A 56672-nucleotide genomic window follows, 5' to 3' on the forward strand; every position below is an offset into this window, starting at 1 on the left:
GCTATCACTAGGGATTGCAAAGGCATAATGCTTGCAAAGTCGGCGAGCGGCTGATAGTCGGCTTTCGGGTTTCACTCAACATTGGCCGGCCTGTTTCGCTGGGCATTCGCATCACGGATGTTCCCCATGAAATGCATTGTCACTGGTGGCGCAGGTTTCATCGGAAGTCACCTCGTCGATCGCCTCCTCGACGATGGCCACGAGGTGGTCGCGCTCGACAATTTCGTCATCGGCCGCCCGGAAAATCTGGCCTCGCGCGCCAATTCGAGCCAGTTGAAGGTCGTGCGGGCGGACGTCACCGACCTCGACTCGATCAGACCGTATTTCCACGGTATCGACTGGGTCTTCCACCTCGCGGCACTGGCCGACATCGTTCCCTCGATCGAGTCCCCGATCCCGTATCATCGCGCCAATGTCGACGGCACGGTCAACGTTCTCGAGGCGGCACGGCACGCCGGCGTCCGCCGCTTCGTATATGCCGCATCGTCGTCCTGCTACGGCATTCCCGACGTCTACCCGACGCCGGAGAGCGCCGAGATCCGTCCGATGTACCCCTACGCGCTTACCAAGAATCTCGGCGAGCAGTGCGTCATGCACTGGTGCCAGGTCTACAAGCTGCCCGCGGTCGCGCTCCGCCTGTTCAACGTGTACGGGCCGCGCCATCGCACCACCGGCACCTACGGTGCCGTGTTCGGCGTGTTCATGGCGCAGAAACTCGCCGGCAAGCCCTTCACGGTGGTCGGCGACGGCGAACAGACGCGCGACTTCACCTTCGTCAGCGACGTCGCAGACGCCTTCGTGACCGCCGCGCGCTCCGATATCTCGCACGAGATATTCAACGTCGGCTCGGACAACACTTACAGCGTCAACCGGCTGGTCGAGCTTCTCGGCGGCGACAAGGTCCACATCCCCAAACGTCCGGGCGAGCCCGATTGCACCTACGCCGACATCACCAAGATCAAACGAGTGCTGAACTGGACGCCGAAGGTGAAATTCGAGGACGGCGTTGCGACGATGCTGAAATCGATGGACCAGTACAAGGACGCGCCGCTGTGGACGGTCGACAAGATCGCCGACGCCACCAAGGACTGGTTCAAATATCTCGGTGACGACAACGGCTCGGCCCAGAAGGCAAGCTCTTGAACAGGTGCGCGGGATATTCTTGCCGCGATTCGATCATTTCCGGGCGGCCATCTGAGACCTACCGGCGCTTTGGGTAATTCACATGGCTAATGCTGAGACAGACAAGCCGGCCGTCCATCCGGCACCGCACGACAAGATCAGGACGATCGAGGAACTCGGCGAGATCGCGCGCGCCGCGCAGGCAAAGGGCCTGACCGTCGCGCTCTGCCACGGCGTGTTCGATCTGGTGCATCTCGGCCACGTCCGGCACATCCTGGCGGCGCGCAACGAGGCCGACGTGGTCATCGTGACCATCACCGCCGACCGTTTCGTCAACAAGGGCCCGGGACGGCCGATCTTCCCGGAGAACATGCGTGCCGAGATGCTGGCCGCACTCGGCACGGTCGACTGGGTCGGCATCAACCAGACCTCCAGCGCCGAGCCGGTGCTCGATACCGTGCGCCCCGACATCTACGTGAAGGGCTCGGACTACGAGAATCCCGAGGACGACGTCACCGGCAAGATCGCCATCGAGCGCGAAGCCGTCGAACGTCATGGCGGGCGGATCGTCTTCACGCGCGACGTGACCTTCAGCTCGTCGTCGCTGCTGAACCGCTACTTCGACATCTACGATCCACCCCTGCGCGACTACCTGCAGAAGGTGCGCGAAGGCGGCGGCGCCGAGCGGCTGCTGAAGCTGATCGACAAGATCCAGGACATGCACGTCGTGCTGGTCGGCGATACCATCATCGACGAATACCAATACGTCACGGCGCTCGGGAAGGCTTCGAAGGAGAATATCGTCGCAACCCTGCTCAAGAACGGCGAGCAATTTGCCGGCGGCGTCATCGCCGCGGCCAATCACGTCGCGAGCTTCTGCAAGTCGGTCGAGATCGTCACGACGCTGGGCGGCAACGACTACCCTGAAGAGTTCATTCGCGCGCATGTCCGCCCGAATGTCACGCTGACGCCGATCCGCATTCAGGGCCGTCCGACTACCCGCAAGTTGCGGTACGTCGAGATGGGCTATCTGCACAAGCTGTTCGAAGTCTATACCATGGACGACACGCCGCTCGAGGAGACCACGCGCAAGGAGATCGACCGCGTCACCGCCGAGCGCGTGGGCGCCGCGGACGTCGTCATCGTCACCGATTTCGGTCACGGCATGATCGCGTCCAGCACGATCGAGGCGTTGATCGCGAACTCCAAGTTCCTGGCGGTCAATGCCCAGAGCAACAGCGGCAACCACGGCTACAACCTGATCACGAAATATCCGCGGGCCAACTACGTCTGCATCGACGCGCCGGAAGCGCGGCTGGCCGCCACCGACAAGTTCAGCGACATCGCATCGGTGATCGAGGACGGCCTGCACCGCAAGATCGACTGCGACAACATGATCATCACGCACGGCTCCTTCGGCTGTTACCCCTTCTCGTCGAAGACCGGCGTCGCGCGCGTGCCCGCTTTCACCAAGACCGTGGTCGACACGGTCGGCGCCGGCGACGCCTTCCTGACGATTACGGCGCCGCTGGTGGCGGCCGGCGGCAATATCGAGGACGTCGCCTTCATCGGCAATGCGGCGGGCGCGATCAAGGTCGGCATCGTCGGTCACCGCAACTCGGTTGAAAAGGCACCGCTGGTCAAGTTCGTCACCGCGTTGTTGAAATAACGCGAACGAAAAATCTGGAGAACGACAGTGATTGATCGGAAATGGAACGTGATGGTCACCGGTGGCGCCGGCTATGTCGGCAGCGTGCTGGTTCCCCAGTTGCTGGCGGCCGGCCACAAGGTCACGGTGCTCGACCTCTTCATGTACGGCGACGACGTCTTCAACGCCGTTCGCGACAATCCGAACCTGCGTCTGATCAAGGGCGACATCCGCGATGAGGCCGCGGTCAACGAGGCCCTGCGCGGCAACGACGCCGTGATCCACCTCGCCTGTATCTCCAACGACCCCTCGTTCGAGCTGGATCCGGCGCTCGGCAAGTCCATCAACTACGACTGCTTCCGGCCGATGGTGCGCGCCGCGAAGAAGGCCGGCATCAAGCGCTTCATCTACGCCTCCTCGTCGAGCGTCTACGGCATCAAGGACGAGGCCGAGGTGACCGAGGAACTGTCCTGCGAGCCGCTCACGGACTATTCCAAGTTCAAGGCGATGTGCGAGACCGACCTCGCCGAAGAGGCGGCGTCCGGCTTCGTCACCTGCACGGTTCGTCCCGCCACCGTCTGCGGCTACGCACCGCGGCAGCGTCTCGACGTCGTCGTCAACATCCTGACCAATCTCGCCGTCAACACCGGCCGCATCCGGGTGTTCGGCGGAACGCAGAAGCGACCCAATCTGCACATCCAGGACATGTCCGCGGCCTATCTGTTCCTGCTGCAGCAGGACGACGCGAAGATCGACGGCAAGACCTACAACATCGGTTACGAGAACCACTCGCTGATGAGGATCGCCGACATCGTCAAATCGGTGGTGGGAGACAACGTCGACGTCGCCGTCGAGTCGACCGACGATCTGCGCTCCTACCACGTATCGTCGGAGAAAATCCGCCGCGAGCTCGGATTTGCGCCGACCCACACGATCGAGCAGGCCGTGTCCGGCCTCGTGGACGCCTTCAAGGCCGGCCGCCTGCCAAACTCGCTCAACGATCCCCGGTATTTCAACATCAAGATGATGCAGAACATCAGCCTGAAGTGAGCGGCGTGCGGATCGGCATCGATTTCGACAACACGATCATCTGCTACGACAGGGTCTTTGCCGCCGTCGCGCGTCAGCGTGGGCTGGTGCCGGAGGGCTGGGAGGGGCTGAAGACCGAGGTGCGGGATCTCTTGCGGTCCCGTGCCGGCGGCGAGCTGGCCTGGCAGGGGCTGCAAGGCTTCGTCTACGGCAAGGGCATTGGCGGCGCCGAGATCTATCCTGGAGTCCGCGAGTTCCTCGCAAGCTGCCGCAAGGCCGGCGCGAGCGTCTACATCATCAGCCACAAGACGCAGTTCGGCCATCAGGACCCCGACCGCGTCGACTTGCGCGAGGCTGCGCGCGGCTGGTTGAAAGCTGTAGGTCTCATCGACGCCGCCGATGCGGCGCTGGCGACGGGCAATGTCTATTTCGAGGATACGCTGGCGGCCAAGGTCGAGCGGCTCGCGAGTCTGAAGCTCGATATCTTCATTGACGATCTCGTCGATGTGTTCGAGCAGCCGCATTTTCCGAAGACGACGCGGTCGATCCTGTTCACGCAGTCGCGGCCTCCCCATCCTGATCATTGCGAGCCGATTGCGAGCTGGGCGAATATAAGCCGCGAGGTGTTCGCGCGATGAGCGAGCCGGACCTGAACGCGCTGGATGCAATTTCGATCGGCAGCCGCCTGGCCGGAGCGCAGGTCGTAGCCGCTCAGCCGGCGCGGTCCGGCGGCAACAACAGGGTGTTTCGGCTGGAGATGGCGAAGGGACCGCCCCTCGCCCTCAAGCACTATCCGTCCGACGGGCGCGATCGCCTGGGACAGGAATACGACGCGCTCACGTTTCTATCGCGCCACGGCATCACGTCGACGCCGCGGCCGATCGCAAAGGACGCAGATGCGTTCTGCGCGCTGTATCAATGGTTCGACGGTGACGCGGCGGTCCTGCACCCCCGGGAGGACGATGCCGACCAGCTGGCCGATTTCCTGATCGAATTGCAGAAATTGCGCGACGCCGAGGGTGCACAGACCCTGCGGAACGCCTCGGCCAGCATCTTTTCGCCCGAGCAAGCCATCGCCCAATACGAGCAGCGCCTCGACGGACTGAGGCGCGCCTCGGACGATCATCCGGATCTGCGTGCGTTCATCGACGGCAGCCTGGTTCCCAGCACGGCCGCCGCCGTTCGACGCCTCCGTCGACGTTATGCGGAACTCGGCCGAAATCCCGCAGCGGACCTTTTGCCCGCTCATCGCGCATTGAGCCCCTCGGACTTCGGACTGCACAACGCGCTGCGCGCCGAAGATGGCAGGCTGCGCTTCATCGACTTCGAATATTTCGGGTGGGACGATCCGGTCAAGCTCGTGTCCGACACCGCGATTCACCCAGGCAGCGATCTGCCGGAGGCTAGCGCGAACCGATTGATCGAGAGGCTCTCGCGCGCGTTCGAAGCTGGGGATGACGCGTTTGCGATCCGCCGTGACGTACTGTATCCTGTCTTCGGGGCGATTTGGTGCCTGATTGTCCTGAATGCCTATTTGCCCGAAAGCCGCTCCCGGCGCGCCCTGGCTGCGCAAGGTGGCGATCTGACGGTTCGCCTTGCCGGTCAGCTCGACAAAGCCCGCCGGCTTCATCAAACGATTTGCCAACGTGATCCAGATCTCACCCCACGCTGAAGCCGCCCTCACCTGCACGCTGGACGAGCGCAGTCTGTATTTGCGCCGCCTGGTCCTCGGTTCTGTCCGCTCCGCAGGACGCGGCCATGTCGGTCCGGCCCTCTCGCTGATCGAGATGGTCCGCGTGCTCTACGACGACGTGCTGCGGATCGACCCGAACAACCCGAGCGATCCGGCACGCGACCGCGCCATTCTCAGCAAGGGACACGGCTGTCTGGCGCTCTATGCGCTGCTCGCCGATCGCGGCTTCTTCCCGCTATCGGAACTGGACGGGTTTTGCGGCTCCGACAGTATCTTGGGCGGACATCCCGAATACGGCATGGTGCCGGGCGTCGAGGCCTCGACCGGCGCGCTCGGACACGGTCTGTCGATCGGCGTCGGCCTTGCGCTCGCCGCTCGCATGCGCGAGCGCAGCTACCGGACCTTCGTCCTGCTCGGCGACGGCGAGATCAATGAGGGATCGGTGTGGGAGGCCGCCATGGGCGCGGCCAAGCACGGTCTCGACAACCTTGTCGCGATGATCGACTACAACAAGCTCCAGAGCTACGGGCCGACCGACTACGTCCTGCCGCTGGAGCCGCTTGCGGACAAGTGGCGCAGCTTCGGCTTCGCCGTGCAGGAGCTCAACGGCCACGACGTCGGCGCGCTGCGCACCGTCCTGAAGCAGGTCCCGGCCGTTCCGGGCAAACCCACCGCGATCATCTGCCATACCGTCAAGGGCAAGGGTCTGCCGCCGGCGGAATCCAACGCCGATTGGCATCACAAGAACAAGCTGACCGACAGCGAGCTCGACGCCATTCGCGTCGCCGTCGGCGATTTTTGATCGGCACCCCATGCGCAACACCGCGATGAACATGGTCCACAAGCTCGCCGCGCGCGACGAGCGTGTGCTCTACATCGGCTCCGATCCCGGCGCCGGCACGCTGCGCGCCATGAGCAAGGAGTTTCCCAAGCGCCATCTGATCGAGGGCATTTCGGAGGCGCACATCATCGGCATGTCGGCCGGTCTGGCGATGGAGGGCTTCGTGCCCTACGTCAACACCATCGCGACCTTCCTCACCCGCCGCTGCTACGAGCAGGTCGCCGTCGACCTCTGTCTGCACAACCTCCCGGTACGGCTGATCGCCAATGGCGGCGGTCTCGTTTACGCGCCGCTCGGCCCCACCCACCAGGCGATCGAAGACATCGCCATCATGCGGGCGCTGCCGAACATGACGGTGGTCTGCCCGTGCGACGCCGATGAGGCCGCGCGGCTGATGGAAAAGACGCTCGACTGGACCGGGCCGATCTACATCCGGCTCGGCAAGGGCGGCGACGCGATCGTCTCGAAGGCCGAGCACGGCTTCGAGATCGGCAAGGCCATCCTGATGCGGCCGCCGGGCGAGGTCCTCATGGTGACCACCGGCATCATGCTTCAGCGCGCAATCGCCGCCGCCGACCAGCTCGCCGCGCAAGGCATTCGCGCCGGCATCCTGCACATGCATACGGTGAAGCCGCTCGACGCCGAGGCGCTGCTCCAGGCGGTGCGCGGCACCAAGCTCGTGGCGACGCTGGAGGAGCACGTGCCCTCCGGCGGCCTCGGCAGCGCCGTCGCCGAAGCGCTGATCGACCGGCTCGGCTCCGGCTTCCCTACGATGCTGCGGCTGTCGCTGCCGGACCGCTTCATGCACAATTACGGCTCGCAGGATTCGCTGCTGAAGAAGCACGGACTGTCCGCCAGCGCCATCGCGACGTCGATCGAGCACGCGCTCGCGGCGTCGCGCAGCTCCGCTCCTCAACTTCATTCCATCTGACGGGTCACATGTACGACGTTCGATATTCCTATCTGCTCGAGCAGTTCTCCGACCCCGCTCCGATCCTGGCCGAGATCGGCCGGCTGGTTGCGACCGGTGACTTCACCCTTGGCAAGCCCGTTGCCGAATTCGAGAAGCGCTTTGCCGAACTGATCGGTGTGCGCCACGCCATCGGCGTCGGATCGGGCACTGACGCGCTTAAGCTGCCGCTCAAGGCGCTCGGCATCGGTCATGGCGACGAGGTCATCACCGCCGCCAACACCTTCATCGCCACCGTCGGTGCGATCGCGGAAACCGGCGCGACGCCGGTGCTGGTCGACTGCGACGATTCCTTTTGTATGAACGTCGACCATGTCGAGGCCGCGATCACTGAGAAGACCAAGGCGATCATGCCGGTTCAGTTGACCGGCGAGGTTACCGACATGGGCAAGCTGATGGCGATCGCGCAGCGTCACAACCTGCCCGTGGTCGAGGACGCCTGCCAGGGCATCCTGTCGGAGTTTGCGGGAAAGCGTTCCGGCACCCACGGCATCGCGGCCGGCTTCTCCCTGCATCCGCTCAAGAACCTCAACGTCTGGGGCGATGCCGGCGTCGTCGTCACCAATGACGACGGCATGAACGAGAAGCTCCGCCTGATCCGCAACCACGGCATGAAGAACCGCGACGAGATCGCGATCCTGGGCTGCAATTCGCGGCTCGATTCCCTCCAGGCGGTCGTCGGCAACTGGCTGATCGGTCAGACCAGCGAGATCACGCGGCGCCGGATCGAGAATGCCGCCTATTACGACGCGGGCCTTGCCGGCCTGCCTGGCCTGCGCGTCCCGCCGCGCCGGCCCAACGTGAAGCACGTCTACCATCTCTACATGGTGTTCGCCGAACGCCGCGACGAGCTTTACAAATACTGCCTGGACAACGGCATCGAGGCCAAGATCCACTATCCGATCCCGCTGTATCAGCAGGAAGGCCTGAAGCATCTCGGCTACGCGCCCGGCACCTTCCCGGTCACCGATCGCCATGCCAGGGAAGTCATCAGCTTCCCCGTCGACCAGCATCTGACGCGCGCACAGCAGGACCGCGTCATCGAAACCGTCAGGAAGTTCTGCCATGGACGCTGACACCGGCCGCCGGCGCATCGGCTACGTCAATCTTCCCGCGCAATTCGAGGAAGAGCGCGCCGAGATCATGCAGGCGGTCGAGGGCGTGTTCCAGCGCGGCGACTTCATCGGCGGCGCGGCAGTCGGAAAGCTCGAGGAGGAATTGTCGGCCTATCTCGGCTCGCCGCATGTGGTGACGCTGAATTCCGGCACCGACGCGCTGATCCTCGCCTTGCGGGCGCTCGACATCGGTCCCGGCGACGAGGTCATCACCCCACCGAATTCGTTCGTGGCGTCGACCGCCGCGATCATCGCGGTCGGCGCCACGCCGGTGTTTGCGGACGTGCTGCCGGACCAGAACATCGATCCGGCCGCGGTCGAGGCCGCCGTCACGGCGCGCACCAGGGCGATCATGCCGGTGCATCTGACCGGGCGCATGGCCGACATGACCCCGCTGATGGCGATCGCGGACAAGCACGCGCTCGCCGTAATCGAGGACAGCGCGCAAGCCGTCGGCTCGACCTATGACGGCCGGATGAGCGGCACCATCGGCACGTTCGGCTGCTTCTCCGCCCATCCCTTGAAGAATCTCAACGCGGCCGGCGATGCCGGTTTCCTCGTCACCGCCGACGCCGGCCTCGCCGCCAGGATCCGCCGGCTGCGCAATCACGGCCTGATCAACCGCAGTGACGTCCAGGAATGGGGCATCGTGTCACGGCTCGACACGCTCCAGGCCGAGGTGCTGCGCATTCGCCTGCGTCACCTGCCCTCGGTGATCGAACGCCGGCGGCGCAACGCCGCGCAATACCGCGCCGAGCTCGAAGGCCTGCCTCTGTTCATTCCGCCCTGCCGCAACATCGAGTTCAACACCTTCCATACCTTCGTGGTGCAGACCGACCGCCGCACCGACTTCCAGAAATATCTGGCCGACAAGGGCGTCGAGACTGCCATTCACTATCCGGTCCCGATCCACCTGCAGCCGGCGGCGGCGCATCTGGGTCATGGCCGCGGCGCGTTCCCGGTGACCGAGCGGCAGGCCGACCAGATCCTCACGCTTCCCATCAACCAGTTCCTGTCGGCCGCCGACATCAGCTATATTTGCGCGACCGCCCGGGAGTACTTTGCATGACGGATACGGACTTTCTTCAGGCCGACGAGCAGGCGCTGGCGCAGCGGTTCATCGACGACGGCTTCGTCACCACGCCGGCCGACGATCGCGCCGGGCTCGACCGCATCCAGCGGCGCGCCGCGGAGCTCGCGGCGGACTATCTGAAGCTGCCGCACAGCAACGATCCCTACGCGATGCTCGACACCATCCACACGCGCGTGAGCGTGGACGATCTCAACGGCCTGCGGCTGCACGTCTTCAACGGCCTCAATGCAGAGCCGTGGTTCCGTCCGACCTATTTCCGTCTGGCGCGCTCGACGATCGAGACCATCGTCGGCAACGAGCTCTGCATGCAGCGCCGCGTCAACCTGAGCATCCAGCTTCCCGGCGACAGCTCGTCGCTGCTCGCCACCCATTCCGACGTCTGGTCGGGCGACTCGCCGTTCGAGGTCGTGGTGTGGGTGCCGCTGGTCGACGTGCACCGGACCAAATCGATGTATCTGCTGCCGCCGTCCCTGAACGGCGAGATGCAGGACCGGATGGCGACCTTGCGCAGCGCCGAGGAGCTGTACAAGACGATCAAGCCGCACGCGACCTTCATCGAGATTCCCTACGGTCACGTGATGCTGTTCAACCAGACCCTGATGCACGGCAACCGCGTCAACGAGGAAGCCGGCACGCGCTGGAGCATGAACTGCCGCTTCAAGAGCATCATGTCGCCCTACGCCGACAAGCGCTTCGGCGAGTTCTTCGAGCCGATCCTGCTGCGCCCGGCGACGCGGGTCGGCATGCAGTACAAGCTGCCGGGAGGCTTCCATGGCTGAGCGCACCGGACATCGCGGCTATATCGGCGCCCGGCCGCTGAACGGCAGCCGCACCCCGCAGCACGTCCAGAACATCGTGATACGCGACTATGCGCGGCGGAAGAACCTGCACTATCTCCTCAGTGCCGCCGAGCACACCATGCCCGGCAGCTACATGGTGCTCGAGGACATCCTGGACGAGCTGCCGCAACTGCGCGGCATGATTCTCTACAGCATCTTCATGCTGCCGCCCGACGAGGCTCGCCGGCGGGAAATCTACGACCGGGTGCTGCGCCAAGGCTGCGACCTCCATGCGGCCGTCGAGGAGATCACGCTGTCGTCGCAGAAGGACATCCAGGCGGTCGAGGACATCCTGCTGGTCAACAAGTACGCGACCATCCTGTGACGATGCCGCGGACCGGTTGAGCCCCATGAGCGAGATCAACCTGCTCCAGCCGATGCACGCCTCGACCAGGCGGAACTACGTCCAGCGCGTGGTCGAGCACGACAAGGCGGAATCCGCCACCGTCGCGCGGCAATGGGGACGCGACTACTGGGACGGCGACCGGCGCTACGGCTATGGCGGCTATCGCTATGACGGACGCTGGCGCCCGCTTGCCCAGACCCTGATCGATCGCTACGGCATCAAGCCCGGCATGAGCGTGCTCGATGTCGGCTGCGGCAAGGGTTATTTGCTCTACGAGTTCACCCAGCTCGTCCCCGACCTCACCATCGCCGGCATCGACATCTCCGACTACGGCATCGCCAATGCCAAGGAGGAGGTCCGGCCGCAGCTCCAGGTCGGCAGCGCCGTCGAGCTGCCCTACCCCGATCACAGCTTCGATATCGTGGTGTCGCTCGGCGTGCTGCACAACCTTCCGCTCGAGGACGTGTTCCGCGCGGTACGCGAGATCGAGCGCGTCGGACGCGGCACCTCGAAATATCTGATGGTGGAATCCTTCCGCAACGAGCGTGAGAAGGCCAATCTGCTCTACTGGCAGCTCACCTGCCTGAGCTTCCACGGCCCGGAAACCTGGGCGTGGATCTACGACAAATGCGGCTACCGGGGCGACCATGGGTTCATCTTCTTCGAATGAGGCGACGGGCCTGCGCCGGCCGACCTCTCTGCGCATGCAGAATCCCGAGGTCTATTATTCTGACGACGCCATCGTCACGGCGGATGACGCCACGATCGCGGAACTGAAACGCATCGCCGCCGGCAACCCGCGTCTGCGCAGCCGGCTGTGCACGCATCCGGATCCCTCGTCCGGCCTGCACGAGATGCTGATCGTGCACCACCGGGAGGCCTATGTGCGGCCCCACAAGCATCTTGGCAAACCTGAATCGTTTCACGTCATCGAGGGCACCGCGCAGGTCGTGATCTTCGAGGATGACGGCCGCATTCGCGAGGTGCTCGAGATGGCGCCCTACGGCCAGGGCAAGCGCTGCTACTATCGCATGCCGGAAAAGGTCTTCCATTCGATCCTGATCACCTCGGAATGGCTGGTGTTCCACGAAACCACCGCCGGTCCGTTCGATCCCTCGCGGACGGCTTTTCCGGACTGGGCCCCCGATGGCAGTGACGCCGCCGAAGTGCGCGACTACGTCGCGCAGATCGGCAGGCTCGTCATCGAACATCAAGGCCGCGATGCGAGGGCCTGAGGCCATGATCGAACCGGTCCGTCCCGACGGCTTCCGCCGGAAGACGACCCCAGACGCCGCGCTTTGCTACATGCGCGAGCGAAAGGGTATCGGATATGTCTGGGTCGGTGTGGTTCTCGCCCTTGGTGCGAGCTTGCCTGCACTGTTCGCACGCGAGGTCTTCGGCGACGATTGGAGCGTTTACTACACCTACTGGACTGAGGGCCTCCCCGGACTTTTCCGCGTGCTGCGGGAAGCGGCTCATGCCGGCTTCATCGTACCGATGTCGCTGCTCGTCGTTCTCTTGCCCGATATGCCCGACGTCGCTGCGCGGTTAGCAGGTCTGGGTTGCCACCTCGCGAACGGCCTGTTGCTCTACTCCATCCTCCAAAGGTCACCGCACACAAAGCCCATAGCTGCATTGTTTGCGGCTCTCTTCCTGCTCAGCCCGTTTTACGTCATTCGCCTTTCGCAGAACGCCGTCTACGACGTCCTCCTGCTTTTCTATTTGTTGTCTTACGAGTTGACCTATTCGAAAGTACGGGCGCTTCGATGGGCCGCACCGTTCTGCCTGTTCTTCTCATTGTCGCTGGAGACCTTGATCGCCCTCGAGCCACTCCGGGTCGTGCTGGCCCGATCTGCCGGCGAACGTTGGACACGGACACTTGCGCGGCTCGTTCCGTTCTGGCTGGCCATCGCAACCATCATCTTGCTGCGGCTGACGATTTTGGGGAAGAGCGGTCATTACGCCGGACAATATAGTTTCGTGTCTGACCCTGTCGTCATCCGAGAAGCGCTGGCGGCCCATTTCATGGCCTTTTGGACAGGCCTGGGCTACGCCTATTCCCGCGGGTCGGGCTACTGGAAAGCCGCAATTCCGCAGCCCTGGCATTGGCCGCCATGGTCGGCTCCGCCCTGCTCTCCGCGAGCGCTTTCTGGACACCATGGCTGCTGAGGAGCTTCGTCTCGTCCGCCAACGCGATATTGCTGTTGGTGCTAGGAGCCGCAATCGCTCTCCTCGGTGCGATGCCTTACGCCATCACCGGAATTTATGGCGACGTGATGCGGGCGGAATCGAGACTGCTCTTTCCCTCGCAGTTCGGCATCTTGATGCTGATGGCGACGTTCATCCAGGCGGTTCCGGGAGCACGATTGCGCGCCGGTTTGGCTGGGGGCCTGCTCGCCGTCTTCGCGCTGTCCATGGTGCAGGACTCCAAATGGCTTCTCTACGACGGGCTGATCAGCTCGGATCTCCAGCGGCAAGTTCGAGCAGCCTTGCTTGCTGACCCCGAACCAAAGGTCGTGAGGCTCCATATAGAGAATGTCCATATAATCTCGTATCGCTCCCGCTGCCTTGGCGCCCCTGACATGAATGTCGCACAGATGGCGCTGCGCGATGCAAATCGAGAGCGATCGTTCGTGTACACGGATCATTGTGGAGATTTCGACAGTTCTGGGGCTGTACGGAGTGAAGGCTGCACGATCTCCTACCTCGAATTTTTTCCCTGTCCCCCACGACGAGAGACCTGGCGCTACCGCGCGGCGCCCGGAATTCCGCCGCCCGATCGCATCGGACTGCTCGAACTGATGAGGGCCGTCCTTGAGGATGCGCCGTCGGCCACGCAAGGTCGCGGCGAGCTCATGCAATTGAAGGACGATCTGGCAATTCCGCTAGCAAGAGCAGAATACCGGCCACCTTGCCGCCGGCCCGGAGTACGTGGAGCCGCCTGGCTGCTGGCGTTACCCGCGCCAGCCTGCGAAGATTCCGGCTCCGGAATTCGATAGGCAAATCGCGATGCTCATACTATGGCTCCCGTTGATCCTCCTGGTAGGCTGCCCGGGAACGAACCAGTTCGATTCGAGCCATTGCACCCATGCTCGCCAGAGCTAGCGCCGCGGCTCCCCATCGCCCTCCTCCGGCCGGTCGCATTCAGCCGATGCGCGAAGCTGGGAAGGACTGGCTGCTGACGGGTGGAACGGGCTGACGATGCCTCCAGGCAAGAAGACGATCATTGTCCTGGCCAAGTTCATGGTCTCAGCCGGCATTATCATTCTGGTTGCACGCGACCTCGATCTTTCGTCACTCAAGGCCGACCTTCTCGCTGTTAAATTACACTTGCTCGCGCTGGCGATGCTGCTGCTGTTCGCGCAGACGTTCGCCTTGTGCAACCGCTGGATTCTGATCCTCCGCGCGATCGGCGTGTCCTTGGATTGGGCGGCCGGATGGCGCATTGTACTTGCCAGCGCCTGGTTCAATCAGGTGTTGCCCTCCGGCGGCGAAGCAGTCCGTATATGGATGTTGCGGCGCCATGGAGTAAGGTGGTCGCAGACCCTGAGCAGCATTGTCGCGGATCGGTTCATCGGCCTTCTGACCCTTGGCTTGCTCATTCTGGCGGGAATGCCGTTCTTGATCTCGCGCATTCATGACGACGTCTTGCTGTTCGCCGTCGCAGCTGTCGTCGCCGCCGCATATTTCGGCGCAATCGTCCTCCTGATGTTGAATCGGTTGTCGGCCCGAATGACTGCAGGTCTTCCCGTCCGGATCATGCAATTTGCGGCGCTTCTCGAGGCCCCGCTACTCGCGAAAGCGGGACGTAAAGCCTTGTTAGGTTCGGCTATTGTTGTTCATCTTCTGACCATTACGGCGTCTTATGCTCTCGCGATCGGGCTGGACGCCGGGTTGTCCGCACTCGACGCATTCGTCCTCGTGCCGCTGGTGATCATGGCGGCCGCCGTCCCGCTCTCCATCGGAGGATGGGGCATCCGCGAGGGAGCGATGGTCGGCTCGCTCGGGCTTGTCGGCATCGCATCCGACAAGGCGCTCGCGATGTCGATCTTGCTTGGGCTCGGCAATCTCATTGTCGGCATCATCGGGGGCGCTGTGTGGCTGCTTGCGCCCGAGCGTGCGGCTTGCGACGCCGAACCGGATGATGCTGCTCCACCGCTCCATCAGCGGTAATTGCGGGTACCTGAACGAGGTGCAACCGCACGGAACTGCCGCAGCAACCCGACGGGCCGGATGCCATCGATCGAAGGCGATCGTGCCGTGGCGCGGCGCTGTTCCGGCCGTTGGTGGCGCAGGGACAAGACAACTTAGGAATTGTGGCGCAGGCTGAGCCACTATATAGCCTTCAGCCAGTTCGGAGTTTCACCCGGGGGGCTGTGCCTCCAATGTTGTTCCTGCAAAGAGCCTGACCAGTGACCGACCATTGCCGCCTTTGCCATTCGACCAACCTGCGTCCGGTCATCGACCTCGGATTGATGCCGATTGCGCACCGCCTTCGGCATAGCCGAAACGAGCAGGAAGAACGCTATCCGTTCGAAGTGCTGGCCTGCGGCGATTGCGGCCTGCCACAGATCGTCAAGCCGATCGATCCGGAAATTCTGTATCGCCAGTTCAACTACAATTTCAGCAGCTGGAAACCGGAGCCGCATCAGGCGGACGAGCTCGACACCATCGCGAAATTCTCCGAGCATCAATCCGTGTTCGAGATCGGATGCAACGACGGCCTGTTCATGGACAAGCTGCGCGAACGCGGTGCGAAGACTTTGGTGGGCGTGGAGCCCAACCCGGTGTCGGGCAAGATCGCCCGCGAGCGCGGCATCAAGGTCTATGCCGACATGATCAGCCCGGCGTTGTGTCACGATGCGGTCTCGAGCGCCGGCAAGTTCGACCTCGTGGTGTCGCGCCAGGTGCTGGAGCACATCGTCGATTTCGAGAACTTCTTCGACTGCGTCAAGATCGCGCTCAGCGACGACGGCCTGCTGTTCATCGACGTACCTGATTTTGATCCGGGCTCGGCGGTGGGAGACCTCTCGGTCCTCTGGGAGGAGCACGTCAGTTATTTCACCGAGCCGACCCTGATCGCGCTGCTGGCGCGCCACGGCTTCGAGGCGGTGTCCGTGAAGAAATACAATTTCAGCGGCGGCAGCCTTGCGATCGCCGCCCGCCGTGCCAAGGGCGACGTGGCGTCGCCGCCCGCGCCGTCCGGCGTCGGCGAGAAATTCGGTCAGCGCGCGAGAGAGTATGGCGCACGTCTCCGCCCGATTTTGGCGGAGGCCCGCGCCAACGGCGCGGAGATCGCCATCTACGGCGCCGGCTGCCGCGCCTGCACCTTCACCAACGCCCACGAGCTGGCCGATCTCGTCGATCTCTCCGTCGACGACCAGAAGGAGCGCCAGGGACTGTTCCTACCCGGTACCGGCATTCCGATCCGTTCGCCCGAGGATCTCGCAGGCAAGTCTGGGCCACTCGTCTGTCTTCTCGCCGTGAACGAGGAGAACGAGGCCAAGGTCAGCAGCCGGCTGCGCGAGAATGTGAAGCGACCGTTGCAGATCGTTTCGATCTTCGCACCCTCGGACATCTGGAGCGAGCTCGACCGTCTCGAGGCGGCCGCAGGGTCGCGGCATGGCTGACGACAAGCTCTTCAACTATTACGAACGTCAGGACGTCCTGCCGACGTTCGGGAACTTCAAATCGTCGAGCGAGCTCGAGGCCTATGCCGCCCAGCGGCGCGAGCTGTTTTCGGACAAGCTGGTGCTGCCGCCGCGACTGTTTCGCGATGCCGAGGTACTCGAATTCGGTCCTGATTCCGGCGAGAACGCTCTGGTGTTTGCGGGCTGGGGCGCGAACATGACACTCGCCGAACCGAACCGGCTGGCGCACCCGAAGATCGAGGCCTATTTCGCGCGTTTCGGTCTGACCGGACGTCTTCGCGAACTCGCGCTGGCCGACGTCGAGGGCTTTAGCAGCGACCGCCGTTTCGACATCATCGATGCCGAGGGCTTCATCTACACCGTGCAGCCGAGCGAAAAATGGCTCGCAATCTTCCACCGCCTGCTCAACCCGGACGGTTACGCCGTCGTTTCCTATTACGAGCGCTATGGCGGCTTCTTCGAGCTCGCGCTCAAGGCGATGCATGCGGCCGGCAAGGCATTGACCGGCCGTCCTGCGCTTGAGACGGCGAAGATGCTGTTCGAGACGAAGTGGAACAGCATTCCGCACACCCGCAGCTTCGAATCCTGGCTGATGGACGTGCTGGAGAATCCGTTCGTCAGGCATCGCTACTTCCTCGACGCGACCGCATTGTGCACGGCCGCGCACGACAGGGGATTCGACGTCCATTCGGCATGGCCGGCCTACCGCGACAGCCTCGACATCTACTGGCACAAGAAGGTTCTGCCCGGTGACGAGAAGCTGCGTCGCGCCGCGCGCCATCTCGATCGCAGCCGCCTGAGCTTCCTCGGCGGGCGAAAGCTCTATCTGGTCGGCAAGGCCGATGCCGTGCAGGCGATTTCCGCGTCGATCGAGGCGCTGGTTCGCGACGTCGATGCAATGATCGACGATCCCTTCGGCGAGAGCCTGCCGCGCGTCGTCGCGGGCCTTGCATCCTTGCGCGAGACGATCGGCACGACGGACGTTCTCGCCGACGACGCGGCCGACATCGAAGCCATCGCGGCTACGCTCGACAGCTTCCACCGCATCTTTGCTGCAATCGGGCGGCGGGACGCGTCCACCGTCGCCGCCCTCACCCGGTCGGATGCCGCATTCATCAGCGCCTGGGGACAGCCGGCGCATTTCCTCGTCATCCGGAAGCGCTAAGGGAGCGCAGCCATTGAGGCCAGGCATTGGCATCATCGGAACGGGCATGGTCGGCCAGATGTGCCACCTCGCCAATCTCGTCGCCAATCCCGCCTGTCGCGTCGTCGCGATCGCAGACCTCCGGCCGGATCTGGCGGCTGCGGCCGCGCAGAAATTCGGCATCTCGCGAATTTACGGCTCGCACCGGCAGCTGCTCGCGGACAGCGCGGTATCCGCCGTCGTGGTGGTGACCAAGCGCCGGGCCACTGGTCCGATCGTGCTGGACGCGCTCAACAGCGGCCGGCACGTGCTCTCTGAGAAGCCGATGGCTTACACGACCGCCCAGGCCATGTCGCTGGCCGAAGCCGCACGGCAGCAAAACCTTGTCTACAGCATCGGCTACATGAAGCGTCACGACGCCGGCGTGGCACGGGCGTTTGAGGTGCTGACGCGCTTGCGTCATGACGGCTCGCTCGGACGCATCGTCCGGGCAAAGGGCTGGTGCTTCGGCGGCGACACGGGGCGGTCGCAGGACAATTTCGTGATGACCGGCGAAGCGCGCCCGGACGGAATCGAACTCTGGCAGGATGGCCCCGACTGGATGCCGCGCTCGATACGTCCCGGCTACGACAACTTTCTGAACGTCTTCAGCCACATCATTAACCTGTCGCGCTATTTGCTCGGATCGTCGCCCGCGGTCACCGAAAGCGCGATCGAGGCTTCAGGGGCCGGGCGCATCACCCTCGATTTTGACGGCATCGCCTGCACGCTAGATCTCGTGAGCGGGTCAGACGGAGCCTGGCGCGAAGGACTGACCATCGACTTCGAGCGCGGCGCGGTGACCCTGGAACTGCCCCCACCGTTTGCCGCAGAAGAGGCGGAGGTGGTTGTCGACAGCAATGGTCAACGCACGCGGCTGGCCGGTGATGCGAGCTGGGCATTTCGGCGGCAGGCCGACGCCTTCGTTTCCGATGTCGCCACGCATGGTACACCGCTGGCCTCCGGCGCGGATTCGGTGACCGACATCGCGCTTGCAGAGACAGTCTGGAAGCGGTGGGCTAGCGGCCTGGCTTGACACTCTCGCTTGCGCGGTCGAGCGGAATGATGCCGGCAATCGGGCCCACCTCGATCGTGACCCGCGCAATTTGAGCCAGAAGCTCTGCAACATCACAGCGCGCCAGCAAGCGGCATGTGTAGTACTTTCGCACCAACGTCCGATCCGACGCAGTCCCAGAGGCCGCCAGCAACAAGATCGTCGCCTGCGGCCCCGACGGATCGAAGTGACGGAATGCAGTTCCCAGAGCGACCCGCTTCTCGGCCATTTCGTAGAGAATATCGGGCCGCTCGGCACGCAAGGCAAACCCGAAGAAGGGCTGATTGCCCCACGCGAGGCGAAGCATGCCCGTGACCTCGGCGAGGCCGAACGGCACGTCTCGCGACGGATGGCCGAAAAAGTGATCGTCGAGCGCGTAGACCGTGGCCGCGGGCTGCACCCGGTTGGCAAGGCTGCTCGTCAGAGCCTCCTGCTTCAGCGTTCTCGCCTGCATGAAGGCGTAGTCGTTCCACAACATGCCGATCCACAGCATCGTTCCCGATCCGAACAGGAACGCGAAGGCAACGCCAGAGCCGATCCGATGGTCTGCCAGACGCTTGAGCGCGAGCAGCGTCAGCGCCGCCGGAATACCGAACAGCAACAGGTGACGGCTCTCGTAAAAATGCGCGGAAGAGGGTCGCAGGCCAGCGATCAGATAGGGTGACGACAAGGCGAGGAACAGAACCACGGCGAGCGCGAGCGGCAAGGCGATCGCGCGTCTTGATGCAGGCGGCTCCTTGCCGGGACGCAGCAGCAACACAGTGACGGCGACGGGGACAGCAGCGATGGCGAAGGGGGCCGGACTCTGGGACGCTGCCTGAATGGCGTGGATCACGACGTCCCTGTAGCCGGCGTCGAAGAACGCCCGCCATCCATTCGCCATTTCGCCGAGCGTGGGGAGATGGGCGCCATAGTGTTGCGCATAAAGACCAATCCGTTTGAACCAGATACTGAGCGCGGCCGCATACACCAGAGGAAGCACGATCAATTCCGGATAGCCCAGCGCGCAACGCCAGGCTGCGTGCCGGGTGCGGCGAAGGAAGCCCTCTCCGACGTTTCCGCTCTGCCATGTCGCAACGAACAGCCCAAGCATGACGAAGGCATAGAGCACGACCGTCGAGTTGAGCGCGAAGCTGAGAAGGAACACGAACGCACAAGCGACGCGAAGCGACACAAGCCGCCAGCCTCGGGCGCTGAAAGCGAGGACCAACAGCCAAGCGCCAACGAACAGCAGCCCAAAGCTGAAAACGTAGACGGCGTTGGCCTTGCCTGCCCAAAGCTGATAGCCGGGATAGGTCCAGACGATCATCGCGACGCCGACCGCTTCGGCGCGATCGAGCAAACCGAGCCGCGTCGCCGTCAGCACCAGACAGACCGCGCCGAAGACGATTCCAGCAAGCGCCAGCGATACCATCACGGCCACTGGTGCGCCCGTCCAGTTCGCCAGCATGTCGTAACTGTAAAAGATCGGATGACCGGCGCCATTCAGCAGGAAGCCGATGTCAACGAAATAGTCCGCACGCAGCTTGAGCACCAGCCAGTCGTCCATGAAGAGGCCGTCGTTCATGAGCATCGGCGCATGTGCAGCCAGCAACACGATGAGGAGGACGACTATCGCACGCAGCAATTGGGGAGCATCTCGAATAAGGGGACGGCGCCGGCAAGGCTTCGCACGCCCACAAGACGTCCGCAAGTCCGGGGCGCCGGGGGCTCTCTTGACCGGAAAAATGCGACCTCCTATAGACTTCCGCTCTGGCTGGGCCTGAGAGCGTCCGGGGCGATTTACGCAATGAACATGCTACCGGGCCCGGCGCAGGCCGCTGCGATTGGTCTCAGCATCGCCTTTCCACTGCTGTTGCTGTGTTACGCGCGCATCGCCGCCACCGGCGGATCCGGCCGCCGCTTCCGGCTGGCCTGCGCCAGCGTCGTCATCTTTTACGCCATCGCGTGTGTGGCGCTTCCAGGTCAACGCGACGTCGGCGACGTGATTGGCGGTCTCCTGCTGTTGGGGACCGCGATGATGTTTTGCTACATCCCGTTCAGTCTGCTCGCTTGGGGCTTTACGGTCACGCTGCTCATGGCGCTGGTCAAGTCCGGACGTCCCCTCACTTTGGAGCAATGGGCCGAGGCGTACATGCAGGGCGGCGACCTCGGCACCTTCGCGCACAACCGCCTGAAACTCCTGATCAGCTCAAGGCTGGTGGTGACGGCGGACGGCCGGCTGGCCCCGACGGCCAAGGGGGTAGCGGTCGCGCATTTCGTCAAGCTTGTTCGTCTGTCGACGGGTCTTGGGTGAGCGGCACAATGTCCTTCGCTGTCGGATTCGTCGCCGTCGTCGTCTTCGCCCTGCTGGCGCCTGCCTTGCAGCTCATGGCCCGCGCTCGCGCATGGGCGCTCGGACCCGTGATCCTGCTCGCGATCGCCGCGGTCGTCTCGCATGGTCTCGGCGTGATGCTCGGAATTTTCGCCATCCCGCAATTTCAATATTGGAACGCCGCGTCGATTTTCGGATTTTGCGTCATGGCTTACGTTTTCGCCTTTGGCGCGGTGTATAAATCGGTTTCCCTGGACATCCTGCGCAGCCTCGTCGACCGGCCCGGTCGCAGGGCCCCGGTTTCGGACATCGCCGAGAGGCAGGTTCCGGATCTCTTCCGGGGACGAATTGGGAACCTGGTCGATGGCGGCCTGGTCGAACCGGTCGATTCGCACTTCAGGGCGACGGCGGCGGGCCGGAATATGGCAGGCCGCATCGGATGGCTGCGCCGGGCCTTCGGCATTGGCGATACCGGCCTCTATGATTTTTCCGACTAGTTGCGCGAAACACACACATCCCGGCTTTCCCGTCCGGTTGTGTGGACCATGGTCCGGGGCCCACATTGTTCGCCCGGCTCAGATGACCTAGAGTTGTCCCGGGGTTCTACCAGTCAAGGGTAGCCGGCAACGGCGGCATAAGATGACACCTTCCAGGGCGGCAAAGCGGCTTACCATCGTCATCCCTGCTCTGAACGAGCAGGACAAGATCGCCGACACCATTGGCGGCGTGCTGCCGCTCGCCCGCGAGCTGCTCGACGATTTCGAGATCTTTCTGATCGACGATGGCAGCACCGACGCCACCGGCGCGATCCTGGACGAGTTCGCGGCCGGCGATCCGCGCATCATCGTGCATCACAACGCCGAACGGCGGGGTGTCGGCGCCGGTTTCGAATTCGCCCTGTCGCGCGCGAAGTTCGACGCCATCACGCTCATTCCCGGCGATCACGCCTTCCAGAACGACGGGATTGCCCGGATGTTCAAGGCCGCGGGCGCCGCTGACCTCGTCATCACCTATCGCGACAACCAGTCGGACCGCTCGGTCAACCGCTCGCTGCAGTCGCATTCGCTGCGGTTCATCCTGAACTTCCTGTTCGGCTTCTGGCTGTCCGACTACCACAGCATGATCGTCTATCCCGTGAAATGGCTGCGCCAGATCGCGGTGAAGACCGACGGCTACGGTTATCAGATCTGCGCGTTGATCTCGCTGCTCCAGCTCGGCCTCAGCTACGTGCAGGTACCTGTGAGCCTGAACGCGGAGCTGAAGGGGTCATCCCGTGCACTGCGGATGCACACCTATTTCGAGCTCGTCGGGACCATCGTCTCTTTGCTGCGCCGCGTTCCCATCCGGGACGTCGATCTCAGCCAGGTTCCCCGCGACGCGGAGCGGACCCTCGTGCGTTGAGGCGCGCCCCGCAGGCCTCGGCGCGGGACCTCGGATATTTGGACGGCTTTTCCGTGATTCGTACGAGGGACGCCTTGTCTCTACCCCGCCAGCATCTCATCTAAGTGACTGATTTTACTGGCAGGAGTGGCAGGGCTCGAACCTGCGACCCCCGGTTTTGGAGTACGGGCGACATCGTATCGTCTGGTGTCGCCCAATTCGATTGCGTAAGTAAACAAGCGGTACTGCTCTCTTCATAATCCACCCTGTCCGTCCAGTTCTGTCCTGTACTTTCGCCTTTGGGTCCAGTGTTGGGTCCGACGAATTGTGCGACGCTGAGTCGATTTGACTCAGGGACAAAAGGAACCGAGATCGCAGGCTCACGCTCGGCAACCCGGCACGCGAAGAGGGCATCGAGATCGAACCCGCGGCGGTCAATCAGATCCTAAGCCTTACTGAGCGATATCCCTACTTTCCGCAGCAATGGGCTCACGAAGCGTGGAATGTAGCTGAGGGAAACCACATCCGGGCGAGAGACGTCTTGCAAGCCCACAACAATGCAACTGCCGTTCTTGATGAGGGGTTCTTCAAGGTACGCTTTGACCGCTGCACTCCGTCGGAAGGGAAATATATGCGAGCTCTCGCAAAGCTCGGCAGCGGAATTCAGAGATCGGGCGACATCGCCCAGCTGCTAAAAGTCAAAACCGCCAGTGTCGCTCCGACGCGTAGCAGTCATCAAGAAGGGCATGATCTATTCGCCTTCGCATGGCGATACCGCCTTCATGTGCCCCTCTTCGATCAATAAATGAAGCGCGCAATCCCGCAGGCAAAGTGACGATTGGATCCGTGCAGCCGCGGGGCTGCAAAAAGGGTTCCTGCACACCCACGACGCGCAGTAACTCGCCCGCGTTCCGTGGCCCAAGGGATTGATAATTTGTTTCTCGCCGGCGGCGCGCTTCGATGGCCGGCATGCCCCGTTCAAAGCGCCACACACGCCGACGCGCGCAGATGGCCGGCCGCTCAAGATCACCTTCGGCGAGATGCGCGAGATGGGCGTCCGCGGCGTGCTGGTCTACTGCCATTGCGGCCATCACGTTGCTCTGGACGCCGATCGTTGGGGCGATTCCGTGCGGCTGTCTGACATCGAGCCACAGTTAGTCTGTCAGGTATGCAGAAGTCGCGGCGCCGATCTTCGGCCCGACTTCGAGAGGGGCAATCCGCGGCTTACAATCGCAAGGCCACTGAGGGGGATGGGAACCCCTGTGAACAGCAGGTGAATGAGCCGTTCAATGGCTGTTGCGCCAAAGCGCATTATAACCGTCGGTATGGGAACTTGGTTCCTGGCCTTTCGTTGCACATCTATCAAGAGTGGAGAGACACGGTGCTTATTCAAGCTGCGGTACTGGCGCTGGCTGGCCTTGGGCCAGTATCGGCCGCCCCTGCCCAGGAAGCCCTCGTACAACAAGTCCAATTTCGGGGAAGAGGCGGCTCATGTCCGGATGGCTACGACTTTAACTATTCGAACGGTCGCTGCTACCCGAACGACTATCGCGCCCCCGGGGCCTACGCGAGACCTCGCTACGCCCCATACGGCTACGGCTATGGCGACGGCTATTATCGACCTCACCGCGATAGGTACGAACCAAGATATTACGAACGCTACTAGGTACTGGCCCACCAGCGTGAACCGGCGGGGCCTCGTTCCTGCCGCTTGAGCCGTCGGCGATGCGTCATCGGCCGCTACCGGTCGCGCTTCCTGTGAGCTCGGCGGCGGCGCTTCATTGGTCGTGCTCCGCCATGATGCGATAAATATCAGCTGTCACTATCGCCTGGTGCTCGGGCGTGCGCTGGGCATACTTCGCTCTGCGAAGGTGGTAGCGCTCGGTACTGCCGCCAGCCGAATTCGCCGCGCGTCGACCATCTGCTTGAGGCCCTTAGGCAGCCATCGAGCATCCAGTCGTAGCTTATGCGGTGCCGGTCGCAGTAAGCAGCCAGTTTCTCGGACATGGTCGGGCCGACCGCCGGCGCCGCCTCGATCCCCGAATCGATTGCGAGCTACTGGAGGCGTCTGGCGATTTGCCCCGTCCGAGACCAAACGGCTCATTGGCGCACTCCGGGCGGGTTTTGAGCCGCTTGGCGGCGTTGCCGCGGCGGGCGATCGCCCCACGGCTGGGCTTGACAGGCTTCTGCTTTGCCTTTGCCATTGTTCAGCCCTCCATCGATCGGCTGCACTGAACCGAGGCGAGCGCGGCGGCGAGCTTGACCTCTGTCCTAGTCAGAAGCTCCTCACGGGCGGCCGCGTGCTCTCGATCGCGCTGGCGCTGCTGCTGGATGCCCCTCAGCTCAGTATTCGCCTTCTGCGGATCATGGTGAACGACGCGGACGAGATCCGCCTCGCTCGATTTGATAATTAGGTCGTAGCTCCGAAACACGCAGGTGTGCATGTTCGCGCGCCGACGTTCGGGACGCGATGAGCCGGCCGGCGCTGGTCGGTAGTTGAATGGCAGATTAAGGGCGCGGACGTTTGATGACGGGCGGGTGCGCGGGAACGTGATGATGTTGGACATGGTGGTGCTCTGGATCAAAACCGGCCCACATCGCCGACGTAACGTGTTACTTGGCCGGTCAAGCGTATAGGATAATCCGCGACGAAGATCGCCTAGCTTCGCCGTTACTTCGTGCCTGGGCAAAACGAGGTTCTTCCGCCCCCTCGCAACTGCCTATACCGTGAGGCAAGCGTGCAGCACACGTGCAGGCGCGCAGCTTTCCTATGGCTAGGCAGAGGAGTGGGCTACACGGGTAGCAGCAAGTAGCTACACCCGAGTTGCACGGTGCTGATCATGGCTGGAAGTCCCCGGCAAGACGCCGCAAGTTGAAGGTCACCGGGTGCGGTGAGGCCTGCGGAAATCCACAGTGGGCGCCGCTTATTCGATGTCCGGTGAGTTCGCCACATTCGGAATCACCTGTCTCAGCAACCGGCCCATAGCCCGTATTCGGCTGGGGCCAAGTGCGTTCGGTCCACCGGGCCGGTGATCTCTCTTATTCGCGCGACGCTGTTGCTTTCAAATTGGATGAGGATTTCTGCTGCGAGATCGCCGTTCGGACAACCATGTACACCGGTTCTTCAACTCGTCACTGTCCACGGCCGAGCGCAAGGGAATGCTGGCAAGCAATCCGATGACTCGCATCGAACAGCTTCCGTCGGCCCGTGAGAGCGATCATGCCCTGGCGCTCGACGAGCCGGACCTTAAGACGTTGATTCAACGGCTTCAAGCCGTCGCCGACGATGTACCTTCCGGTCGCGGTCGACGCGTCGATGGGTCTCCGGCGCAATGAGCTGCTGGCCTTCCGGTGGATCGACTTCGATTCCGAGGATTCCGAGAAAAAGACCCTGCGGGTCGAGCGTGACTTGGAGATCACCAGAAAGTTTGGCGTCCGCTACAAGGTGCCCAAGAAATGGCGCGGGAAGCGCACCATCGCGCTGGACGACGGGACCGTCGCGTTGCTGCTAGCCGAGCGCGAGAAGTACCAGCGGCTCGTTGCTGGCATCCCTGACGGTGCCGAGGCCTCCAATGTCGACTTCACCAAGATCAAGCTGCCTGACGATGCCTTCTTCCCCGGCGCGCCGGCGGCCGGAGAGGACTTCGACATCACGAAGCCGCGGGACCCCAGCGCATTCTCGAAGCGCTTCCGAAAGGGCGCGGACGCGCTCGGCTTCCTCGGCTTTGAGTTTCACCACCTCCGCGGTACCCATGCCACCCTGCTCCTGGACAAGGGCGTACCGGTGCACACCGTGACCGAGCGGATCGGTGACGACCCGGCGGTGCTTCTGAGGAACTACGCGAAGCGCAAGCGAAAGCAGAGGGCCGATACTTCAGTCGCCTCGGTCATCAACGATCTGTCTGCCGGCATTTTTGGGGCCTGAGCCGTTTGGGTCCGACTTGGGTCCAGTTCAGAGTCTGTTCGAGGTAATGAGCCGCTTAAGCGATTGATTTTACTGGCAGGAGTGGCAGGGCTCGAACCTGCGACCCCCGGTTTTGGAGACCGGTGCTCTACCAATTGAGCTACACTCCTACAGACCCTGCGTCGCCTTAGGATCAGACACGCTTTCAAGCACAGAGAGCGGCCGGATTGCAAGGGTGAACCGGGCCGGCTTCGCTTGTTTGTGCCGGGCCTTCTGAGCCACAGTCCATTGCCGATAATCAAGAACAACCGGGAGTCCCCATGACCGCCACAGCGACCGCTCCAGCCGCCTCACAGGCCGCCATCGCGCCGTTGACCCCGCCCTTGCCGGAGGCGCGCCCGGAGACCCTCGGGCTGTCGCGTCCCCGCCTCAAGGCCATGTCGGACACCTTCAAGCGCGAGATCGACAAGGGAACCGTTCCCGGCGTCACGGTGCTGGTGGCGAGAGGTGGCCAGGTCGGCTGGTTCGAGGCGCTCGGCAAGCAGAGCCCGGCGGTCGCCGCGCCGATGGCACGTGATTCGATTTTCCGGATCTTTTCGATGACCAAGCCGATCGTGTCGGTCGCCGTCATGGCGCTGGTCGAGGACGGCTGCCTCCTGCTTAGCGATTCCGTCGCCAAATTCATCCCGGAATTCGCGAGCCAGCAGGTCGGCGTCGTCAAGGACGGCAAGCTGGAGCTGGTCGCCCCGACGCGGCCGATGACCGTGCAGGACCTGCTCCGCCACACCTCGGGCCTCACCTACGAGCACCAGGGCGACGGTCCCGTGCACAAACTCTATCAGGCGTCCCGCGTCCGCAGCCGCAAGATCAGCAACGCCGAGCATGCCGCGCTGGTGGCGAGCTTCCCGCTCGTCTGCCAGCCCGGCGCGGAGTTCAACTACAGCCGCTCCACCGACATCCTCGGCCGCATCATCGAGGTCGTCAGCGGCAAGTCGCTCGGCGCCTTCCTCACCGAGCGCGTGCTCGCCCCGCTGCAGATGGCCGAGACCGGCTTCTCGACCTCCGAGGCCAATGCGGGCAGGCTCGCCGAGCCATTCGCGGCCGATCCCTGGACCGGCGACAAGGTCGCGCTGTTCAACATGCTCGAGCAGCCGGTGATGGAGTCCGGCGGCGGCGGCCTGGTCTCGACCACGATGGACTATGCCCGCTTCTGCCTGATGTTGCGCAATGGCGGCACGCTTGACGGCAACAGGATCATCGGCCGCAAGACGCTGGAGCTGATGGCGTCCGATCATCTCGGGCCGCACGTTCAGATCAACGGCACCCTGCTTGCTCCCGGCCACGGTTTCGGTCTCGGCTTCGCCGTGCGCCGCGAGGTTGGCATCGCGCCGTTCCCCGGCAGCGTCGGCCAGTATTTCTGGAGCGGCATCGCCGGCACGTTCTTCTGGATCGATCCGAAGGAAGATTTGTTCGCGGTGTTCATGAGCCAGGGGCCCGGACAGCGCGACTACACGCGGACCCTGGTGCGGGATCTGGTTTACGCCGCGGTGGAGTGAGGTCTCGCTCGTGCCCCGGACGCAGCGCGTAGCGGTGCGGCGCAGAGCCGGGGCCCATGCCTTTGCAATCTCGCTCTTGGCTTCTGATGGGGTGGACGGCCCCCTACGGCATCAGTTGTGCCAGAATGAGGTTGTCACACACCCATTCACAGGAGCCGTCCGTGAGCCAGATTATCCGCATTGGGATGGATACGTCGAAGTATATTTTCCAGCTCCATGGCGTCGATGCGTCGGAGCAAGTCGTACTGCGCAAGCGGCTTAGTCGCAAAGCGATGCTGGAGTTTTTTGCGAAGCTGCCGCCGACGGTGTCGCGATCGAGGCTTGCGGGGCGGCTCACCACTTGGCACGGGAGCTCGGCAGGCTGGGACACACGGTCAAGCTGATTGCGCCGCAACTGGTGAAGCCCTACGTGCCGCGCAACAAGAACGACGGACGCGATGCGGAGGGGCTTTGCGAGGCGTCAAGCCGGCCGCGGATGCGGTATGTGCCTGTAAAGAACGGCGGAGCAGCAGGCCGCATTGATGCTGCTTGGCGTCCGCGAGCAATTGGTCGGGCGTCGCACGCAACTCTCCAACACGATCCGGGGTCATGCGGCGGAGTTCGGTCTGACCGCGGCCCAAGGGCTGGACAAGCTTGCTGCCTTCCTGGCCGCGATCGAGCGGGACGAACGTGTGCCCGTGCTGGGCCGCGAGCTTTTTGTGATGCTTGCTCGGTAATACGACCAGGTGCAGACCGAGATGAAGGCGATCGAGGCCAAGTTGCTGGCCTGGCACCGTGCCGACGCCACAAGCCGGCGCTTGGCGCAGGTCCCTGGGATCGGGCCAGTTACGGCGGCCGCGCTGGTGATGAAGGCGCCTGATCCGCACGCCTTCCGTTCGGGACGATTGTTCGCAGCCTGGCTCGGCCTGACGCCCAAAGACCATTCCACCGCTGGAAAGACCAGGCTCGGCAAGATAACCCGAGCCGGCGACGAGAGATTACGTCAACTTCTAGTGGTCGGGGCGACCGCGGTAGTCAAGCAAGCGACGGGGAAGCACCGTCGTGGATCGCGCTGGCTGCTCGACCTGCTCCAGCGCAAAACGCCGAAGCAGGCAGCCGTGGCGCTGGCCAACAAGACTGCACGCATCGCCTGGAAGCTGATGACGACGGGAGAGGATTATGACAGCGCGCGGTTCGATGCCAAAAGCGAGGCCGAAGTGGCCGCCGCCGCGTAGGTGAGAGATTCGGCCGACCGGCGGGTTCGCCCACCGGCCGAACCGGAGCTGCAAGAGCAGAGGAGATGGTGCGATCGATCGTTCCGAGATGCGAGCAAATCCGTGGGACCCAGTGACCGAACAAGGTCGCCTTTCTGATTGGAACTCGCGTCGCGAAAACCATCTTGGCCCGCGATTCAACACGCCGCATCAACAGGCCGGACATATGGATGCAAGCGATCCGATCAAACCTCACAAAGCTCTTGTGCCACGGGGGCCGTCCACATATGAGCGGCACTGCGTGCCGCACCGCGTCCGGGACCCGAAACCCTCAACTGATCGTCGCGCCGCCGTCGATCACCATGGTCTGGCCGGTCATGAAGTCGCCGGCCTTGGAGCCCAGGAACACGGCCGCGCCAGCGATCTCGTCGGGAATCCCGATGCGGAGCAGCGGCGAGCGCGAGGTCGAGGCCTTCAGGTTCTCCGGATTGTCCCACAGCGCTTTCGCAAAGTCGGTCTTGATCAGGCCAGGCGCGATGCAGTTCACGCGGATATTGTGCTTGCCGTATTCGCAGGCGAGGTTGCGCGCGAGCTGCATGTCGGCGGCCTTGGAGATGGCATAGGCGCCGAGGATGGTCGAGCCCTTGAGGCCGCCGATCGAGGAGACGATGATGATGGAGCCGTCCTTGCGCTCGATCATCTGCGGCACCACCATCGAGATCAGCCAGTTGTTGGCGACGATGTTGTTGTCGAGGATCTTCCTGAACTGATCGTCTGAGATGCCGGCGAGCGGACCGTAATACGGGTTCGAGGCGGCGTTGCAGACCAGCACGTCGATCTTGCCGAAGGCGCGGTTGCTCTCGTCGACGAGGTTTTGCAGATTCTCCTTTGACGAGATGTTTGCGGCGACCGCGACGGCGGTGCCCTTGCCGAACCTGTCGTTGATGCCCTTGGCGACCTGCTCGCAGACGTCGGCCTTGCGCGAGGAGATCACGACCTTGGCGCCGTGCTCGGCCATGCGCTCGGCGATCGCAAGCCCGATGCCGCGCGTCGATCCCGTGATGACTGCGACTTTCCCCTTCATGTCGAACAAGGTCATGTGTCTCTCCCTGAGTACGATTTGATTGGCCCGAAACTCATGTCGCTCGCGAGCGACAGCCGCTTCAGGCGAACTTCTTGACTTCCGGCCCCGCCGGCTGGTGCATCGCTGCGTGCGCAGCATCCGCAATCCACGGCTGCTGGTTCACCATCGGCAGCCGCCAGACGGTGCGCTCGGGACTCGCAAAATAGTCCAGCCGCGTCACCGAGCAATTGTCGATGTCGAACGACAGCCCGCGCTCCGGCTGGCCGTCGAGCGCGAGACCCAGCGCCGCCTTGATCGTGCCGCCATGCGCGACCGCGATGATGTCCTGCCCTGCCGCCTCAGCGTTGATCCGCTCGATGGTGCGGCGTGTGCGGTTGTAGAGATCCATGAAGCTTTCGCCGCCGGGCGCGGGCTCGTTGACGTCGGCGAACCAGCTGGTGCCGACGGGGCGGCTCGCGATGAACTGGGCCCGGTTCATGCCCTGCCAGCGGCCGAGATTCTGCTCCGCGAGGTCCGCTTCCCACTTCATCGACGCAGGCCTTGGAAAGCCGGCCGCCCAAATCGCCTCGGCGGTCTGGTGGGTGCGCATCAGGTTGCTCGAATACCAGGCCGCCGTGCGTGGCAGCACCTTGGCAACAGCATTGAACACATAGGTATCGCTGGTGTCGCAGGCGATGTCGGACTGTCCGTAGATGTTGCCGCCGTCATTGCGCACTGGCGCGTGACGGACCCACCACCATCGCGTGACGACCACATTTGGCTTGTCTGCACCTGCCATCGAAACCCTTCCATCCCGTTTGATGTCGCTGTACGTCAGTAGCGAACCTGTCTCAAGACACTTTACCGTTTGAAATCTTGTTTGAAATTCCGCCGCGCGGCAAGCGCCACGCGGGACACCACAAGGGAGAAACGCATGGGCCGCCTGCAAGGCAAATCCGTCATCATCACCGGCGCCGGCAGCGGCATCGGCCGCGCCGCCGCGCTGCTGTTCACCAGGGAAGGCGCCAAGCTGATCGCGGTCGATCGCACCGAGGCGGTGAAGGAGACCGTCGACGAGATCAAGAAAGCCGGCGGCGTCGCGGAAGCCATGATCGCGGACGCGGGCTCGGAGATGGACGTCATCGCCGTGATCGACAAGGCGGTGACGACCCACGGCCGGCTCGACGTGATCTGGGCCAATGCCGGCATTTCCGGCGGACTCGTTCCGCTCGCCGAGCAGACCGTGGAACACTGGCAGGAGATCTTGCGCATCAATCTGATCGGGCCGTTCCTCGCGGTGAAGCATGCGATGCCGCATATGGTGAAGCAGCAGTCCGGCGCGATCGTGCTGACCGCATCCGTCGCCGGCCTCAAGGCCGGCGCCAGCGGGCATCCTTATGCGGCGAGCAAGGCGGGCGTGATCAGCCTGGTGCAGACCACGGCCTATTCGCTCACCGGCACCGGCGTGCGCATCAATGCGGTGTGCCCGGGCCTGATCGAGACCGGCATGACCAAGCCGATCTTCGACCGCGCCAAGGAGCGTGGCACCCAGGACAAGATCGGCCAGCTCAACCCGCTCAAGCGCCCGGGCCAGCCGCACGAGCTCGCAGCGATGGGCATGTTCCTGGCCAGCGACGAGGCCTCGTATGTCAACGGCCAGGCGTTCCCGGTCGACGGCGGCCTGACGGCATCGATGCCGTACACGGGCAAGCCGGTGTAGTGAGGACGTCCCGCGTGTCCCGGACGCGCTGCAGCGTCCTTACGCTGCAGCGCAGAGCCGGGACCCAGGGGCCGCGGCACTTGCTTCGACATGGGCCCCGGCTCTGCAGCGCATCGTCGAAGGGACGCTGCGCTGCGTCCGGGGCACGAGAGCGGAGTGTTCGCGCGCAACTGCATCAACGCCGTCATTGCGAGCGCAGCGAAGCATCCAGAGTCTCTCCGCGGAAAGAGTCTGGATTGCTTCGTCGCTTCGCTCCTCGCAATGACGGAGTGTGGGGCGGTGGGCATCGCTCTTTCGATTCGCATCTCACCCGTAGACACGTCTTCTCGTTCTCGCGGCTCATCTCGCCCGAGCTTTGCTTGGTTGTCCCACCCTCATGAAAGAGGGCGCAGGGAAGGCCGGGAGCCGGTTGGCTCCCATGGACCGCCATGCCAAGAGCAGACTGCGTGTGCTTCATGCATAGCGGAGAACAGGGCAACCGGAGACATCCCGGCCTTCCCTGCGCAGTGGTTTGACGGCTTATGTCGTGCTCTCCCCGGGGAGCGTTGCCCTATTGCCCCGTCGCCTTGCGGCTGATCGATGCGCGTGCCCGGTCGGGCCGCCACATCACCGCAACACTTGACGCCAGACCCCGGGCGTCAGGACCACATGATTTTGCCGTACGCCGATCGCACCGGTCGTGTGCGCGAGAGGTTTCGCTCACGGCTCTCCGCCCTGCAAAACTCTTCGCGCCGATGCCATCGGCGTCCACCGCCGCCCGGCCCGCGTTCGTGACGATCGCGATACGCCCCTCTTTCCTGGGCCGGGTTGCGGCGACACATACGCCCTTTCCGAATTTCGGTAAAGAAGAATGTTTTTGGCGAGATGTCTTGACCGATGGTTTGGGTGTTTTGCCCGCCGGGCAACGCAAGGTCTGGGAGCTCCTCCCTCGTCATTCCGGGGCGCGACGAAGGCGCGAACCCGGAATCCATGTCGCCGCACGTGATGCGGCCCGATGGATTCCGGGCTCGATGCTGCGCATCGCCCCGGAATGACGGCCGAGATGGTGATTTGCCCCACCGGCCCCCACGTTGGTATGGTTCCTGCAGGCAACCTCAGCCTCCATCCCCTGACAGAACGAGACAATGCCGAGCTCAAGACCCGACCGTATTCGAAAACTCCTCGCCGACCTCGTGTCGTTCGACACCGTCAGCGACCGCACCAACCTGCCCCTGATCGCCCATATCGAGAGCTACCTCGCAGCGTTCGGCATCACGGGCGAGCGCATCGTGGACGCGACCGGGCAAAAGGCCTCGCTGTGGGTCACGATCGGCCCCGAGGACCGTCCCGGCTTCGTGCTGTCGGGCCATACCGACGTCGTGCCCGTCGTGGGCCAGGACTGGAGCCATGATCCGTTCAAGCTGGTCGAGCGCGACGGCAGGCTCTACGGTCGCGGCACCACCGACATGAAGGGCTTTGTCGCGGTGTGCCTCGCCATGGTGCCGGAGATGGTGGAGGCCAGGCTTGCAACGCCGATTCATCTGGCGATCTCCTATGACGAGGAGATCGGCTGCGTCGGCGTGCGGCCGATGCTCGGCGAGGTCGCGAAGAAGAAGATCAAACCGCTCGGCGCCTTCATCGGCGAGCCGACCGAGATGAAGGTGATCATCGGCCACAAGGGCAAGCACGGTGTGCGCGCGACCTTTCACGGGCTCGCCCGCCATTCCTCGATCGCCCCCGACGGCGTCAACGCGATCGAATATGCGGCCGAGCTGATCGTCGAGATCCGCCGCCGCGCCGAGAAGCTTGCGGCCATGCGTGCGATGGACAGCCTCTACGACGTTCCGCACTCGACTCTGCTCACCAGCATCGTCCACGGCGGCGCCGCGCTGAACATCGTGCCGGACACTTGCTCGGTCGATTTCGAATGCCGCGGCATCGGCATCACCGAGTCGCGCGAGGTGACGGATGCGATCGTCGCCTGGGCCAAGGCCGAGCTCGAGCCGGCGATGAAGGCACGGCATCCGGATTGCGGCATCGGTTTCGAGGAGATCCTCGACTATCCCGCGCTCGACACCGCCGCCGACGCTGCGATCGTCACGCTGGCCAAGAGCCTTGCCGGACGCAACGACCACGCCAAGGTCGCCTTCGGCACCGAAGCCAGCCTGTTCGCGAGCATGGCCGATATCGCCTCGGTGGTAATCGGCCCGGGATCGATCGCGCAGGCGCATACGCCGGACGAGTTCGTGGAGATGGCCGAGCTGGAGAAATGCGCAGGCTTCGTGGAGAGGCTGATCGCGCATTGTGCGAAGGCCGCGGCGTAGGTGCCGTAGTTTCGCTGTGATTGCGGACAGTTGGTGGGCACGGCGCTACGCGCCTTTGCCCACCCTACGAGAGTTGTGCCTCGCCCTCACCTCATCATCGGTGTCATGCCCCGGCTTGTCCGGGGCATCCAGTACGCCGCGGCTTCTCGGTTCAAGCACTGGCGTCTCTGGAATACTGGATTGCCCGCCTTCGCGGGCAATGACAGTGCCGTAGGTGGGCAAAGCGGAAGCGTGCCCACCGTTGTCGCTGTGATCACGGAGAGCTGGTGGGCACGGCGCTACGCGCCTTTGCCCACCCTACGGAAGCGTAGCGCGCGGCGCCTCAGCGCTCCTGCAACGCCAGCCTGACGCCGACGGCGCAGTAGATGGTCCCGACCACCTTGCCCTGCCATTTCACGACGGCCGGATGGCGGCGCAGGAGATTGCCGAGACGGCCGGCGCCGACGGCAAATACAACGGTGCTAAGTAAGCCGAGCAGCACGAAGACGACGCCGAGTATCGCTAGTTGAATGGTGACCGAACCGTGCTCCGGCCGGACGAACTGCGGCAGGAAGGCAAGAAAGAACAGCGCCGTCTTGGGATTGAGCACCTCGGTCATCACGGCCTGCCGGAATGCGCGCCCTGCAGTGATCGCCGGCGTGCCGCCATCAAGGCCGATCGGCGCCTTGTCGATCATGGCGCGAATGCCGAGGTAGATCAGGAAGCCCGCGCCCGCATATTTGACGATGCTGAACAGCAGCGCCGAAGTCGCGATGATCGCTGACAGGCCGACGATCGCCATGCCAGTGTGGATCGCATCACCCGCAGCAATGCCAGCGCCCGTGGCAATGCCGACCCTCGTTCCAGAGCTTGCAGCCCGCGCCATCGTGAGCAGCGTCGCGGGGCCAGGAATGAAGACGAAGCCGAGAACGATCAGAATGTAGGCAATGAGGGTGGCGTGGTCGATCATGCGCGCGGTTCCGAGGTGAATTCCTGTGACAGGCTGAGTGACTGCGAATAGTCCACGGGGACAAGCAGGCGGTCCTCGATCTGGCCGACCATCAGTCCATGCTCCGCGTGGGTCACACGCTTGATTTCGCTCCACTCGGCATCGGCCATAAAGGCTGCCCAAGCAGACTTTTTCGCCGCCTCGTTCGGCCACTCCAGCAGATAGGCAAACTCGGTCCGGTCGCCGAATTTGGTCTCCCACATCGCGACGATCCGGAAGCCGTATTTGGCTCGCATGATGCGCGCGGCTTGGTCGCGAAAGTGGGCGTGAAAGGCTTCGAAGATTTCGTAGATGCGCAGTTGCCGGATCATAACCGTCTCCTTGCGGAGGAGATATGGTTAGCCGTGCACGCAGGGCAAGGAAGATGTCATGCCCCGGCACGACCGTATGAGAGCTTTTCCCTGCGGCCATCCTTCGAGACGCCCGCCTTTGGCGGGCCCTCAGGATGAGGACGGAGTGCGCGGCAGCAGTTTCAGCGGGCACCGATGCCACTTAGCCTCATCCTGAGGAGACCGCGAAGCGGTCGTCTCGAAGGACGAGGCGCGCGCTCAGCTCGCGTGTGATGCCATATGCGATTGCCCCGGCTTGTCCGGGGCATCCAGTACGCCGCGGCTTCTCGGTTCAAGCACTGGCGTCTCTGGAATACTGGATTGCCCGCCTTCGCGGGCAATGACAGACAATGTGCGGGAATGACGAACTCCCGAAAGCGAAAGGCGCGGCCACCAGCCGCGCCTTCGTTGGTCTTACACCGCGCCCGCCTTCTGCGCGTATTCCCATGACGCCTTCGACAGCGGCACGGTGCGCTTGGCTGATTCCAGCGCCTTGGCGTTGGCGGCGGTGCCGTCGCGGACGCGGCCGGCGATGCCCTGGGTGATGCCGGCGAGACGGAACAGGTTGTAGGCGAAGTACCAGTTGAGATCGGGCACCGTCATCTTGGTGACGTTGCAATAGATCTGCGCGGCCTCTTCCACGCTCGGGATGTTGAGCGCCTTGAGGTCGGCGCCGTCGAGGCCCGGCATGATCCACTGCATCAGCAGATAGGTGAAGTCGGCCATGGGATCGCCGAGCGTCGACAGCTCCCAGTCCAGCACGGCTTGCACGCGCGGTTCCGTCGCGTGGAAAATCATGTTGTCGAGGCGATAATCGCCGTGGACGATCGAGACGCGCGCCTGCTCGGGCACGGTCTTCGGCAGCCATTCGGCGACCTTCTCGAACTCGGCAATGTGCTGCGTCTCGGAGGCGCGATATTGCTTGGTCCAGCGGTCGATCTGGCGCGCAAAGTAGTTGCCGGGCTTGCCGAAGTCGCCGAGGCCGATCGCGGTGGGATCGAACATGTGGAGTTTCGCCAGCGTCTCGATCTTGCTGGTGAAGATCTTGCGACGGTCTTCCGGCGTCTGACTTGGCAGCGTCGGATCCCAGAACACACGGCCCTCCTCCATCGACATGATGTAGAAGGCGGCGCCGATGACGCCGTCGTCCTGGCACAGCGCATAGGCGCGCGCGACCGGAAAGCCCTGCTTGCCGAGCGCTGCGATCACCCGGTATTCGCGATCGACCGCGTGCGCCGAGGGCAGCAATTTGCCGAACGGCTTGCGGCGCATCACGTAGGAACGGTTCGGCGTGTTGAGGCGATAGGTCGGATTGGACTGGCCGCCCCTGAACTGCAGCACGACCAGCGGCCCCTCGAAGCCTTCGACGTGCTCGCGCATCCAGGCTTCCAGCCGCAGCTCGTCGAAACGATGCCGCTCCTCGACCGGCTTGGTGCCCGAAAATTCTTCGTCTTTCCTGACGCCGTCAGCCACGATGACGCTCCCTCTTTTTCTTGTCGGTCATTCCGGGGCAGTCCGAAGGACCAGACCCGGAATCTCGAGATTCTCAGGTGCGCAATTGCGCACCCTAGTTCTCGCTTCGCGAGCCCCGGAACGACGGTGGGGAGAGCGCGGTCAGCGCTCTCCGCCGTGCTTAGTGACTCGGAGAATTTGCATACTTCCGAACCTCGAGCCTGGCAATGGCGCGATTGTGCACCTCGTCCGGGCCGTCGGCGAGACGGAGCGTGCGGATGTGGGCGTAGTCCTTGGCAAGACCCGCCTCGTCCGAGACACCGGCGCCGCCGAATGCCTGGATCGCCTCGTCGATGATCTTCAGCGCCATGTTGGGCGCTGCGACCTTGATCATGGCGATCTCGGCCTGCGCGGTCTTGTTGCCGACCTTGTCCATCATGTCGGCGGCCTTGAGGCACAGCAGCCGTGTCATCTCGATGTTGGTGCGGGCTTCGCCGATGCGCTGCTCCCACACGGAGTGCTCGACGATCTTCTTGCCGAACGCGGTGCGCGAGGACAGCCGCTTCACCATCTTCTCCAGCGCCTCCTCGGCCTTGCCGATGGTGCGCATGCAATGATGGATACGGCCGGGGCCGAGCCGGCCCTGCGCGATCTCGAAGCCGCGGCCTTCCCCTAACAGGATGTTCTCCTTCGGCACCCGCACGTTCTCCAGCAGCACCTGGGCGTGGCCGTGCGGCGCGTCGTCGAAGCCGAACACCGGCAGCATCTTCTCGACCTTGATGCCGGGGGTGTCGAGCGGAACCAGGATCTGCGACTGCTGCTGATGCTTGGCCGCCTTGAAATCGGTCTTGCCCATCAGGATCGCGATCTTGCAGCGGGGATCGCCGACGCCGGACGACCACCATTTGCGGCCGTTGATGACGTAGTGGTCACCGTCGCGCTCGATGCGGGTTTCGATGTTGGTGGCATCGGACGAGGCGACCGCCGGTTCCGTCATCAGGAAGGCCGAGCGGATCTCGCCGTCCATCAGCGGGCGCAGCCATTTGCGCTTCTGCTCCTTGGTGCCGTAGCGGATGAACACTTCCATGTTGCCGGTGTCGGGCGCGGAACAGTTGAACACCTCCGAGGCCCAGCTGATGCGGCCCATCTCCTCCGACAGCAGCGCGTATTCAAGATTGGTCAGTCCCGCGCCGCGGAATTCGTCGTCCTCATGCTCGGACGGCGGCATGAACATGTTCCAGAGACCTTCGGCCTTCGCCTTCTTCTTGAGGTCCTCCAGGATCGGGATCACCTTCCAGCGCTCGCCGCTGTGATCCTGCTGCTCGTAGATCGGCACCGCCGGGCGCACGTGCTTGGCCATGAAGGACCGCACGCGGTCGAGCCATTCCTTCTGCTTGGGGGACAGATCGAAATCCATGGGACGCTCCTCGTCTCTCTTTTTGCGAACTGTGCTTCGCGGGGCTGTTTTGCGCCGGACTGTCCACCCGTTGCGTGCGGCCCGCAAGCGCGGGCTTGCGGACGCTTCGGAACACCCATCGCATTGCGAACGAGTCCCGATTGCGGATTGACATCTCTGGCCTTCAAACGATAGTTTCATACAACTGTTTGAATTGCAACTCCCTCGACTGCTTTGCAGCCCCATGCGTCATTCCGGGGCGACGCGAAGCGTCGAACCCGGAATCCCGAAATTGTGGCGCGAGATTCCGGGTTCGCGACTGCGCCGCGCCCCGGAATGACGAGGTGTCCCGATCATGGCCAGCGATCATACGAGGTCCGCCATCCTGACCGCCGCCGAACGGCTCTATGCCGATCGCGGCTTTAGCGACGTGACGCTGCGCGACATCGTCGCGGAGGCGGGCGTCAACCTGGCGGCGGTGAACTATCATTTCGGCTCCAAGGACGAGCTGATCGCGGAATTGTTCGTCACCCGCTCGATCGCGACCAACCGCGAGCGCCTGCGCGAACTGAAGGCGGCGGAAGAGCAAGGCGGCGGCCGCGCGCCGATCGAGGTGATCCTGCGCGCGCTGGTCGGGCCGACCTTGCGCGGCTGCCTCGGGCCCGAGAACCAGCGCTCGACCGCGGCGCGCTTCATGATCCGCGCCTCGATCGAATCCGTGCCGCCGATCCGCCGCATCAAGAACCGCGAGATCGACCATTTGCGGAAATTCGCCGGCGCCATGCGCCGCGCCCTGCCCGAGCGCAGCGACGTCGATATCTACTGGGGCCTCAACTTCGCGCTCGCGATGGCGCATCACACCATCCGCGAGAGCGAGCGGCTGACCAAACTGTCGGAAGGCAAATGCGATCTCGACGACGTCGAGGACGTGGTCGCGCGCGTGGTCAGCGTGGCGACGATGGCGCTGACGGCGGGAAAGGCGGAAACGAAGGCGCCGCCGCGGGTGGCGGCGCGGTAACCCATGAGCTCGGTAGAGCACGCGCCTCGTCCTTCGAGACGACCGCTTTGCGGTCTCCTCAGGATGAGGCTGAACCCGCAATTTTGCTCGCGGAACCTATCGCCGCGTACTCCAGCCTCATCCTGAGGAGCCCGCCCCAGCGGGCGTCTCGAAGGATGGCCGCAGCGACCATGGGGACTTTCAGCGCCTCACATCATCGCGATGCAGTCGATCTCGACGTCGAAGGGGCCGAACCATTCCGGGGTGCAGACGAAGATGCGCGCCGGCGGATCCTGCGGGAAATAGCGGGCGTAGACCGCGTTGAACGCGGCGAAGTGTCTGGTCGAGGTGCAGTAGACGTTGCACTTCATGACGTTGTCGAGCGAGGCGCCGGCCGCTTCCAGGCACAGCTTCATCTGCTCCATGACGCGCTCGCTCTGCCGCTCGATCGGGGCGGAGGCGATCTCGCCGGTCTCCGGGTCGAACGGCGGCAGGCCCGAGACGAAGATCATGTTGCCGGCGCGCGTCACCGGCGAGGTCGGCGCTTTCACGCGATCGAGAAAGGTCGAGATCGGCTCGACACGGAGCGCTTGGCGTTTCATGGGCGTCACTTTCGGTTCAAGCGAGAACGTGAGCCTGACTACATCATTCTGCAGCCGGCATGCTTCGCTTCTGACCGAAGTGTGACTGTAACGGCGGGTTACGCCCGCTGCGGCATCTCCTCGGCCTCTTCCTTGGCGAGCAGCAGCAGCATCTCGATGCCCATTTCGCCCTCCTGCGGCGAGCGGATGAACTTTATTTCGTCGGCACTCTGCCGCAGCGCGGCAATGATGGCGACGGCCTGATTGGCGGTGGCCGCCTCCGTCGCCAGAATGGACTTCTGGTTCCTGGCCTGAAACCCGATCGTGTAGGACATGCAATTCCCTCCCGGACCCAAGTGGAGAGATCGAACCAGAGTCCCGCGCAAAGCGGAAGCCTGTGCGACTACGGACCGCACTTATCTGGGGATTGCCCGCAAGCCTCAGGCCAGCCCGCGCATCGCCCGCGCGTTCGCGGTCTTCTTCCCTTCTCCCCTTGTGGGAGAAGGTGGCGCGAAGCGCCGGATGAGGGGTATCTCTCCGCTCGCGAAATTATTCGGGAGGATAGATACCCCTCACCCGTCTCGCCGCGTTGCGGCGAGCCACCCTCTCCCACAGGGGGAGAGGGCAAGCGCCGCTTCAGTGGGGCTAGATGATCCCCTGCTGCTTCAGCTGCTCGATCTTCGCCGCATCATAGCCGAGCTTGCCGCCAAGTACCTCCTCGGTGTGCTCGCCGAGCAGCGGCGGGGCGCGGTATTCGGTGATGGGGGTGCCCGAGAGGGTCAGCGCGTTGCGGATCAGCGACAGCTCGGGCTCGAACTTGTGCTGCGTCTTCACCCGCATGCCGCGCGACTGCACGTGCGGATCGGAAAACACCTGCTCGAAATTGTTGATCGGACCCGAGGGCACGCCGGCCTCCTCCAGCTTCTCCAGCCAATAGGCCACCGGCTGCTTCAGGAACAGGCCGGCGAAGATCGCCATGATCTCCTTGCCGTGCACGACACGGTCGTTGTTCCTGAGGAAGCGCGGATCGTTCGCCAGCTCCGGCTCGCCGAGCACGGCGCAGGTGCGCTGGAACTGGCCGTCATTGCCGACCACCAGCATCAATTCGCCGTCGGTGCAGCGGAACACGCCGGCCGGCATGCCGCCATTGCCCCAGGTGCCGCGGCGCGGCGGCGTCTTGCCGTTGACGAGGTAGATCTGCAGCCAGTGCGACAGCGACGCGATCACGGTGTCGAACAGGCAGACGTCGATGTGCTGTCCTTGCCCGTCATTGGCATCGCGGTGGTAGAGCGCCGAGAGAATGCCGATCGAGGTGTTCATGCCGGTCATGTAGTCGACGATGGACGGACCGACCTTCATCGGGCCCTCGCCCGGCTCGCCATCCATGTGCCCGGTGACGCTCATCAGGCCGCCCATCGCCTGCAGGATGGCGTCATAGCCGGCGCGCGGCGCATAGGGCCCGGTCTGGCCGAAGCCGGTCACCGAGCAATAGATGATGCCGGGATTGATCGCCTTGATGGTCTCGTAGTCGAGGCCGTAGCGCTTGAGATCGCCGACCTTGTAGTTCTCCATGAAGACGTCGACGTCCTTGGCCAGCTCGCGGATGATCGCCTGCCCCTCCGGCTTGGCGATGTTGACGGTGACCGACTTCTTGTTGCGGTTGGCGCAGAGGTAGAAGGAATTGTTGTTGTTGGCCCTGCCCTCGGGGTCGGTCAAATAAGGCGGCCCGAACGCGCGCGCGTCGTCGCCGGTGCCCGGCCGCTCGATCTTGATGACCTCCGCGCCGAGATCGCCCAGCATCTGGGCCGACAGGGGCCCGGCGAGCACGCGGGTGAGGTCAAGGATCTTGATGCCTGAGAGCGGCAAGGCCGACATGTCGATTTCCTCCGGGGAACTGATTTTGGCGCGGCGGCTCGACGCGGCCTGCGCCCCTGCCGATACCACCATTTTGGCGCGCTGAGCACTGCACTGGCGGCATGCGGCTATCTCCTGCCGGGCACAGAGGCCATTACCATCAGCACTTTCCGCGCCGCGAATATTGGCTCAGGTCACGGCCGCCAGTGCCCGCGGCCGCCGCCGGCCGAGCAGGACCAGGATCAGCACGGTGGCGCAGGAGAACACCAGCGTGAGACCGAGCGCGCCGCGGCTGCCGAACTGCGTGAGCAGGCCGACGAGGAGCGGCGGCGAGATCGCGGAGGCGAGATTGAGCGGCAGCGCGATCATCGACATCGCCTTGGCGAACTCGGCCTGGTCGTAGAACACGAGCGGGATGGTGGCCCGCGCCACCGCCATCGCGCCGCTGCCGGCGCCGTAGAGCAGGATGAAGACCGCGACCGCCCAGGTCGCGCCCTCGCTCAGCATCAACAGCAGCATGGCCACGGGCAGCGCCGTGCCGGCGACGAGCCCTGTCGTGATCCCGTCCCACCGCCCGCCGCCGAGCAGATCCAGCCCGCGGGCGCTGACCTGGATCACGCCCAGCATCGAGCCGAAGGCCAGTGCCTGCGCCGGCGCCAGCCCCTCCGCCCTCAAGAGCTCGATCAGGATGGCGCCGATGCCGAAATTGACGAAGGCGTTCAGCGTGATCGCGGCGACGACGAGGCCGAAAGTGCTCCTCGGAATTGCGGGCGACGGCCGTGGCTTGACCGGCTCGCCAGCATCATCCGCCACGATCTTCCGGCGTGGCGCGACGAACGCGTAAAGCGGCAGGCTGACGAGGAGCAGCATCGCGGCATAGACGAGGCACGTCCCCCGCCAGCCGAGATGACCGCTCAGGAACGAGGTGGTCGGCCAGAAGATGCTGCTGGACAGGCCCGTCACCAGCATCAAGGCCCCGATCGCGTTCTTGGCCTGCCGGCCGGCGATCTCGTTCAGCATGATATAGGCGCCAGTCGACAGCGTGGCGCTGCCGGCGACGCCGAGGACGATCCAGGCGGCGAAATACAGCATCGGCTCGCGCGCGAAGGACAGCAGCAGAAAGCCCGGCGCGGTGACGATCGTGCCGACCATCATGACCGTCCGTGCGCCATGACGCGCAAAGGAAGGGGCGAGCCACGGCGCGCACAGGCCCATCGAGACGTAGAGAACGGATGTCCCGGCGAATACCGCCGGCAGGCTCATGCCGAGATCGGCGGCGAGATCGCGTCCGACGATAGCGGGAAGCCCGATCGTGCCCCATCCGATCAGTTGCGTGATGGCGAGCACCAGCAGGACCCCGATCAGCCTGCCGTCTGATTTCAAGAAGCGCATTCCAAACGTCGCCTGGCTGCCGGGCGCGGATCGCGCCGGCAGCCTCTCTTACCTGCCGGTTGAGGTCACGGGAATGTCGGTTCCGAATGGCACCGCGGCGCTAGCCGCAGAGCAGACCGCATCACGCGGTGTGGCCGGGATCGACCTGCTATCCTGGCCGGATCTGGCGCACCGGGCACGCCGCGAGGACCCAGCTGGTCGCGCTGGATGTCGTCCTCGGAGCGGGATGGCTCGACGCCGTTGGGCTCGCGGGGCTTGGTCATCGCGGTCTCCCTCTGCCAATGCTACTCCGCGGTCCGGCTCTAGACGCCAAGTGCGTTGTCGCCGGCTTCGCGGCCGGGCACGCTGACATGGACTTCATGCCCCTCACGAAGCGCGAGGGACGCTGCGGCGACCGCCGATTCGAATGCAGCTTCCTTGGTGGCGTATTTGCTCCTGACGTTGCCGTCGTGCAGCACACCCCATTCGTCCTGCACCGGTACGATGGCATATTGAGCAAGGCCCATTGTCCACTCCTGAGTTTCAGAAACCGTTCGCCCGATAACGCGCCGGCGGGCTTAACGTTGCGTCAGCTACGGATGCGCGGCCGTGACGCGCACGTCGTCCTGCACGGTCGGCCTCGAGTGACTTTCGGTCCTGCCCGACCGGCCAACTCGTACTCAATGCGATGGTTCCTAGTGGATCCGGGTCGCTCCGCTCTAACCCGCGCGGATTGCGCTCATCGCGGCGGCGTATCAGCGGTCTCGATGACCGTGACCGCCGAACCGGCGCGTCAGGCCCAGCCTTTGGCGGACGTCGTCATCCTCGATCGCCTGATCCAGGCGCCGGTCACCGCCGGCCTTCTTGCCGGCCTCGAAATCCTCAGCGATCGTCTCGAGCGCCCGAAACGCGTCCCCGGCGCTCGGTGCCGTCTCGATGTGAGCGATCGATTGACCGTTGACGGCGAGATCGGCCTCGCCCCAGGGGGTGGCGTCGATCTCCAGGCGGTCGCCGCCAACATTTGCGGTGAAGTGCTGCATGGTGGATTTTGAGGTCGGCAGCGTGAGATCCGGCGTCCAATGGATCGGCTTGTCGGTCATGTCGCATTCTTTCCAAGATACGACCGACAGATAGGCCACCTGATCCGCGCCGAATTGATCTGGATCAGGCTCGACTCTGGATCCGACCGATCGGCCCCTCCGTGTCCCGCGACCGAGCATGCCGCCGCAGGTTCAGTTCAGGCGACGGCTGAACTGAGGTTTTGGCATGAACGGACCACAGCTGCGTCGGTGGCCACGATCCGCACCTGCACGTCCCGGGGTTTCGCCAGATAGGGCGACGACGTGACCAGGACATCGGCGCCGGCCTCGGCATAGGCCGCAGCATTTGCCGCATTGATCCCACCAGCCGCGGCAATGATCGGACGGGCACGCGTGTAAGCCATGGCAGCGATGCGCTTGACCAGGGCAGCGACATCGGCCGGCGAGAACTTCTCGGCCTGAATCACGTCGAAGCCGGCGACTGCCGCGGCAAGGGCAGCATAGGCGGTCTTGACTTCGATCACGAGTTTCTTCTCCGGTGCCGCCCGCCGCAACCGTTCGACCGCCTGAAACAGCGGCAGCTCGCCGAGAAAGGCGCGGTGCTCGGGAAACACCAGCACGGTCTCGGACAGGCCGAGCCGATGCATGGCGGCACCACCCGCCTTGACGGCCGCCACTGCAAATCGCTTGGTGCCCGGCACGTTCTTGCGCGTGCAGGCAACCGCAATTTGCGGGGCGACCGCCCTCGCCGCGTCGACGATGGCGCGAGTCTCGCTGGCGACACCGGACCAGATCTCGATCAAGGTCTGTGCGACCTTCCAGCTCCGCAGCAGGCCGGCGGCCGGACCGCGCGCCTCGAGGATCGGCGCGCCCTGTTCCAGTGCCGCGCCGGACGCGGCGAACAGCTCGACCTCGCAGCCGGCGAGCGCGATGATCGCGGCGGCATCCTCGACGAGCGCCAACACCATCGGCGAGCGCGCAGCAAACCGCATGACGCCGTCGGTCGTGCCGATCCCGAGCGCCTCGGTGGTGAGGTCGCCATAAGGCACATCGTCTTCCAGCAGACGCTCGAGCTCGGCGCGCGATGCAACGATTGCCATGGCGTGCTTCCTTTCACTGGTGTCGGCTTGCCGACGACTTTGTCGCAAACCCGACACGGACCGCCGGCCCCGCCGCCGCAAGCAGCGGGAACGCCCATCTTTTGACGCTCATTCCTGCAAGGCGCACACCAGAATTCCCGGATCCATCCGGCACGCCAATTGCTGAGCTCTCGCTGGCCGGCGCCTCGCAGCAATCGGGCTCGCGCGGAGGCGTTGCCGTCCGCTGGAGTTCATCATGAAGCTGTTTCGCACGATCGCCGTCGCCGCAGGGCTGCTGCTCGCATTCGCCGAGGCGCAGGCCGCACAGACCAACGTCGCCGTGGCCGCCAACTTCACCGATGCCGCCAAGGAGATTGCCGCCCTCTTCAAGCAGAAGACCGGTCACGAGTCGCGCTCAACTTGTCAGCATCGCTGCAAAAAGATTCCGTCGCGCTTGCACGCTTTGTCATCCGTCTCGCGGAAATTGCCGCCGGAACGGGGGTCACGCGCGAAAGCGGGTTCGCCGCATTGATCCAGCGCAAATCGACAAAATTTCTTTGGCGATCGACGCCTGCCGCTTGATCACACGTGCTGACCTCCGTTGATCGGTACTTCCGCACCTGTGACGTAGCTGGCCGCATCCGAGCACAGGAAGAAGATCACCTTGGCGACCTCGTCGGGCGTGCCGACACGATGCAACGGGATGATCGGCGCCAGCTGCGCTTCGGTCTCCGGCGACAGGATGTCCGTCTTGATTTCCCCGGGAGCGATCGCATTCACGCGAATTCCAAACTGTGCGTAGTCGTGCGCCATCTCGCGGGTCAGACACGCAAGTGCCGCCTTCGACGTCGCATAGGCGCTGCCGGCAAATGGGTGAACCCGGGAACCTACGATCGACGTGACGTTGACGATCGAGCCGGACGCCAGCTTCAATTCCTCGACCAAGCCCTGGGCGAACAGGATCGGCGCGAGCAGGTTGACGTGGAAGACGCTCATCCAGGTTTCGACCGGCGTCGTCAGCGAGTTCAACCGGCTGCCGTCGGCGGCCTTGGGCGAGATGCCGGCATTGTTGATCAGCGCATGCAGCGGCTGGCCGTCGAGCCGCTCCTTGATTTCCGCGACCGCGCGCGGCAACGCGCGACGGTCGCTCAACTCGACCTGGACGTGGCTATCCGTTCCCGAATCCCACGGGCATCGATCACCATCGAACGGCTGCCGCGAGCAGGTGATGATCCGCCAGCCGGCTTCGGAGAACAGCTTTCCCGTGGCGTGACCGATACCCCGCGACGCACCGGTCAACACGAGCGTTTTCCGCGCGCCGTGCTGTGCGCGCGACTTGTCGCCGTGAAACGGGCACAGGGCAACATCGGGGGCCGACGCGTCGCCCGGCGCGCCGTCGCGGTCCAGCAGATCGAGCGTCACGCAAAGCTCCTCACCGCGCCCCGGCGGGCGCCACACGATGACAACAGGAGCAACTTTGCAGGATTTGGGCCACGCTTTGCCGGCCAATCATTATGGTTTTTGGGGCGCGGTGTCCGCTTCGCGACACGTTGAAAGATTTGCAACAGGGGAGCGTTGAGTTTCGGACCAAGCAACGCCGTCCCGGTGCGCTCCTTCTTCGTGAACGTTGATCGGCAGTTGAGAGCTGTTTTTCAATCGTTCCAAATGGCCCGGCTCTTGCTCTTCCCGTATCGACGTTCATTCGCGCCCTGTCTTGCTGCACTTTTCCTGCAAAAGTGGTTTCAAATGCCCCAGCCGAACGACCAACGACTCTTTGCTGTTATCCTCGGCACCAACGAGATCGCATCCGCGGTCGGCCTCCGACTCGTGCGCGCCGGCTATTGCGTGGTGCTGTCGCATGATCCGGATCCGCCGGTGATCCGCCGCAAGATGGCCTTCCACGACGCCCTCTTCACCGACACCGCGCGTCTCGAGGACATCGTTGCCGAACGCGCGGACGACGGCATGCAGGTCTACCAGGCCCTGCGCCGGCCGGCGCGAATCCTGGTCAGCTGGCTCGGCCTGCTCGACCTTCTTCCCGTCCGCCAAATCGACCTCCTCATCGATGCGCGTCTTCAGAAGCGTCGGATCACGCCCGACCTCAGACGGCTGGCCCGGCTGACTATTGGTCTCGGCCCCGGGTTCTCATCGAACTTCAATTGCGACCTCGCGGTGGAGACGCGCCCCGGAAGGATCGGACTCGTCGCTGAACAGCGCTGGACAGACCCGGCCGACGGCGTTGCGAGCACCCTGGGCGATGTCGGCGCGGAGCGCTTTGTCTATTCGCGGTGCGCGGGGCGCTGGCACACACCGATCGAGATCGGCGCCCGCGTCTACAAGGATCTCGTGCTCGGCCACCTCTCCGGCGTACCGGTGCTCGCACCCCGCGACGGCATCTTGCGCGGCATCGCCCGCGATGGCAGCGAGGCTCCGGCCGGCGTCAAGCTGCTCGAGATCGACCCGCGCGGCCGCGACGCCCAATGGACCGGAACGGACCACCGCGGCCGTGCTATCGCCGACGCCACCATCGCCGCCGTCAGGCTCCACGCCGCGCGACGCATCACACAACGGAATCCGGCATGATCGTCTGTTCCTGCAACATCATCAGCGATCACGACATCAGGGGCGCGCTCGTTTCGACCGACGACGAGCTGTGCTCGGCCGCACAGGTCTACGACTGCCTGGGTTGCACGGTCAGGTGCGGACGATGCTCGCATTCGGTGAAGCGAATTCTGGAGGAGCGGCCAGCTCAAGCGTCAATGGTCATCGACCAAAGCGATGGCGCACGAGCTGCATCACGGCGACGAGGCCAAGCATGACGCGCAGATCGAGCGCGCCAAGCAGCGCAAGCAGGCAGCCAGAAAGCGGAAGCTTGTCGGAATGGATTCAGCCGCCTCGTCGGAACGGAAACTGGCAAGTCCAATAAGTCATTGAAAACACTGGAGCGGGTGAAGGGAATCGAACCCTCGTATTCAGCTTGGAAGGCTGCTGCTCTACCATTGAGCTACACCCGCGCTACGGGCTCCCTAACACGGCCGGGCGGCGGTCTCAACTGCTCAGGACGCCGCTTTCCGGTATGTCCTCAGCCGTGCGAATCGCCCTGGTTCCTTCCGGACCCGCCGGCCCTTAACAGCGCCGGCAATGCCCCCTATATTGAGGTCTTCCGAAACCAACGAAAGGAGGTGATCCAGTGTCTCTTACCAAGCGCTGTCACCTCGCTGGGGTCGCCCGCTAAGCTTTGAGTGAAGGCTTGGCATCGGGGCGCTCTCAGCCCTGGACCAGCGAGCACGAAATCGGGCGCGACGGGGCTTCCCCGCCGCGCCTTTTTCGTCGCCCGCGCGGCTCAGGCCGGCGGCTTGCCGGCAAGCACCTCGCGAATCTTCTCCGACAGCTCCGACTTCCGGTAGGGCTTTCGGAGCAACGCCACGCCGGGATCCAGATGCCCTTCGTGGACGATCGCGTTGTCGGTGTAGCCGGAGGTGAAGAGCACTCTCAGGCCGGGCCGGCGCAGCCGGACGGCGTCGGCCAATTCCCGCCCGTTCATGCCGCCGGGCATGATGATGTCCGTGAACAGCAGATCGAATTTGGCGCCTTGGTCGACCAGCGCCAGCGCCGATGCGCCGTCGCTGGCCACAAGCGTGCGATAGCCGAGGCTGCCGAGCTGGGCAATGACGTAACCCTGCACCAGCGGATCGTCCTCGACCACGAGGATCGTCTCCTGGCCGCGTGCCCTGACAAGCGGCTGAACCGGTGTCGCCCTGGCCGGCGCCTCGCCCTTCGACCGCGGCAGGAATACCCGCATCACCGTGCCGACCCCCTCCTCGCTCTCGATGGCGACGGTGCCGCCGGTCTGCTTGGCAAAGCCGTAGACCATGCTGAGCCCAAGTCCGGTGCCGCGACCGACGCCCTTGGTGGTGAAGAACGGCTCGAACACGCGCGCGCGGATGTCGGCCGGAATGCCGTGGCCGGTGTCGCTGACTGCGACCATCACGAAGGCGCCGCGCACGACCTCGCCGTCGCCGCTCGTGTCGTCGAGTTCGCGGTTTGCGGTCTCGAGGAGGAGCTTGCCGCCACCCGGCATCGCGTCACGTGCATTGACGGCGAGGTTGACGATCGCGGAAGAGAGCTGCGACGGATCCGCCATCGCGGACCAGGCGTCGTCGGCGAGCTTGGTTTCGATCTCGATATGCTCGCCGAGGATCGGCTTGAGCAGCTTCGCGGTCTCGACCACAAGGGCATTGACGTCGATCTCGCGCGGCTCCAGCGGCTGACGGCGCGCGAAGGTGAGCAGCTGCGAGGTGATCTCGGCACCGCGCGCGGCCGCATCGTCGATCAGCTGCGCGATCGCAGCGAACTCGGGTTTGTCTGCCAGACCTTCCTGGATGATCTCGATGGTGCCGGTGATGACCGTGAGCACGTTGTTGAAATCGTGCGCGACGCCGCCGGTGAGCTGGCCGATCGCGTCCATCTTCTGGGCTTGACGCAGCCGCTCCTCGGTCTCGTGCTGCGCGGTGAGGTCGGTCGCGGACCCCCGGTAGCCCATGAAGCGTCCGTCGGCGGCGAAGATCGGCTGGCCGTTGACGCTGAAATGATGCATCCGCCCGGCGGCGTCGCGGCCACGATATTCGAACTTGCGGAACGGCTCGTGGCGGTCCAGCGTCGCCATGTGCGCACGCCATTTCTCGGGCTCGGCATCGCGGCCGAACGCGGCATCAGTGCGGCGCTTGCCGATCAGCGCCGCGCTGTCCATGCCGAACGCACCAGCACGGTCGGATATGTAGGTGAACCGATGGTCCGGTCCGGTCTCCCAGAACCAGTCGGACGCGGTCTCGGCATAGTCGCGGAAACGCTGTTCGCTCGCCCGTGCATCCTCTTCGGCGCGCCGGCGGATGGTCAGATCGCGCGCGAGACTTTCATTGGCTTCGCGCAGCTCGCCATAGGCCCGCTCGAGGTTCGCACACATGGCGTTGAAGGCGCCGACCACCTTGTCCAGCTCGTCGGCATGGTGGGGCGGCCGGCGCTCCAGGCGCAAAGGCGGCGGCGGCCGCGCCAGGCTGTATTTGCTGACGAACTCGGCGATCGTGACCAGATGCCGCGTCACCAGCAGATGGAACATGTAGATAATGAACAGAGAAACCAGGAATGTCTTCGCTGCCTGGCTCACCAGGATGACCAGCGCCCGATTGAACAGATGCTGATAGACGTCGGTCAGCGTCGCCTCGACGTGGAGCACGCCGATCTCACGTGCGGTGCCCTGCACGCTGTAGGTCAAGGGATAGTCGCGCGTCACCACCGAGCGGGCGCTGGGCTCGCCGACCGCAAGACGGATCGGATTGGGGCGATCGGCGATCTCGCGCACCTCGGCGGCCCGGATGTCGGGCAGCCGCAGGATGCCGTCGAGCTGAAGCCTGAGCTGGTTCTGGTCGAGATTCCACAGGCTCTCGCCGAGGCTGCCGGTCGTGCTGCGGCCGATCTCGTCGAGACGCGTCTCGATCAGCCCGACCTCCCGATCGTAATCGAGATAGAGCTGAAGCGCGGTCAGCATCAGCGTCACGGCGGAGGAGAACAGCAGCACCGCGACGAGCAGCCGCGGCCCGATGCCGCTGCGCGACCAGTTGAAGAGCCGTGACAGCAGCGGTGCGAATATCGGAGGCGCGAGCGCGGTGCCGACGCCGGTCAGGCCCGGCTTCGCAGCTGCCGGCGCGATGGCGTGGCTGCGCTTGGGATCCTCGTCAGCTGCGTTGGCCATGCACCACGTCCTCGGAAATGGCGTCTCCCTGCTCCGGTCCACCGGTTGCAGTCTCGAGCGGTCCAAGAGTTGAGACGCCTGCCTCGTCACCCGATGCGCGCAATCACCCTGTCGGCATTTGGGCGGATCGAGGTCGGCGGGTCACGCCTTGCGCCGAGCAGCAGGATTACGGCGCAAACTACCACTCCGCGTGTTAGAATGACACCAGTGAAAGTCCGGAGTCGCGGGCACGGCGGGCGGTAACAGATGCCGGCGCCGAGGTATCCATTTCTGGTAGATCGCGCAGGCACCGGAATTCAGTGGTAGCAACGCACGATCAAGGAGACGCCTTATGTGGCGGCCAGTCGTCGTCTGCCTGTCGCTGCTAGCAGCCGATCCGTCGCAGGCGCAGGACTTGATCCGGCTGGCGCGCATTGCCGACATCCCCGATCAATATGTCGGCGGCGAGATGCTGCGGGCTGTCTATGCCAAGCTCAACATCAGGCTGGAGTTCGAGGACCTCCCCGGCAAGCGCGCGCTCGCGCTGTCGAGCGCCGGCGCGGTCGACGGCGAGATCCAGCGGATCGGAACCCTCTCGCGCGACTACCCGACGCTGATCCAGGTCACGCCGGCGATCAACTACATCGAGCCCGCAGTGTTCGCGACCAAGCTCCGGTTCGTCGTCGCCGGCTGGGATTCGATCAGGGACTACAGCATCGGTATCGTCCGCGGCGTCGGCTCCTCGGAGGCCGGCACGCGCGACATGGCCCGCGTCACGGCGGCCGCCAGCCTGGACAACATGGTCAGGATGCTCGACGCCGACCGCTTCGACGTGATGGTCACCGACCTCTTCAGTGGACTTGTCGCGGTGAGGAAACTCAATCTGCAGGCCAGGATCTACCCGCTCTCGCCGCCGCTCGAGCGGATCCACATCTACCATTACCTGCATGAACGCCATCGCGATCTGGTGCCGAAGGTAGGCAAGGTGATCGCTCAGATGGAGGCGAGCGGCGAATTGGCGGCGCTGCGTGAGGCCTTGGTCAAACAGGTCCTGGCCACGCCATGACCGCAGATCAGCCCGCGCGAAGTCGCTCGCGAAACGCGACGGCTGCGATCAGCATGCCGACGCACCAGGCCACGACTGCGCGGTGAGGCTCCCCGCCGAGCAGCACGGTGAAGAGACTCGTCAGCAGGCAGGGCACGATGGCCTTGCCCATCCGGCTCATCAGTGCGAGCAGGAACGGCATTGCCGCGATCGATATCTGCAGGACGTCCATCGCGGACAGACCGTCTCACCAGATGCTTCAGAAGCCGCAGACGCCGAGTGCGCGCGGGCGCTTGCCGCGCCGGCTCTCGGCGATCCGCTCGCCGCCATTCTCGGCCGAGCTGCCGTAATAACGGTGGTGGCCGGCCTGGTCGTGCAGATCGGACGGCTCCGACCGTCCGGCCCGACGCGCGTCGCAGATGATCTTGATGATGTGACCCGACATTGCCGCCTCCAGCAGACATCTTGTTGTTTGTGGTCATCAGTCGCGACCGCTCCCGGCCGCGTTCACGCGGCAAGGGCGCAATCGGGTTTCAGGACGGTTTCGTCGCTTGCGGGCTGCGCAATATTTTGCTTCGGGATTGTCGGCACCGCAGGCGGTGCTACGTCCTTGGGATCTGTACAGAAAACAACGAGGTGACGATGCTTTACGCCATCCTGGCCTACCATGTGGAAGACGAGGTCATGTCCTGGACGCCGGAGCAGGACGCCGCGGTCGTGGCCAAGGTCATCGAAGTTCAGGCGCCCTTGCGGGCCAGCGGACAGTTTGGGCCGGCCGCCCGCCTGGACGAGACCCGAAAGGCCCGGACTTTGCGCGGCCCCGGCCCCGGCATGGTGCTGGACGGGCCGTTTGCCGAGACCAAGGAGCAGCTTCTGGGCTTCCACCTGATCCAATGCGCCACCGAGGAGGAGGCGATCGAGGCTGCGCGGAAGCTGCGTGCGGTCAATCCGACCGCGGTCTACGAAATCCGCCCGGTCAAGCTTTATGTGCCGGCCGATGGGTTCGGCGCGACGTAAAAGCGTTGGATCAGGAGCCCGCCAAACGCCAGGAACCACACGAAGGGCGCGATATGCGGCGCGAACGCCGCAACGATCGTGCCCGGGATGAATACGGCAACCGGAAACAGGGACGCCATGATCTCGCGGCCCCAGCCGCGCAGGATCGTCCACCACAGCAAGGCATTGAGGCCGGCGATCGTGGTCAAATGCAGCCCGTAGAGCACCGCCACCGCGCTGCTCGTGGCGTAATTGGTATAGAGGCCGTTGGTCACCGGCAGCAGCACGATCGAGAGCAGAAAAAACAGGTTGAGGACCACCATGCCGCGGCTGCCGACGGGCTGGCGTGCCAGTCGGCGGTGATGGCTGATCCAGAACACACCGGCGATGATGAAGCTGAGCGCAAAGCCGGCGAGCTTGCCGGAATAGACCCGCGCCAAATCATTCCAGTCGGGCGCGCCGCTGAAGACCGCGGCCTTGGGCAGGTCGTAGGCCAGAAGCGTCATGGCCACGCCAAAGATGGTGTTGCTGAGCGATTCCAGCCGCCGCATCTCGAACTGGTCGGGTTTGAGCTCGGTCATGTCGGGCGTGTGCTGCTGGAACTCGGGGCCGTCTTCCCCTAAATCCTAATTCCAGCTCCGTCCAGCCGCATTGCGATTCGCGCCGGGATGGCCGACTCTCGCCCTTTCACCGGGGCGATTCGTGGCGACATATCTGGACACGCTCAATGCGGAGCAGCGCCGCGCCGTCGAGCATGGCGTGGCCGACGGCGCGACATTGGGCGCCCCCCTGCTGGTTATCGCCGGCGCCGGCTCCGGCAAGACCAACACCCTGGCCCACCGCGTCGCGCATCTGATCGTCGCAGGCGCCGACCCGCGCCGCATCCTCTTGATGACATTTTCCCGCCGCGCGGCGGCCGAGATGGCCGGCCGGGTCGAGCGCATCGCCCGAAAGGTGCTGGGCGAGAACAACGCCGCAATCATGCGCGATGCCCTGACCTGGGCCGGCACCTTTCATGGGATCGGCGCGCGGCTGCTCCGCGAATATGCCGAGCGGATCGGCGTCGATCCGGCCTTCACCATCCACGACCGCGAAGACTCCGCCGACCTGATGAACCTGGTCCGGCACGAGCGCGGCCTGTCGAAGACCGAAAGCCGCTTTCCCGCCAAGGGCACCTGCCTGTCGATCTACTCACGCTGCGTCAACGCCGAGATGGAGATCGAGAAGGTGCTCGGCCAGCACTATCCATGGTGCAGTGGCTGGGCCGCCGAGCTGAAGGGCCTGTTCGCGGCCTATGTCGAGGCCAAGCAGGCCCAGCATGTGCTCGATTACGACGACCTGCTGCTGTACTGGTCGCAGATGATGAGCGATGCGCTGATCGCGGAAGAAATCGGCGGCCGCTTCGACCACGTGCTGGTCGACGAATACCAGGACACCAACCGCCTGCAATCCTCGATCCTGTTGGCGCTGAAGCCCGACGGACGCGGGCTCACCGTGGTCGGCGACGATGCCCAGTCGATCTACTCGTTCCGCGCCGCCACCGTGCGCAACATCCTGGAATTTCCGCAGAGCTTCTCACCCCGCGCGGAGATGATCACGCTCGACCGCAACTACCGCTCGACCCAGGCCGTGCTGGCCGCGGCCAACGGCGTGATTGGTCTCGCCCGCGAGCGCTTCACCAAGAACCTCTGGACCGATCGCATCGCGGGGCGGAAGCCGCAGCTCGTCACCGTGCACGACGAGGCCGACCAGGCGCGCTACATCGTCGAGGAGGTGCTGGCGAACCGCGAGCAAGGCGCACTGCTCAAGCACCAGGCTGTGCTGTTCCGCACCTCCTCGCATTCCGGCCCGCTCGAAATCGAGCTGACCCGCCGCAACATCCCCTTCGTCAAGTTCGGCGGGCTGAAATTCCTCGATGCCGCGCACGTCAAGGACGTGCTTGCGTTGCTGCGCTTTGCCGAAAATCCGCGCGACCGCGTCGCCGGTTTCCGCATCCTGCATCTGCTGCCGGGCGTGGGTCCCGCGACCGCGCAGCGCGTGCTCGACCAGATGGCGGAGAGCACCGATCCGCTCACAGCGCTGGGCCAGCTGCCGGTGCCGGCGCGCACCGGCGCGGATTGGACCGACTTCGTTCGTACGACCCAGAACCTGCGCTATTCGGAATGGCCTGTCGATCTCGAGCGCGTACGGCTGTGGTACGAGCCGCATCTCGACCGCATCCACGAGGATTCCGAGACGCGCCGCGCCGACCTGATGCAGCTCGAGCAGATCGCAAGCGGCTATTCCAGCCGCGAAAAATTCCTGACCGAGCTCACGCTCGATCCGCCGGATGCGACCAGCGACAAATCAGGGCCGCCGTTGCGCGACGAGGACTATCTGATCCTCTCCACCATCCACTCCGCCAAAGGCCAGGAGTGGAAATCGGTTTTCGTGCTCAACGTCGTCGACGGCTGCATGCCCTCCGATCTCGGCGCCGGCACCAGCGCCGAGCTCGAAGAGGAGCGCCGCCTGCTCTATGTCGCGATGACGCGCGCCAAGGACGATCTGCACCTCGTTGTTCCCCAGCGCTTCTTCACCCACGGCCAGGCGGCCAAGGGCGACCGCCACGTCTACGCCTCGCGCACCCGCTTCATCCCGGAGCAGCTGATTCACCTGTTCGAGCGCACCGCCTGGCCGAAGGCCGCTTCGGGCGCAGCGCGCAGCGCGGCGCAGGGACCGAAGATCGACATCGGGGCGCGGATGCGGGGGATGTGGCGCTAGACGGCGCGGCCGGCGCAATCGGCGAACGCTATAGACGTCGAGCGGCGCGAACCTGCAGCGCATCCGAATCCGCTCACAATCGGAAACCGAGCATTTCCGAAAGCCGACTTGTCGCGCGGCCGCGGTCCATTAAGTCTGCCCGATCCTCCCACAGAGACCCTGATCGATGACCGTACCGCTCGAATTCGGACTGGACACCTTTGGCGACGTCACCAAGGACGCCTCCGGCACGATGCTTTCTCACGCGCAAGTGATCCGCAACGTCGTCGACGAAGCGGTGCTGGCCGACGAGCTCAACCTCGACTTCATCGGCCTTGGCGAGCATCATCGCGCCGATTTCGCGATCTCCTCGCCGGAGACCGTGCTCGCGGCGATCGCATCGCACACCAGGCGCATCCATCTCGGCTCGGCCGTGACGGTGCTGTCTTCGGACGATCCGATCCGCGTGTTCCAGCGCTTTGCGACGCTCGATGCGCTCTCGAACGGGCGCGCCGAGGTGATCCTCGGCCGCGGTTCGTTCACCGAATCCTTTCCACTGTTCGGCTTCGACCTGCGCAAATACGAAGAGCTGTTTGAGGAGAAGCTCGACCTGTTCGCCGCGCTATTGTCGCAGAAGCCGGTGAGCTGGGACGGCAAGCTGCGGCCGCCGCTGCGGGACCAGCTGGTCTATCCGCCGGTCGAGCACGGCCGGCTCAAAACCTGGATCGGTGTCGGCGGCAGCCCGCAATCGGTGGTGCGCGCCGCGCATTACGACCTGCCTTTGATGCTCGCGATCATTGGCGGCGATCCCGCGCGCTTTGCGCCTTACGTTGATCTCTATCACCGCGCCTACAAGGAGTTCGGCCGACCTGCGCAGCCGATCGGCGTACACTCGCCCGGCTATGTCGCCGAGACCGATGAAGAGGCGCGCGAGCAGCTATGGCCCGACTACAAGGCCATGCGCGACCGCATCGGCAAGGAGCGCGGCTGGCCGCCGATGGGCCGCGACGAGTTCGTCCATGAGGCCGAGCACGGCTCGCTCTATGTCGGCTCGCCCGAG

General features: G+C 64.2%; 54 protein-coding genes, 2 tRNA genes and 1 pseudogene (1 of these 57 only partly in view). 34 read left to right on the forward strand and 23 right to left on the reverse strand.

What is annotated here, in order from left to right; all coding sequences use genetic code 11:
* Window positions 1–126 precede the first annotated feature (126 nt).
* From AC066S_RS16295 to AC066S_RS16385, 19 genes are all read left to right on the forward strand, one after another.
* The gene (locus tag AC066S_RS16295) at window positions 127–1143 is read left to right on the forward strand and encodes an SDR family oxidoreductase (RefSeq protein ID WP_135166023.1); all 1017 of its coding nucleotides are present in this window, start codon (window positions 127–129) and stop codon (window positions 1141–1143) included.
* An 82-nt stretch (window positions 1144–1225) separates the two neighbouring features.
* Complete coding sequence (locus AC066S_RS16300; RefSeq protein WP_478270164.1) at window positions 1226–2791, forward strand: PfkB family carbohydrate kinase; 1566 nt, start codon at window positions 1226–1228, stop codon at window positions 2789–2791.
* A gap of 27 nt (window positions 2792–2818) precedes the next feature.
* Window positions 2819–3820 carry an NAD-dependent epimerase/dehydratase family protein gene (locus AC066S_RS16305; protein ID WP_478270165.1) on the forward strand — a complete coding sequence of 334 codons (1002 nt, stop codon included), beginning with the start codon at window positions 2819–2821 and terminating at the stop codon, window positions 3818–3820.
* A 5-nt stretch (window positions 3821–3825) separates the two neighbouring features.
* Entirely contained in the window at window positions 3826–4437 is a 612-nt protein-coding gene (locus tag AC066S_RS16310) for an HAD family hydrolase (RefSeq protein WP_478270166.1), read from the forward strand.
* A complete protein-coding gene (locus tag AC066S_RS16315) occupies window positions 4434–5471 on the forward strand; it encodes an aminoglycoside phosphotransferase family protein (RefSeq protein ID WP_478270167.1) in 1038 nt (345 codons plus the stop codon). The genes AC066S_RS16310 and AC066S_RS16315 overlap by 4 nt, the downstream gene beginning before the upstream one ends.
* A complete protein-coding gene (locus tag AC066S_RS16320) occupies window positions 5446–6294 on the forward strand; it encodes a transketolase (RefSeq protein WP_478270168.1) in 849 nt (282 codons plus the stop codon). The genes AC066S_RS16315 and AC066S_RS16320 overlap by 26 nt, the downstream gene beginning before the upstream one ends.
* Before the next feature lie 10 nt (window positions 6295–6304).
* Entirely contained in the window at window positions 6305–7264 is a 960-nt protein-coding gene (locus AC066S_RS16325; protein WP_126258087.1) for a transketolase family protein, read from the forward strand.
* A gap of 8 nt (window positions 7265–7272) precedes the next feature.
* Complete coding sequence (locus tag AC066S_RS16330; RefSeq protein ID WP_478270169.1) at window positions 7273–8379, forward strand: DegT/DnrJ/EryC1/StrS family aminotransferase; 1107 nt, start codon at window positions 7273–7275, stop codon at window positions 8377–8379.
* A complete protein-coding gene (locus AC066S_RS16335; RefSeq protein ID WP_478270170.1) occupies window positions 8369–9487 on the forward strand; it encodes a DegT/DnrJ/EryC1/StrS family aminotransferase in 1119 nt (372 codons plus the stop codon). The genes AC066S_RS16330 and AC066S_RS16335 overlap by 11 nt, the downstream gene beginning before the upstream one ends.
* Entirely contained in the window at window positions 9484–10290 is an 807-nt protein-coding gene (locus tag AC066S_RS16340; RefSeq protein ID WP_135166031.1) for a sporadic carbohydrate cluster 2OG-Fe(II) oxygenase, read from the forward strand. Before AC066S_RS16335 ends, AC066S_RS16340 begins: the two co-directional genes overlap by 4 nt.
* Window positions 10283–10675, forward strand: a complete 393-nt coding sequence (locus AC066S_RS16345; protein WP_478270171.1) for an LIC12192 family sporadic carbohydrate cluster protein — start codon at window positions 10283–10285, stop codon at window positions 10673–10675. Before AC066S_RS16340 ends, AC066S_RS16345 begins: the two co-directional genes overlap by 8 nt.
* 25 nt (window positions 10676–10700) lie before the next feature.
* Window positions 10701–11366 (forward strand): class I SAM-dependent methyltransferase, encoded by a 666-nt coding sequence (locus AC066S_RS16350; RefSeq protein ID WP_478270172.1) that lies wholly within the window; start codon window positions 10701–10703, stop codon window positions 11364–11366.
* The gene (locus AC066S_RS16355; RefSeq protein WP_478270173.1) at window positions 11344–11931 is read left to right on the forward strand and encodes a WbuC family cupin fold metalloprotein; all 588 of its coding nucleotides are present in this window, start codon (window positions 11344–11346) and stop codon (window positions 11929–11931) included. The genes AC066S_RS16350 and AC066S_RS16355 overlap by 23 nt, the downstream gene beginning before the upstream one ends.
* A gap of 4 nt (window positions 11932–11935) precedes the next feature.
* A complete protein-coding gene (locus AC066S_RS16360) occupies window positions 11936–12865 on the forward strand; it encodes a hypothetical protein (protein ID WP_478270174.1) in 930 nt (309 codons plus the stop codon).
* Entirely contained in the window at window positions 12811–13695 is an 885-nt protein-coding gene (locus AC066S_RS16365) for a hypothetical protein (protein WP_478270175.1), read from the forward strand. The genes AC066S_RS16360 and AC066S_RS16365 overlap by 55 nt, the downstream gene beginning before the upstream one ends.
* A gap of 202 nt (window positions 13696–13897) precedes the next feature.
* Entirely contained in the window at window positions 13898–14869 is a 972-nt protein-coding gene (locus AC066S_RS16370; RefSeq protein WP_478270176.1) for a lysylphosphatidylglycerol synthase transmembrane domain-containing protein, read from the forward strand.
* A gap of 239 nt (window positions 14870–15108) precedes the next feature.
* Window positions 15109–16326 carry a class I SAM-dependent methyltransferase gene (locus tag AC066S_RS16375; protein ID WP_478270177.1) on the forward strand — a complete coding sequence of 406 codons (1218 nt, stop codon included), beginning with the start codon at window positions 15109–15111 and terminating at the stop codon, window positions 16324–16326.
* Window positions 16319–17512 carry a class I SAM-dependent methyltransferase gene (locus AC066S_RS16380; RefSeq protein WP_478270178.1) on the forward strand — a complete coding sequence of 398 codons (1194 nt, stop codon included), beginning with the start codon at window positions 16319–16321 and terminating at the stop codon, window positions 17510–17512. Before AC066S_RS16375 ends, AC066S_RS16380 begins: the two co-directional genes overlap by 8 nt.
* Window positions 17513–17525: 13 nt before the next feature.
* Entirely contained in the window at window positions 17526–18566 is a 1041-nt protein-coding gene (locus AC066S_RS16385; protein ID WP_478270208.1) for a Gfo/Idh/MocA family protein, read from the forward strand.
* On the opposite strand, the gene AC066S_RS16390 is transcribed toward AC066S_RS16385, so the two are convergent.
* On the reverse strand, window positions 18550–20151 hold the full coding sequence (locus AC066S_RS16390) for a hypothetical protein (RefSeq protein ID WP_478270179.1): 1602 nt from the start codon (window positions 20149–20151) through the stop codon (window positions 18550–18552). The genes AC066S_RS16385 and AC066S_RS16390 overlap by 17 nt on opposite strands.
* A gap of 222 nt (window positions 20152–20373) precedes the next feature.
* Here AC066S_RS16390 and AC066S_RS16395 point away from each other — a divergent pair, with 222 nt between their 5' ends.
* The 3 genes from AC066S_RS16395 (at window position 20374) to AC066S_RS16405 (ending at window position 22299) form a co-directional block, all read left to right on the forward strand.
* On the forward strand, window positions 20374–20880 hold the full coding sequence (locus tag AC066S_RS16395) for a hypothetical protein (protein WP_478270180.1): 507 nt from the start codon (window positions 20374–20376) through the stop codon (window positions 20878–20880).
* Window positions 20881–20888: 8 nt separating this feature from the next.
* Complete coding sequence (locus AC066S_RS16400; RefSeq protein WP_478270181.1) at window positions 20889–21395, forward strand: hypothetical protein; 507 nt, start codon at window positions 20889–20891, stop codon at window positions 21393–21395.
* Between the two features lie 142 nt (window positions 21396–21537).
* Entirely contained in the window at window positions 21538–22299 is a 762-nt protein-coding gene (locus tag AC066S_RS16405) for a glycosyltransferase family 2 protein (protein WP_478270182.1), read from the forward strand.
* 677 nt (window positions 22300–22976) lie between these two features.
* Here AC066S_RS16405 and AC066S_RS16410 read toward each other — a convergent pair.
* Window positions 22977–23369, reverse strand: a complete 393-nt coding sequence (locus AC066S_RS16410; RefSeq protein ID WP_478270183.1) for a hypothetical protein — start codon at window positions 23367–23369, stop codon at window positions 22977–22979.
* A 1116-nt stretch (window positions 23370–24485) separates the two neighbouring features.
* Window positions 24486–24845 carry a hypothetical protein gene (locus AC066S_RS16415; RefSeq protein ID WP_478270184.1) on the reverse strand — a complete coding sequence of 120 codons (360 nt, stop codon included), beginning with the start codon at window positions 24843–24845 and terminating at the stop codon, window positions 24486–24488.
* Between the two features lie 749 nt (window positions 24846–25594).
* On the opposite strand from AC066S_RS16415, the gene AC066S_RS16420 reads away from it, so the two are divergent.
* Window positions 25595–26203: a site-specific integrase gene (locus AC066S_RS16420; protein WP_478270185.1), complete on the forward strand. Its 609-nt coding sequence runs from the start codon at window positions 25595–25597 to the stop codon at window positions 26201–26203.
* Between the two features lie 73 nt (window positions 26204–26276).
* Here AC066S_RS16420 and AC066S_RS16425 read toward each other — a convergent pair.
* Window positions 26277–26352, reverse strand: a tRNA-Trp gene (locus AC066S_RS16425).
* Window positions 26353–26502: 150 nt separating this feature from the next.
* Between AC066S_RS16425 and AC066S_RS16430 the strand changes: the two genes are divergently transcribed.
* Together AC066S_RS16430 and AC066S_RS16435 are read left to right on the forward strand one after the other, a co-directional pair.
* Window positions 26503–27738 carry a serine hydrolase domain-containing protein gene (locus tag AC066S_RS16430; RefSeq protein WP_478270186.1) on the forward strand — a complete coding sequence of 412 codons (1236 nt, stop codon included), beginning with the start codon at window positions 26503–26505 and terminating at the stop codon, window positions 27736–27738.
* Between the two features lie 161 nt (window positions 27739–27899).
* Window positions 27900–28952: pseudogene (locus AC066S_RS16435) on the forward strand (IS110 family RNA-guided transposase).
* A 310-nt stretch (window positions 28953–29262) separates the two neighbouring features.
* Here the strand turns inward: AC066S_RS16435 and AC066S_RS16440 are convergent.
* Window positions 29263–30030: an SDR family NAD(P)-dependent oxidoreductase gene (locus AC066S_RS16440; protein WP_271500755.1), complete on the reverse strand. Its 768-nt coding sequence runs from the start codon at window positions 30028–30030 to the stop codon at window positions 29263–29265.
* A gap of 64 nt (window positions 30031–30094) precedes the next feature.
* Entirely contained in the window at window positions 30095–30793 is a 699-nt protein-coding gene (locus tag AC066S_RS16445; protein ID WP_478270187.1) for a histidine phosphatase family protein, read from the reverse strand.
* Window positions 30794–30928: 135 nt separating this feature from the next.
* Here AC066S_RS16445 and AC066S_RS16450 point away from each other — a divergent pair, with 135 nt between their 5' ends.
* Together AC066S_RS16450 and argE are read left to right on the forward strand one after the other, a co-directional pair.
* Window positions 30929–31714, forward strand: a complete 786-nt coding sequence (locus AC066S_RS16450) for an SDR family NAD(P)-dependent oxidoreductase (RefSeq protein ID WP_478270188.1) — start codon at window positions 30929–30931, stop codon at window positions 31712–31714.
* A 1124-nt stretch (window positions 31715–32838) separates the two neighbouring features.
* Entirely contained in the window at window positions 32839–34017 is a 1179-nt protein-coding gene (gene argE / locus AC066S_RS16455) for an acetylornithine deacetylase (protein WP_478270189.1), read from the forward strand.
* 322 nt (window positions 34018–34339) lie between these two features.
* Here the strand turns inward: argE and AC066S_RS16460 are convergent, their stop codons facing one another.
* The 4 genes from AC066S_RS16460 to AC066S_RS16475 form a co-directional block, all read right to left on the reverse strand.
* The gene (locus tag AC066S_RS16460) at window positions 34340–34966 is read right to left on the reverse strand and encodes a LysE family translocator (RefSeq protein ID WP_478270190.1); all 627 of its coding nucleotides are present in this window, start codon (window positions 34964–34966) and stop codon (window positions 34340–34342) included.
* Window positions 34963–35316, reverse strand: coding sequence for an NIPSNAP family protein (locus tag AC066S_RS16465; protein ID WP_478270191.1), 354 nt, complete (start codon window positions 35314–35316; stop codon window positions 34963–34965). The genes AC066S_RS16460 and AC066S_RS16465 overlap by 4 nt, the downstream gene beginning before the upstream one ends.
* A gap of 432 nt (window positions 35317–35748) precedes the next feature.
* A complete protein-coding gene (locus tag AC066S_RS16470; protein ID WP_126258066.1) occupies window positions 35749–36807 on the reverse strand; it encodes a phosphotransferase family protein in 1059 nt (352 codons plus the stop codon).
* A 160-nt stretch (window positions 36808–36967) separates the two neighbouring features.
* Entirely contained in the window at window positions 36968–38203 is a 1236-nt protein-coding gene (locus AC066S_RS16475) for an acyl-CoA dehydrogenase family protein (protein ID WP_478270192.1), read from the reverse strand.
* Between the two features lie 334 nt (window positions 38204–38537).
* Here AC066S_RS16475 and AC066S_RS16480 point away from each other — a divergent pair, with 334 nt between their 5' ends.
* Complete coding sequence (locus tag AC066S_RS16480) at window positions 38538–39200, forward strand: TetR/AcrR family transcriptional regulator (RefSeq protein ID WP_135169342.1); 663 nt, start codon at window positions 38538–38540, stop codon at window positions 39198–39200.
* A gap of 188 nt (window positions 39201–39388) precedes the next feature.
* Here AC066S_RS16480 and AC066S_RS16485 read toward each other — a convergent pair whose 3' ends face one another.
* From AC066S_RS16485 to modD, 7 genes are all read right to left on the reverse strand, one after another.
* Window positions 39389–39781: a RidA family protein gene (locus AC066S_RS16485; protein WP_167767490.1), complete on the reverse strand. Its 393-nt coding sequence runs from the start codon at window positions 39779–39781 to the stop codon at window positions 39389–39391.
* Window positions 39782–39879: 98 nt separating this feature from the next.
* Entirely contained in the window at window positions 39880–40095 is a 216-nt protein-coding gene (locus AC066S_RS16490) for a hypothetical protein (protein WP_126258062.1), read from the reverse strand.
* 310 nt (window positions 40096–40405) lie between these two features.
* Window positions 40406–41635, reverse strand: a complete 1230-nt coding sequence (locus AC066S_RS16495) for a CaiB/BaiF CoA transferase family protein (RefSeq protein WP_478270193.1) — start codon at window positions 41633–41635, stop codon at window positions 40406–40408.
* A 168-nt stretch (window positions 41636–41803) separates the two neighbouring features.
* Window positions 41804–43006, reverse strand: coding sequence for an MFS transporter (locus AC066S_RS16500; RefSeq protein WP_478270194.1), 1203 nt, complete (start codon window positions 43004–43006; stop codon window positions 41804–41806).
* 302 nt (window positions 43007–43308) lie between these two features.
* Window positions 43309–43512 (reverse strand): hypothetical protein, encoded by a 204-nt coding sequence (locus AC066S_RS16505; RefSeq protein WP_126258059.1) that lies wholly within the window; start codon window positions 43510–43512, stop codon window positions 43309–43311.
* A gap of 228 nt (window positions 43513–43740) precedes the next feature.
* On the reverse strand, window positions 43741–44085 hold the full coding sequence (locus AC066S_RS16510; protein WP_478270195.1) for a hypothetical protein: 345 nt from the start codon (window positions 44083–44085) through the stop codon (window positions 43741–43743).
* 137 nt (window positions 44086–44222) lie between these two features.
* Window positions 44223–45125 carry a ModD protein gene (modD, locus tag AC066S_RS16515; protein WP_478270196.1) on the reverse strand — a complete coding sequence of 301 codons (903 nt, stop codon included), beginning with the start codon at window positions 45123–45125 and terminating at the stop codon, window positions 44223–44225.
* Between the two features lie 235 nt (window positions 45126–45360).
* Between modD and AC066S_RS16520 the strand changes: the two genes are divergently transcribed.
* Window positions 45361–45636, forward strand: coding sequence for a hypothetical protein (locus AC066S_RS16520; RefSeq protein WP_430644567.1), 276 nt, complete (start codon window positions 45361–45363; stop codon window positions 45634–45636).
* A gap of 50 nt (window positions 45637–45686) precedes the next feature.
* Here the strand turns inward: AC066S_RS16520 and AC066S_RS16525 are convergent, their stop codons facing one another.
* The gene (locus AC066S_RS16525; protein WP_245481413.1) at window positions 45687–46514 is read right to left on the reverse strand and encodes an SDR family NAD(P)-dependent oxidoreductase; all 828 of its coding nucleotides are present in this window, start codon (window positions 46512–46514) and stop codon (window positions 45687–45689) included.
* Between the two features lie 336 nt (window positions 46515–46850).
* Between AC066S_RS16525 and AC066S_RS16530 the strand changes: the two genes are divergently transcribed.
* Entirely contained in the window at window positions 46851–47687 is an 837-nt protein-coding gene (locus AC066S_RS16530) for a xanthine dehydrogenase (protein ID WP_478270197.1), read from the forward strand.
* Window positions 47688–48044: 357 nt separating this feature from the next.
* Here the strand turns inward: AC066S_RS16530 and AC066S_RS16535 are convergent.
* A tRNA-Gly gene (locus AC066S_RS16535) sits at window positions 48045–48118 on the reverse strand.
* Between the two features lie 329 nt (window positions 48119–48447).
* Window positions 48448–50853, reverse strand: coding sequence for an ATP-binding protein (locus AC066S_RS16540; protein WP_478270198.1), 2406 nt, complete (start codon window positions 50851–50853; stop codon window positions 48448–48450).
* A gap of 331 nt (window positions 50854–51184) precedes the next feature.
* Here AC066S_RS16540 and AC066S_RS16545 point away from each other — a divergent pair, with 331 nt between their 5' ends.
* Window positions 51185–51898, forward strand: a complete 714-nt coding sequence (locus tag AC066S_RS16545) for a substrate-binding periplasmic protein (protein ID WP_135169333.1) — start codon at window positions 51185–51187, stop codon at window positions 51896–51898.
* A gap of 7 nt (window positions 51899–51905) precedes the next feature.
* Here AC066S_RS16545 and AC066S_RS16550 read toward each other — a convergent pair whose 3' ends face one another.
* Together AC066S_RS16550 and AC066S_RS16555 are read right to left on the reverse strand one after the other, a co-directional pair.
* On the reverse strand, window positions 51906–52109 hold the full coding sequence (locus AC066S_RS16550) for a hypothetical protein (RefSeq protein ID WP_126258048.1): 204 nt from the start codon (window positions 52107–52109) through the stop codon (window positions 51906–51908).
* A gap of 27 nt (window positions 52110–52136) precedes the next feature.
* The gene (locus AC066S_RS16555) at window positions 52137–52322 is read right to left on the reverse strand and encodes a hypothetical protein (RefSeq protein WP_126258047.1); all 186 of its coding nucleotides are present in this window, start codon (window positions 52320–52322) and stop codon (window positions 52137–52139) included.
* A 197-nt stretch (window positions 52323–52519) separates the two neighbouring features.
* Here AC066S_RS16555 and AC066S_RS16560 point away from each other — a divergent pair, with 197 nt between their 5' ends.
* Window positions 52520–52894, forward strand: coding sequence for a YciI family protein (locus tag AC066S_RS16560; protein WP_126258305.1), 375 nt, complete (start codon window positions 52520–52522; stop codon window positions 52892–52894).
* Here AC066S_RS16560 and AC066S_RS16565 read toward each other — a convergent pair.
* A complete protein-coding gene (locus AC066S_RS16565; protein ID WP_126258046.1) occupies window positions 52861–53454 on the reverse strand; it encodes a TMEM175 family protein in 594 nt (197 codons plus the stop codon). The two genes, AC066S_RS16560 and AC066S_RS16565, sit on opposite strands and share 34 nt — an antisense overlap.
* A 121-nt stretch (window positions 53455–53575) precedes the next feature.
* Here AC066S_RS16565 and AC066S_RS16570 point away from each other — a divergent pair, with 121 nt between their 5' ends.
* Window positions 53576–55633 carry an ATP-dependent helicase gene (locus AC066S_RS16570; protein WP_478270199.1) on the forward strand — a complete coding sequence of 686 codons (2058 nt, stop codon included), beginning with the start codon at window positions 53576–53578 and terminating at the stop codon, window positions 55631–55633.
* Between the two features lie 166 nt (window positions 55634–55799).
* Window positions 55800–56672 carry the 5' portion of an LLM class flavin-dependent oxidoreductase gene (locus AC066S_RS16575; protein ID WP_478270200.1) on the forward strand. The gene runs 159 nt beyond the window's last position, so the window shows 873 of its 1032 coding nt (coding positions 1–873); it begins with the start codon at window positions 55800–55802; its stop codon lies off the right edge, out of view.

This window comes from Bradyrhizobium sp. CFUWI (assembly GCF_056429085.1).

Coding starts and splice junctions, on each gene's coding strand:
- modD (WP_478270196.1), bottom strand. CDS start 45,125: ATGGCAATCGTTGCATCGCGCGCCGAGCTCGAGCGTCTGCTGGAAGAC.
- AC066S_RS16550 (WP_126258048.1), bottom strand. CDS start 52,109: ATGGACGTCCTGCAGATATCGATCGCGGCAATGCCGTTCCTGCTCGCA.
- AC066S_RS16395 (WP_478270180.1), top strand. CDS start 20,374: ATGAACATGCTACCGGGCCCGGCGCAGGCCGCTGCGATTGGTCTCAGC.
- AC066S_RS16480 (WP_135169342.1), top strand. CDS start 38,538: ATGGCCAGCGATCATACGAGGTCCGCCATCCTGACCGCCGCCGAACGG.
- AC066S_RS16355 (WP_478270173.1), top strand. CDS start 11,344: ATGGGTTCATCTTCTTCGAATGAGGCGACGGGCCTGCGCCGGCCGACC.
- AC066S_RS16400 (WP_478270181.1), top strand. CDS start 20,889: ATGTCCTTCGCTGTCGGATTCGTCGCCGTCGTCGTCTTCGCCCTGCTG.
- AC066S_RS16390 (WP_478270179.1), bottom strand. CDS start 20,151: ATGAACGACGGCCTCTTCATGGACGACTGGCTGGTGCTCAAGCTGCGT.
- AC066S_RS16485 (WP_167767490.1), bottom strand. CDS start 39,781: ATGAAACGCCAAGCGCTCCGTGTCGAGCCGATCTCGACCTTTCTCGAT.
- AC066S_RS16300 (WP_478270164.1), top strand. CDS start 1,226: ATGGCTAATGCTGAGACAGACAAGCCGGCCGTCCATCCGGCACCGCAC.
- AC066S_RS16520 (WP_430644567.1), top strand. CDS start 45,361: ATGAAGCTGTTTCGCACGATCGCCGTCGCCGCAGGGCTGCTGCTCGCA.
- AC066S_RS16330 (WP_478270169.1), top strand. CDS start 7,273: ATGTACGACGTTCGATATTCCTATCTGCTCGAGCAGTTCTCCGACCCC.
- AC066S_RS16370 (WP_478270176.1), top strand. CDS start 13,898: ATGCCTCCAGGCAAGAAGACGATCATTGTCCTGGCCAAGTTCATGGTC.
- AC066S_RS16490 (WP_126258062.1), bottom strand. CDS start 40,095: ATGTCCTACACGATCGGGTTTCAGGCCAGGAACCAGAAGTCCATTCTG.
- AC066S_RS16430 (WP_478270186.1), top strand. CDS start 26,503: ATGACCGCCACAGCGACCGCTCCAGCCGCCTCACAGGCCGCCATCGCG.
- AC066S_RS16380 (WP_478270178.1), top strand. CDS start 16,319: ATGGCTGACGACAAGCTCTTCAACTATTACGAACGTCAGGACGTCCTG.
- AC066S_RS16465 (WP_478270191.1), bottom strand. CDS start 35,316: ATGATCCGGCAACTGCGCATCTACGAAATCTTCGAAGCCTTTCACGCC.
- AC066S_RS16345 (WP_478270171.1), top strand. CDS start 10,283: ATGGCTGAGCGCACCGGACATCGCGGCTATATCGGCGCCCGGCCGCTG.
- AC066S_RS16555 (WP_126258047.1), bottom strand. CDS start 52,322: ATGTCGGGTCACATCATCAAGATCATCTGCGACGCGCGTCGGGCCGGA.
- AC066S_RS16445 (WP_478270187.1), bottom strand. CDS start 30,793: ATGGCAGGTGCAGACAAGCCAAATGTGGTCGTCACGCGATGGTGGTGG.
- AC066S_RS16295 (WP_135166023.1), top strand. CDS start 127: ATGAAATGCATTGTCACTGGTGGCGCAGGTTTCATCGGAAGTCACCTC.
- AC066S_RS16545 (WP_135169333.1), top strand. CDS start 51,185: ATGTGGCGGCCAGTCGTCGTCTGCCTGTCGCTGCTAGCAGCCGATCCG.
- AC066S_RS16530 (WP_478270197.1), top strand. CDS start 46,851: ATGCCCCAGCCGAACGACCAACGACTCTTTGCTGTTATCCTCGGCACC.
- AC066S_RS16460 (WP_478270190.1), bottom strand. CDS start 34,966: ATGATCGACCACGCCACCCTCATTGCCTACATTCTGATCGTTCTCGGC.
- AC066S_RS16540 (WP_478270198.1), bottom strand. CDS start 50,853: ATGGCCAACGCAGCTGACGAGGATCCCAAGCGCAGCCACGCCATCGCG.
- AC066S_RS16360 (WP_478270174.1), top strand. CDS start 11,936: ATGATCGAACCGGTCCGTCCCGACGGCTTCCGCCGGAAGACGACCCCA.
- AC066S_RS16420 (WP_478270185.1), top strand. CDS start 25,595: ATGGGTCTCCGGCGCAATGAGCTGCTGGCCTTCCGGTGGATCGACTTC.
- AC066S_RS16410 (WP_478270183.1), bottom strand. CDS start 23,369: ATGGCCGCAATGGCAGTAGACCAGCACGCCGCGGACGCCCATCTCGCG.
- AC066S_RS16510 (WP_478270195.1), bottom strand. CDS start 44,085: ATGACCGACAAGCCGATCCATTGGACGCCGGATCTCACGCTGCCGACC.
- AC066S_RS16325 (WP_126258087.1), top strand. CDS start 6,305: ATGCGCAACACCGCGATGAACATGGTCCACAAGCTCGCCGCGCGCGAC.
- argE (WP_478270189.1), top strand. CDS start 32,839: ATGCCGAGCTCAAGACCCGACCGTATTCGAAAACTCCTCGCCGACCTC.
- AC066S_RS16565 (WP_126258046.1), bottom strand. CDS start 53,454: ATGACCGAGCTCAAACCCGACCAGTTCGAGATGCGGCGGCTGGAATCG.
- AC066S_RS16500 (WP_478270194.1), bottom strand. CDS start 43,006: ATGCGCTTCTTGAAATCAGACGGCAGGCTGATCGGGGTCCTGCTGGTG.
- AC066S_RS16315 (WP_478270167.1), top strand. CDS start 4,434: ATGAGCGAGCCGGACCTGAACGCGCTGGATGCAATTTCGATCGGCAGC.
- AC066S_RS16340 (WP_135166031.1), top strand. CDS start 9,484: ATGACGGATACGGACTTTCTTCAGGCCGACGAGCAGGCGCTGGCGCAG.
- AC066S_RS16335 (WP_478270170.1), top strand. CDS start 8,369: ATGGACGCTGACACCGGCCGCCGGCGCATCGGCTACGTCAATCTTCCC.
- AC066S_RS16405 (WP_478270182.1), top strand. CDS start 21,538: ATGACACCTTCCAGGGCGGCAAAGCGGCTTACCATCGTCATCCCTGCT.
- AC066S_RS16350 (WP_478270172.1), top strand. CDS start 10,701: ATGAGCGAGATCAACCTGCTCCAGCCGATGCACGCCTCGACCAGGCGG.
- AC066S_RS16505 (WP_126258059.1), bottom strand. CDS start 43,512: ATGGGCCTTGCTCAATATGCCATCGTACCGGTGCAGGACGAATGGGGT.
- AC066S_RS16475 (WP_478270192.1), bottom strand. CDS start 38,203: ATGGATTTCGATCTGTCCCCCAAGCAGAAGGAATGGCTCGACCGCGTG.
- AC066S_RS16365 (WP_478270175.1), top strand. CDS start 12,811: ATGGTCGGCTCCGCCCTGCTCTCCGCGAGCGCTTTCTGGACACCATGG.
- AC066S_RS16495 (WP_478270193.1), bottom strand. CDS start 41,635: ATGTCGGCCTTGCCGCTCTCAGGCATCAAGATCCTTGACCTCACCCGC.
- AC066S_RS16415 (WP_478270184.1), bottom strand. CDS start 24,845: ATGTCCAACATCATCACGTTCCCGCGCACCCGCCCGTCATCAAACGTC.
- AC066S_RS16450 (WP_478270188.1), top strand. CDS start 30,929: ATGGGCCGCCTGCAAGGCAAATCCGTCATCATCACCGGCGCCGGCAGC.
- AC066S_RS16560 (WP_126258305.1), top strand. CDS start 52,520: ATGCTTTACGCCATCCTGGCCTACCATGTGGAAGACGAGGTCATGTCC.
- AC066S_RS16440 (WP_271500755.1), bottom strand. CDS start 30,030: ATGACCTTGTTCGACATGAAGGGGAAAGTCGCAGTCATCACGGGATCG.